Origin of the sequence: Amycolatopsis sp. NPDC023774, assembly GCF_040639695.1 — a bacterium.
Taxonomy (GTDB): domain Bacteria; phylum Actinomycetota; class Actinomycetes; order Mycobacteriales; family Pseudonocardiaceae; genus Amycolatopsis.
The window spans coordinates 1-49,731 of the sequence record NZ_JBFAAJ010000041.1 but is presented as its reverse complement, the minus strand read 5'-3'; the positions used below and the strand labels follow the sequence as shown (position 1 = coordinate 49,731).

Genomic DNA, 49,731 nt, shown 5'->3' with positions numbered 1-49,731 from the left:
CCCACCCGGCGCCCCCGCCCCCCCCCCCGGGTTTAACCCCAACCCCCCCAATTGGGGGTTTGTTGGCCAACACCCACCCCGTTTCGCGTTCGGTGGCGTTCAGCGCACCGAACGCCACAGCGGGGCGGCGGGGTCGGGCCTAGCGGCGGCTCACGTCTCGAACTTGTACCCGAGGCCGCGCACCGTCACGAGGTGGCGCGGCGAGCCCGGGTCGGGCTCGATCTTCGAGCGCAGGCGTTTCACGTGGACGTCGAGGGTCTTGGTGTCCCCGACGTAGTCGGCGCCCCACACGCGGTCGATCAGCTGGCCGCGCGTGAGCACGCGGCCCACATTGCGCAGCAGGTACTCCAGCAGGTCGAACTCCTTGAGCGGCAGCGAAACCTCGGCACCGTCCACGGTCACCACGTGCCGCTCGACGTCCATCCGCACGGGCCCGGCCGAGAGCACCAGCGGCGTCAGCTCGCCCTCCGCGCCCGGCTCGCCGCCGCGGCGCAGCACCGCGCGCACGCGCGCGATGAGCTCCCGGGCCGAGTAGGGCTTCGTCACGTAGTCGTCGGCGCCGAGCTCGAGACCCACGACCTTGTCGATCTCGCTGTCGCGCGCCGTCACCATGATGACCGGCACGGCCGAACGCTGGCGCAGCTGCTTGCACACGTCCGTGCCGCTCATGCCCGGGAGCATGAGGTCGAGCAGCACGATGTCGGCACCGTTGCGGTCGAATTCCTCGAGCGCCTGCTGTCCCGTCCCGGCCACCGCGGCCGTGAAACCTTCCTTGCGCAGCAGGAAGGCGAGCGGGTCGGCGAAGGACTCTTCGTCCTCGACAATGAGAACCCTCGTCACAGGTTTCCTCCATGGTCTGGGCCGGAGAGCTCCTGCCCGGTTGCCACGAGCCGGGGTGTCCGCTCGGGGGTCTTGTCCTGCCGCACCACGGTGGCGGGCTGGGTCTGCTGCTTGCCGCGCGCGCCGTCGCCACCGGGCTCGGGGCTGACGTGCGCGGGAATCCGCAGCGTGAACGTGGATCCGGTGCCGGGTCTGCTCCACAGGCCCACCGAACCACCGTGGTTGGCCGCGACGTGCTTCACGATCGCCAGGCCCAGGCCCGTGCCGCCGGTGGCGCGGGAGCGAGCCTTGTCCGCGCGGTAGAAGCGCTCGAACACGCGCTGCTGCTCGTCCTCGGCGATGCCGATGCCGCGGTCGGTCACGGCGATCTCGACCATGCCGTCGGCCAGCCGGCGCGAGATCGACACCGGGCTGCCCGGCGACGAGTACGCGACGGCGTTCTCCAGCAGGTTCGACAGCGCCGTGACCAGCAGAGTCCGGTCGCCCTCGATGAGCAGGCCGCTCGCCGCGTCGGTGGTGATGGTGATCTCCGCCGACTCCGCTGACAACGTTGTCCGGCCCAGCGCCTCCCGCACCACCGCGTCGACCTCGACGACATTGAGATCGGGCAGCCGCTCGGCGCCCTGCAGGCGTGAAAGCGCGATGAGCTCGGTCACGAGCGTGCCCAGCCGGGTCGACTCGCGGAGGATCTTGCTGCCGAAGCGGCGGACCTCGTCCACGTCGTCGGCGGCGTCGAGCACGGCCTCGGTGAGCAGCGCGATCGCACCGACCGGGGTCTTGAGCTCGTGGCTCACGTTGGCCACGAAGTCGCGTCGCACGGCCTCCAGGCGGATGGCCTCGGAGTGGTCCACGGCCTCGACCACGGTGAAGCCGTCGCCGAGCGGGCGGACCTCGCCGAGCACCGCCTCCGGCTGGCGCCGACCGCGGTGCTCGAGCGGCGACAGGTCGATCTCCATCGGCTCATCGGTCTCCACCACCTGCTCGGCGGCGGCCCGGGCCCGCGGGTCGGCCTGGTTGACGCGCACCAGGCCCAGCTCGTAGGCCCTCGGGTTGTGCAGCACGAGGTCACCGAAGCGGTTGAGGACGACAACGCCGCTCTGGGACGACCGAATCAGCCGTTCGAGGAGCTCCGCCACGGTGGGTCCCACCGGCCGTGCCGTCTCCTTCCGGGCCCGAGCCCGGGCGATGAGAAACCCGACGACCGCGCCCACGACAAGAGCGCCGATGGCCGAGATCAGGGCAACTGGCGTGGTCACAAAGGAATCGTAAGCATCCCGGTAGCCTTTCGGACCAGCCTTGGAAGCCCGGTCGTGAGGCGCGTGACACCTACGGGGGACATGTTCGCCCTGGTGTCAGGCCCCGTTCACCCTCCCGAGACCTTCCGGCAGGATGTTCACGCTCCGTCGAGCTCGGCAAGATCGTCAGCCGTCAGGCGCAGCTGCGCGGCGGCGACGTTCTGTGCCAGATGGTCCGGGTTGCCCGTGCCCGGGATCGCGAGCACGTGATCACCTTGCGCGAGTGTCCACGCGAGACGGACTTGGGCCGAGGTGGCGTCGTGGCGCTTCGCGACGGCCGCCACGCGCTCTTCCACACCGGTTTCGTCTGTTTGTCCACTCGCGACGGCGAACCACGGCACAAACGCCACGCCGTGTTCACCGCAGAGGCGCAGCAGCTCGTCGTCCTCGCGGACGGCGGTGAGGCCGTACTGGTTCTGCACGCACACCACGGGCGCGATCGCCAGCGCCTCCGTGAGGTGCTCCGGGCCGACGTTGGAGATGCCCAGCTCGCGGATGAGGCCGGCCTCGCGCAGCTCGGCCAGGGCGCCGAAGTGCTCGGCGATGGAGCCCGTGCCGCGGCCGAGGCCCGTGCCGATGCGCAGGTTGACCACGTCGATGTGGTCACGCGCGAGCTGGCGCAGGTTCTCCTCGACCTGGCCGCGCAGCTGGTCGGGCCGCGCGAAGGGCAAGAACTCCCCGGACGGGTCGCGACCGGGGCCGACCTTCGTGGTCAGGACCAGGTCGTCGGCGTACGGCGAGAGCGCGGTGTTGATCATCTCGTTGGCGGAGAACTCCGGCGTGAAATAGAACGCCGCGGTGTCGATGTGGTTCACGCCGAGCTCGAGCGCGCGGCGCAGGACGGTGAGGGCGCGCTCGCGGTCGGCGCTGGTGCCGCCCGTGAACGGGACGAGCCGCATGGCGCCGAAGCCGAGGCGGTTGACGGTCAGGGAACCGAGCTGCCACGTGCCGGCGGCCGCGGCGGGAAGTGCTGTCTGGGTCATGAGTTCAAGCGTGGCTCGGCGGCTTTCGCGTCGCCCGGATTGGCAGGAAGCTGCCACCTGGCAGTGGCCGCGGCCGCGCCACGAGGTGACACTGGGGTGCGTGACTCGAGTCGAGGACGTCGTGACCGTGCGCGGCGAACGCGAGCTGTTCGACCGCACCGCCCATCTGTTCGGCAGCGCCACCGACATCGCGTGCGCCGCGAACACCCTCTACACCTGGGCGGCTTCGCGCCCGGGCACCGGCGTGCGGCCGGTCCCGGACCTGCAGGGCCGGCGGGCGCGCAAGATCTACCTGCCGAGCGTGCTGCTGAACGCGGCGGGCGTCGAGCACCTGCGCTTGCTGCGCGAGCTCGGCGCCCAGATCCGGATCACCGAGCGCGAGATCAACGAGACGATCATCCTCGACGGGCGCCTCGCCATCCTCGCCGCCGAGGTCACGCCGGACGGGCGCAGCTACACCGTCCTTTCGCGACCCGACCTCGTCAACGGGATCTCGTCGCTGTTCGAGGCCGCGTGGCGGTCGTCGACGGATCTGGCGGCGTTCGAAACGCGCTACGCCGAGCTGCGCCGGCACACGCCGCGGCTGCTGGACCTGCTGCTGTCCGGCTGCACCGACGAGACCGCGGCGCGCACGATGGGCGTCGGCCTGCGGACCTACCGGCGCTACGTCGCGGAGCTGATGGCAGCGTTGGGGGCGACGTCGCGGTTCCAGGCCGGGGCGCGTGCGAAGGAGGCCGGTCTGCTGTGAGGCGTGGTGTCGTGGTGTCGGTGGCCCTGCTCGCCCCGTTCGGCCTGTTCGCTGCCGGGTGCAGCTCCGCGGTGGGCGGGAAGGCCGTGGTTGCGCCACAACCCGCCAACCTGGCCTACGTGGACGCCAAGGCCACCAGCGACGCGTCCGTGGGGATCAAGAAGGCCGTGGAGACCGTGTTCAGCTTCGACTCCACGGACACGGCCGCGGTGGCGAAAAACGAGCAGGAATACTTCACCGGCAACGCCCGCACGCAGTTCGACCAGACCTTCGCACAGATCAAGACCACTCCGGTGAAGACGCAGACGCACGTTGTCGATTCGGGCGTCGCCGCGCTGTCGCCGCGCGGGGCCACAGTGCTCGCCGCGGTCAAGCAGCAGAGCCAGACCCCCGACGGCAAGACCAACGCGGCCCTCGCGGTCGTCCTCGTGACCGCCGAGCCGGCCGGCGACCACTGGCGCGTCAGCGACCTGAACCTCAACCCGCGCGGCACCCTCGGCCCGACGGCCGACCCGGGCGCCTCGCGCCCCGCCGTCACCCGCGACTCCGCTCTCACCGCCGCCCGGCACGCCGGTTCGGTGCTGCTGACCGTCGATGCCCAGAACGCCGACGCCGTGTACGACGGCTACGAGAGCGTCGCCGTCGATCCGCTCCTCACGCAGTTCCGCGCGACCCGCCAGACCACCGTCGGCAGCATGAAAAACAGCGGTGCCAAGGCAACTTTCAACCCGCAGTCCGCGGCCGCCGTGTCCTCGGCCTCCGCGGACGGCAAGACCGCCACGGTGCTCCTCGACGCCGTCGTCTCGACCCGGCAACAGGGTGGCCCGCAGGACCGCACCATCCCCGTCCGCCTCACTTTGGCCCGCCAACCGGACGGCAGCTGGAAGGTGTCGGCGATCGACCCCCTGAACGCGGCCTGACCTGGGCTGGCTACACCGAAAGGCCTTCGCACCTCAGCGCAAGGCGGCCTCGCCCCGCGCGGCCCGGCGACTCCCCGGGTCTGCCGCGGGATGGCTTCGCGACCCGACCCCCGTTCCTCCCGCCTGGGAATCAAGCCACCGCCGCGTTCCGGGCCGGCTCGGCGGCAGGCGCCAGGCGCTCGACCGCAGATTCCGCGCCTGCACGACGCGGCTGCTCCGGCTGCTCGCCCCGCGCGGCCGCTGGCACGCCGAAGGGCCACCACGCAGCTCGCGCAGTGGCCCTTCGTCCGTGGCTGGGTGAGGCTCAGCGACCCTGGTTCGCCACCGCGGCAGCGGCTTCCTCCGCCGCCGCCGGGTCGAGGTACAGCCCGCCCGGCTTGATGGGCTGCAGGTCCTCGGTGAGGTCGTAGCGCAGGGGGATGCCGGTGGGGATGTTGAGGGCGGCAATGTCCGTGTCGGAGATGCCGTCGAGGTGCTTGACGAGCGCGCGCAGCGAGTTGCCGTGGGCGGCGACCAGCACGGTCTTGCCCGCGCGCAGGTCGGGGACGATCGCGGACTCCCAGTACGGCAGGAGGCGCTCGACGACGTCCTTGAGGCATTCGGTCAGGGGCGCGTTGTCGCCGAGGTCGGCGTAGCGCGGATCGCCGGCCTGGCTGAACTCGTCGGCCGGGTCGATGGCGGGCGGCGGGGTGTCGTAGGAGCGGCGCCAGAGCATGAACTGCTCTTCGCCGAACTCCTCCAGCGTCTGCTTCTTGTTCTTGCCCTGCAGCGCACCGTAGTGGCGCTCGTTGAGCCGCCAGTCGCGCTTGACGGGGATCCAGTGCCGGTCGGCGGCGTCGAGGGCGATGTTCGCCGTGCCGATCGCGCGGCGCAGCAGCGACGTGTGCACCACGTCCGGCAGCAGCCCCGCCTCGGCCAGCAGCTGGCCACCCTGGCGAGCCTCGCGCTCGCCCGTCCCCGAAAGCGGCACGTCCACCCATCCGGTGAACAGGTTTTCCGCGTTCCACGTGCTCTGTCCGTGACGCAGCAGCACCAGCGTCCCAAGTTCGGCCATGGCCCACAGCCTGCCAGAGCGGACCAGGTTCGTGACTGGTGAGTCCCACTTGAACGATGTTCTACAGAGAGTGTGTTACCTCATAGTAACACCTTCACTCGAACAGAAGTCAGCCCGCCAACAAGCCGCGAAAAGGGTGCAATGTGCTGCGCGCTGTTATCCCACTCGGCGAAGTCCACTCGAATGGAGTAACGAGTAGTCTTGTGATTACAGGTGGACATCTGACAGGTTTGGCATGTCCCGCTCAGCCGGATTCCACGCACTCCCCGGCTGACGGCGGGCTATGACCGCGGCTCGTCTCCCCCCTGCCGAGCCGCGGCCCGCCGGCCCCGTTGGCATCCCCCTCGTCACCGGGTCCTTGATCGGCGGGAACTTCAGCGGGGCGGCTCGAGATCGCGACTCCCCCCTCCCTCGAGCCGTCCCGCCTTTCCCGTTTTCCCGCAGGTCCGGCGGGGACAGCCGCGTCCGCCGAGTCACCGATCGGCCGCGAACGGCGCCGCTTGCGCACCCACCACCACACCGCCCCGGCCGGGATCCCGAGCACCACGGCGAACGGCGCGATCGCCCCCACCGCCGTCAGGAAGCCGCCGCCGAAGGTCAGGAACGCGTCCCAACCACCGGCAAGCCCGGCGAGAAAGCCGGGCAAGTCATCGGATGTCTGCCCGGGACCGGGCAGGACCGCGGCGGCCACGGACAGCGCCACCGTCGCCATCGCGACACTCCCCGCGAGCGCCTTCTGCTGCTGTTCGAGTGACTCGAGCGCGGCTTCGCGGTGGGTGAGCTCACTCTCCACACTCGCGATCTCCGAGATCGAGGTCGCCTTCGCGAGCAACGCCCGGATCCGGTCGACGCTCGCGCGCTGCGTCGCCAGGCGCGCGTCCACGTCGACCACCTGGGCGGTGACGTCCTGGGAGCTCAGCTCCCGCTTGGTGACCCTGCCGAGCCCGGCCAGCTGGTCGAGGACCCCGTCGAGCTTTCCGGCGGGCACGGCCAGACTCAGCGTCGCGGACGACTCCAGCGTGCTCTCCTGGCCCGTGTACCCGCCGGCTCCGGTCGCGATCACCCGTGCCCGCGAGACGACGTCGTCGAGCTTCGGGGTCGAGAGGTCCAGTCGCGCACTCCGGGCGAGCTTGCGGTCGGTGGTCCCCGCGGCCCCCACCACCGGTGGCACCGGACCCTTCGTGGTCAGGCCCTGCTGCGGCACACCGGGTTGCGCCGCCCCCTGCTGAGGCAGTCCCTGCTGGGGCACAGCCGCGCGCCCGGCAGCCACCCCGCTGTCGGCCTCCGTCGAGCTCGGCTCGTTCGCCGTGCACCCCGCCAGCACCACCAGCAACCCGGCGCCGGCCAGCACCCATCTCCATCGAGTTCTCATCCGTCGGCCTCCTCCGCTCGGCTGGCAGACGGACGGACCCCGACGTCAGAGGCGTTGCACGGCCCGAGTCACGACTCGGTCAAGCCCGGCTCGTGCGGCCTCTCGGGCGCCACGAGGTGCTTGAACGCCTGGAGGTTCGCCAGCGACTCCCCGCGCGACACGCGCCAGTCCCACTCGCGCTTGATCGACGACGCGAACCCGATCTCCAGCAAAGTGTTGAAGTCGCCGTCGGCGGCTTCGAGGACCTGCCCGAGAATCTTGTCCAGCTCGGCGTCGGTCACCGTCTCCTTGCCGAAGCGCCCGACGAGGTAGATGTCGCCGACACTGTCCACTGTGTAGTGCACGCCGTAGAGCCGAGCGTTGCGCTGCAACAGAAAGCGGTACACCTGCTCGTGCGCCTCGTCCGGGCGGCGGCACACGAACGCCTCCACGGAGAACGCGTGGTCGCCGTCCACGAGCCAGCAGTTGGTCTGGAGCTTCTTGGTACCCGGCAACGTCACGAAGTACTTTCCTTCGCCACGCCGGTCGTACTTGAGCTCGGCAGCGTCCAAAGTGGACTTGATCGTCGCGTCCAGGCTCACACCGCCACCTCCGCCCGCGCATCGAGCGCTCCGCGGAACGCCTTGGTGGCCTGAGCGTAGATCTCCAGGAGCGAGTCCGTGGTGCGGCTCCAGGAGAAGCGGTGGGCATGCAGCACGGCGTTGGCACCGAGCTCACGCCGGCGTTCCGGACGCAGCGCGACGGCCGCCAGCGCGTCGGCCCAGTCGGTGGCTGTGTGCGAAGGCACGAGCAGCCCGGACACGCCGTGCGGCACCGCGACCGGCAGCCCGCCGACCTCGGCAGCCACCACCGGCGTGCCGCAGGCCTGTGCCTCCAGCGCCACGAGCCCGAACGACTCGTTGTAGCTCGGCACGGCCACCACGTCGGCCGCGCGGAACACGTTCACCAGCTTCTGCCCCGGCTGCGGCGGGAGGAACCGCACCTGCTCCTGGATCCCCAGCGTCCACGCCAGCTCCTTGAGCGCCTGCGGCTGCTCCAGCCCGGTGCCCGACGGCCCCCCGACCACGAGCACCACGAGCTTGGAGCGCAGCTCCGGCCGCTGGGTCAGCAGCTCGGCGGCCGCGCGCAGCAGCACGTCCGGCGCCTTCAACGGCTGGATCCGGCCGGCGAACGCGAGCACCAGGGCATCCTGCGGCAGCCCGAACGCGTCGCGCGCCAGCGCCTGCGAACCAGGCGTGAAGCGGTCGAGATCGACACCCGGCGGCACGGCGTGCACCGCGTGCGGGTCGGCGCCGTAGAGGTCCACGAGCTGGCGCGCCTCGACCTGCGTGTTGGCGACCAGGCAGTCGGCCTCGGCCACCACCTGCTCCTCGCCCATCACGCGCGTGCGCGGCTCGGGCTTGTCGCCGTCGGCGAGCAGCGAGTTCTTGACCTTCGCCAGCGTGTGCGCGGTGTGGACCAGCGGGACGCCCCAGCGGTCGCGCGCGAGCCAGCCCACCTGGCCCGAGAGCCAGTAGTGCGAGTGGATGAGGTCGTAGTAGCCGGGCTCGTGGAACGCCTCGGCACGCAGCACTCCCGAGGTGAACGCGCACAGCTGCGCGGGCAGCTCGTCGCGGCCCAGCGGCTCGAACGGGCCGGCCTGCACGTGGCGAACGGTCACGCCCGGCGCCAGCTCGGCCAGCGGCGGCTGGTCCGACGAGGTCGCGCGCGTGAACACCTCGACCTCGACGCCGCGGCGCGCCATCTCGGTGGCGGTCTCGCGCACGTACACGTTCATGCCGCCCGCGTCGCCGGTGCCCGGCTGTTCAAGCGGCGAAGTGTGCACGGACAGCACCGCGATACGACGCGGCGCCGCGCGGAACCCCGACAGAGAGGAGATGGTCACCTGGTCACTACTCCTGTGTGCGCTACTGGGCTGTTTCCCCGGAGAACCGCCGCAGCGCGGAGTTGAACTCCCCCGCGTCCTCGACGAACGGCAGATGCCCCGCATCAACGAACCAACGCAGAACGGCCCCCGGAATCTTCCCAGCCGAATATTCCGCTGCCGACGGATCGACCACGCGGTCGGCCGTGCCGTGCACGACCAGCACCGGTTTGTCGATCTCGGCCAGCACTTCCGAGCTCTCCACGTCGCGCTTGAACAGCGCCGCGCGCACGGCCGGCGGCACCGCCAAAGTCATCCCGAGCAGGGCTTGTGCGAACGTTCCAGGCACCGAGGCGTTCGCCTGGGCCCGGCTGAACTCGACCAACGCCGGCACGGCGACCTCGGGATCGTCCGAGAGCGCCGCGGGCAGCGCAGCCCGCATGACCGATCCGGTCTTACCGCCTTCGCGGCCGCGGCCGATCTCCGTGATGGCCCCGACGAGCACGATCCCGGCCAGTCGTGCGGTTCCGTGCACCCGCAGGTAGTCGGCGATCACGAGGCCGCCGTAGGACCAGCCGACGACGATCGCGTCGGGGCCGGCGAAATCGAGCACGGCGGCGAGGTCGTCGGCCCACTGGCGCGGGTCGTCGTAGCCGGCCGCCGGGACGTCGGACGCACCGTGGCCCCGCAGGTCCATCGCCACCAGGCGGAACCGCTCCGTGAGCGCCGGGTCGGCCAGCTGGGCCGTCCACGCGCGCGACGACTGGGCCCAGCCGTGCACGAAGACGATCGGACGCGAGTTCTGGGCACCCTCCACGCGCAACGCGATGCGCACGCCGGAGGTACTGACCACTTCGGTGTTCACGACGTCAGTTCGTAGCAGACTTCACTTGGCCGCCGACAGGGTCTTCCAGGTGGACCAGTCGTAGAACCAGTCCTTGACGTCGGAGCCGGTGGGGCTGGACAGCTGCGAACCGGTCACCTCCACCGGGTCGCCGATGAGAGCGGAGTCGAAGTAGTCCTTCGCGTCGGCTTCCAGCAGGTTGACGCAGCCGTGGGAGTTGTTCATCTTGCCGATGTTGGCGGCATTGTCCTGGTTCTCGTGGATGTACTCACCGTGGTTGGAGATGCGGCAGGCCCACTTCTTGTTGACGTTCGTGTAGCCGTAGCGGGCGTTGTCGAACACCGCCGTGGGCTCCTTCGACATCACGATGAACGTGCCGTTGGGCGTGTTGCGGTTCACATCGGAGTCGAGGCCGTTGGCGCACGGGTAGCTCTTGTACTCGGAGCCGCCGCGGTAGACCTTCATCACGTGGTCGGGGGTGTTCACCTTCACGACCTGGTTGCGGCCGATCTTGAACTTCGTCGTGACGTCGGCCTTGCCGTAGGCTCCGCCACCGAGGTCGACGCCGTAGAGATTGGCCTCGACCTCCACGGTCGTGTTCTCCGGCCAGTACTCCTTGGGCCGCCAGTCCACCTGCGTGGGCGAGAGCCAGCCCCACGAGCCCTCGACTTCGGTCTTCACCTTCAGTGCCTTCTCCACGGCCGCGCGGTCCTTCGGCGCTTCCTTGAACTTCACGCTGATCGGCATCGCGACGCCCACGTGGGCGTCGTCGGCCGGGTTCAGCGTGGCGCGCAGCTGCTTGGCCGGCTTGACCGTCGCGAAGGAGCCCTTGAGCTCCACGGGCCGGTTGTCCGTGCCGGTGGCTTTGGCTGCGTAGGTGTAGGTCTTGCCGTAGCCGAGGGGTTCCGAGCTCTTCCAGGTGAGGCCGTCGTCCGCGAGGTCGCCCTCGACCGCGTCGCCGTCGGAGTTGGTGACCTTCACCTCGCTGAGCTTGCCGTCGGTCACCTTGATGACCACGGGCTCGCGGACGTCCGCGTCCTTCGCGTCCGCGGCCGGAGTGGCGGTGATCTTCGCCACCGGTTCCGCGGGCTTGCCACCGTCCTCACCACTCCCGCCGAGCGGCAGCGCCGTGCCGTTCGTGGTGGTCGAACACGCGGCCGCGAGCGCCCCCGCCCCCGCGGCGAGCACCGCCTTGAACACCGTGCGCCGTTCCATCCCCGTGAACCTCCCGTTTCCCCCACACCGGCGGATGCTTTCACGCTGTCAGCGCCGGTGAGCGACTCGACGTTACCTGCCGCGGCCGGGTTCACCCATTCCCTGGCCCCCGGGCGGCATGTCGACAAGACGTTTCGTCGAGGTGGCGGTTCCCGGCTTCGCCTGCTGGTGACGGGGTTGTGACCGGTTCAGCGCAGGGTTCGGGCGAGCTGTCACTACGGACGGTGAGCCGGGCCTCACCGCCGCCCGGCACAACTTCGCCGCGTTCGGCGCCGTTTCGCCCGGGGACATCGCGCACGTGCGTCCACCGCGTGACGACGACACCCGCCGCACCAAGGGCAGGGGTACGGCCCGGCGCCGGATGCTCGGCGCACGACGAACGTCATGGCCGCGGTCACAGCGAGCAGGCGATCAGCAGCGGTTCCGGGTGCAGGGTCACGCCGAAGCGGGACTGGACACCGTCGCGGACTTCACGGGCCAGGGTGAGCAGGTCGGTGGTCGTGGCGGTGCCGCGGTTGGTGAGGGCGAGGGTGTGTTTGGTCGACAGCGCGGCGCGGCCGCCGGGACCCGGGTGGCCCTTGGCGAAGCCGGCGCGCTCGATCAGCCAAGCGGCGGAGAGCTTCACGCCGCCGTCGGCCGGGTACTGAGGCACAGCGGTGTCCTCGCCGACGACGGACACAATGCGCCGCAGGACAGCCTCGACATCGGGCGGAGGGACGATCGGGTTCGTGAAGAACGAGCCCGCGCTCCACGTGTCGTGATCGGCCGCGTCGAGGACCATCCCCTTGCCGCGGCGCAGGTCCAGGACCGCCGAGCGCGCGGCCGCGGTGGGGACTTTCGCGCCGATCTCGACACCGAGCGTGCGCGCGAGCTCGGCGTAGCGGATGGGCGCGGACTCGCCGCCCGGGTCGACACGGAAGCGGACGCTGAGCACCACGCCGCTGTCGGTGCCCTTCAGCACGCTGGTGCGGTAGGCGAAGCCGAGCTCGTCGGCCTTGACCGTGCGCACCTCGCGCGCGGCGCGGTCGTAGAGCTCGAGGGAGACGATGGACTCGGCGACCTCGCAGCCGTACGCGCCGACGTTCTGGATCGGCGTCGCGCCGACGGATCCCGGGATGCCGGAAAGGCATTCGAGTCCGCCGATCCCCGCCTCGACGAGCCCGGCCACGAACGCGTCCCACTCCTGCCCGGCGGCTGCCTCGACGATGTCGTCGGTGTCGCCGGCCCAGGTCCAGCCGGTGTTCGCGACCTGGATGAGCGTGCCGGGGAAACCACTGTCGGCCACCACGAGGTTCGAACCGCCGCCGAGCAGCAGCACGCGTTCGCCGGCGGCATCGGCCGCGCGCACGGCGCCGACGAGATCGTCGCTGGTCGAGGCCCGCACGAACCGTCGCGCGGGCCCTCCGAGGCGCAGCGTCGTGTACTCGGCGAGGCGCGGCGGCGCGGGCGTTTCGACGGGGTTCACGCTGCCTAACGGTACTGTCCGGCCCATGGGATCCCGGATCGAGCACCGTGCCGAGTTCTCCGCCGGACTCGCGGCCGTGCTGGCCGCCGTGTCCGGCGAGGACGCGCTGCGGGCGCGCCTGAAGGAGCTGGGCGGCGACAACGCCGCACTCCTTTCACATGCCGTCGACGGCGACACCGTGCGCTACGAACTGCGGCACGGCATCGCCGCGCAACGCCTGCCCCAGGCCGTGCAGGCCCTGCACCGGGGCGACATCGTCGTGCACCGCAAGCAGGTGTGGCAGCGCTCCGGCGACGCGTACACGGGCAAGGTCGACGTCAGCGTGAGCGGCGTGCCGGGCGAGATCGGCGCGCAGACCTTCCTGACGCCGCGCGGCGAGCGCGTGGAGTTCCGGACGTCCGGCGAGGTGACGGTGCGGATCCCGCTGTTCGGCGGGAAGATCGAGGAATTCGTGGCCCAGCAGGTGACGAACCTCCTGGCCCGCGAAGCCGACTTCACCACGTCGTGGCTGGCCGAGCACGCTTGAGCCCGGTGGGCGCCCCGACGAGGGGCACCACCAATCCCAATCGGTTACGCAGAGTCGATCGCTGGCTCGCGAGCGACCCCGCGGTGACGCGGCTGTTACGGCGAGCGCCGGACCCGCTCGTGGTCGATCTCGGCTACGGCGCGTCACCCGTGACGACCATCGAGCTCCTGCGCCGGCTACGCCGGGTCCGCGCCGACGTCCGGGTGCTGGGGCTGGAGATCGATCCGGAGCGAGTGGCGTTCGCGCGCCGCGCCGCGGACCCTCCGTGGCTGGACTTCCGCCGCGGCGGCTTCGAGCTGGCCGGCGCGCGGCCGGTGGTGGTGCGGGCGTTCAACGTGCTGCGTCAGTACGCCGAGCACGAGGTCGCCGGCGCGTGGAAGGTGATGCTCGACGCGATGCCCGACGAGGGGCTGATCGTCGAGGGCACCTGCGACGAGATCGGGCGGCTGGCGTCGTGGGTCGTCGTGGGCGCGGCCGGCCCGCTGTCACTGACGCTGTCGGTGCGGCTCGCGGAGCTGGCTCGTCCGTCCATTGTGGCCGAACGACTGCCCAAGGTTCTCATCCACCGCAACGTTCCCGGCGAACCGGTGCACGCGCTCCTGTCCGCTTTGGACGACTGCTGGGCCGCCGCGGCGCCGCACCGGTCGTTCGGGGTGCGGGCGCGGTGGGTGTCGACGGTGGGGATGCTGCAAGCCCGGGGCTGGCCGTTGCTCGGCCGGCCGGAGCGCCGGCGGCTGGGCGAGCTGACAGTGCCGTGGGACAGCGTGAACCCGCTCTGAAAGTGGCTACGGAGAGTGCCGGACTGGGCTGATCAGTGCGGGTGCGAATGCGTCGTCCGGGTACGAATCCCACCTGTTCACCGACCCACCCCCGCGGTGTCACCTGGCGGTGACCTGCGGTGATCACGATAGGCAGGTGGAACTGCTTCACCACGTCACCGACCTGCTGCACGGCGCGCTGGGGTCGCCGTGGCTCTGGGTGCTCGTGTTCGTGGTCGCGGGCCTGGACGCGCTGTTGCCGTTCATGCCTAGCGAGACGACCGTGGTGACGGTCGCGGTCCTCCTCGGGCCCGCCCCCGAGCGACTGGCGCTGCTGGCGCTCGTCGCGGCGACCGGGGCGTGGGCCGGTGACTGCCTCGGCTACGCGGTGGGCCGGGCGGCCGGACCGCGGGCGATCGCGCGGTTGCAGCGCGGGCCGTCGGGGCGGCAGCGCCACGAGTGGGCGCGCGAGCAGGTGCGGCGGCAGGCGCCATTGTTGATCATCGCGGCGCGCTACCTGCCAGGCGGCCGCGTGGCGAGCGCGCTGGCGACGGGCAGCCTCGGCTACCCGCTGCGCCGCTTCCTGCCGCTCGACGCGGTCGGTGCCACCGTGTGGTCGGCCTACAGCGTGCTCATCGGCCTGGTCGGCGGCACGACGTTCGCCGACGAACCGGTCAAGGGCCTGCTCCTGTCGTTCCTCCTCGGGCTCGGCCTGGTCACTCTCATCGAGTTCGGGCGGCGCCTTCGGTTGCGACGGCTACGGTCGAGCGATGCACCTGACCGAGGCGATCGACATCCACGCGGACCGGCTGAAGGCGGCCGCGCTGACAGCGGGCCCGTCGGCACGCCTCCGCAACTGTCCGAAGTGGACGATGCACGACCTGGTGACGCACCTGGCGACAGTGCTCTCGTCCACGGTCGCGGCGATCACGGACCGACCCGCTGACCCGCCGCCGCCCACCGACTGGGCCGACGCGCTCGGCCGGTGGGACGGCCAGCGCCTCGCCGTCCGCGAAGCCCTCCGGCTGCCTGCCGATACCCCGGTGCGGTCTCCGTTTCCCGGCGGCGGACTGCTGACCGTGGGCCGCTGGGCCCGGCGCCTGGCGCACGAGACGGCGATCCACCGGCTGGACGCGGAGAGCGCCCTGGCCGAGCCGCCGGCCACCCGGTACGCGGACGTGTTCGCGGTCGACGGCATCGACGAGTTCCTGACGTTCTTCGTTCCGCGCCGGGCCGCTCGTCAGGACGGCGTCGTGCGGATTGAAGCAGGAGACCGCGCGTGGACAGTGGTTCTGCGCTCCGGCGAAGTGCCGGCGCTGGGCGACGGCCCCGCGGATCTCACCATCTCCGGCTCGCCCGACGACGTCTACCGCGCCCTCTGGGGCCGCCCCAACACGGCGCGGATGGTGGGCCGGGTCGCACTCACCGAGCCCCTCGCGGCGCCCTGACCAGCACCGGCGAGAATGGTGGGCGTGCCTGATCCCCAGCGTTACGTGCTCACCTTCGGCTGCCCCGACCGCACCGGCATCATCGCCCGCATCTCGGGCTTCCTCGCCGACCACGGCGGGATGATCGTGGAGGCGGCGTACCACACCGACCCGGACTCGGGCTGGTTCTTCACGCGCCAGGTGGTGCTGGCGGGGTCGCTGCCGTTCGACGCCGACGGGTTGCGGAAGCGGTTCGCGGCCGTCGCGGAGGAACTGTCCGCCGAGTCGAGCTGGCAGGTGCGCGACACGGGTGAGCGCCCGCGCGCGGTCGTGCTCGTCTCGAAGGCCGGGCACTGCCTGTACGACTTGCTGGGACGCGTCGCGTCCGGCGAGCTCGACGTGGACATCGCGGCGGTGATCGGCAACCACACTTCGCTGGCGGACATCACCCGTGCGCACGGGATTCCGTTCCACCACGTGCCGTTCCCGGCCGACGGGAAGGCTGAGGCGTTCGCCCAGGTGCGCAAGCTCGTCGACGAGCACGACCCCCACGCCGTGGTGCTGGCGCGCTTCATGCAGGTGCTGCCGGCCGAGCTGTGCGACGAGTGGGCCGGGCGGGCGATCAACATCCACCACAGCTTCCTGCCGTCGTTCATCGGAGCGCGGCCGTACCACCAGGCGCACGTACGCGGCGTGAAGCTCATCGGCGCGACCTGCCACTACGTGACGGCCGACCTCGACGCCGGCCCGATCATCGAGCAGGACGTGATCCGCGTGGACCACGGCGACTCCGTCGACGACCTCGTGCGCAAGGGCCGTGACATCGAGAAGGTGACGCTGGCGCGCGGCCTGCGCTGGCACCTCGAGGGTCGCGTGCTGGTGCACGGCAACCGGACGATGGTGTTCTAGCCCGGTCCCGAGCACCCCCAATGTGGCGTTCGGTGCGCTCAACGCACCGAACGCCGCCTTGGGTGCGCTCGACGCAACCAACGCCACATTGGGGTGCTCCGGGGCAGGTGAGTCAGGCGGCACCCTGGCACCCCGCAGCCGACCGCAGGTGCGGCGCGAGGCGATGACCACGAGCACGACAAAACCGATCAACGGCCGACTGCTGATCGCCCAGCTCAACCCCATCGGCGGCCCCGGCTGGGCCAGGACCGGCGGGGTCTTCAGCTCGGCCGTGCCCTGGCCCTGGGGCCGTTGATCGTGAAGCGGAACGCCCACGTGTCCTCCGTCGGAAGGGCGCGGATGTCCAGACCCCGACGTCGCGCTTGCGCGGGTGGCGCGCCAGCGGCTGTGGCCGTTGGAACGCGGTGGCGGACGGGTTGTGCATGGCGAGCGTGCCCGTTGTGGTGCCGGTGCCGCAGTCGGGGATGAAGGTGAAGTCGAGCGACTGCATGCCCGCAGTGGCCACGTCGAGAAGCCGACGTGAGGCCGTAGGGCTCGGCCTGCACGCGTTCGGTGTGGACGGTGTTCACCGGCTCGTACGCGTTGGCCGGCAGGGTGGTGGCGAGAGCAGCAGGCCGATGACCGCGCCCAGCGCCGGCAGGCTCTTACGCATGGGACCGCACCTCCGAAGCCGGGGCGAGCAGGCGGAGTATGCCGCCGAAGCGCCAGCCCGCGAAGCCGCGACACCGACCGTACCCGAGTAGAGCCCGGGCGTCGCGCCGAGCACCACGTCGCCGCGGGAGAACATCACGCCGTCGGCGGCCGCCGCCAGGTGCGGCGAGCCGGGCGCGGTGCCCGCGTGGGTGGCGATGTCGACGTGCAGGTCGCCCGGTGTCACGTCGATCCGCCGGATGATCACGGTCAGCTCGCGCGCGCCGAGTGTCTGCGCCACCTCGATGTCCGCGCCGACCGGCGTCCCGTCGGCGCGCGCCGTGCCGCCGCCGAGCCCGATCCCCAGCGCGCACAGCACCATCAGCAGCGCCGTCCTCTTCGTGGTCCCCATCGCGGGAAAAGGTAGCGAGGTCACGGCAGTCGAATCGTCACGGAGCCGGGGGAAGGTCTACCCCCGGTCCGGAGATGCGGACCCCGAGGTACGGGTGTCCTCGCACTGTGTCCTTGAAAAGTGGAACGCTGCTCCGTATGGTTAGTGGAGCAACGTTCCGTTTTCTCTCCGGAGGACCATCCCATGCAGTTCCGCACCTTGGGTCGCACCGGCGTGCAGGTCAGCGCGCTCTCGCTCGGCGCCATGAACTTCGGCGCGATCGGCCGTACCACGCAGGACGACGCCACGGCCATCGTCGACGCCGCGCTCGAAGGTGGCATCAACGGCGTCGACACGGCCGACATGTACGGCGCCGGCGAGTCGGAGGTGATGGTCGGCAAGGCCATCGCCGGCCGCCGCGACGATCTCGTGCTCGCCACGAAGGCCGCCATGCCGATGGGTGACGAGCGCAACCACCGCGGCAGCTCGCGGCGCTGGCTCGTCACCGAGCTCGACAACAGCCTGCGCCGGCTCGGGGTCGACCACGTCGACCTCTACCAGATCCACCGCTGGGACCCGTCGACCAGTGATGAGGAGACGCTTTCCGCGCTCACTGATCTGCAGCGCGCCGGGAAGATCCGCTACTTCGGCTCGTCGACGTTCCCCGCGTACAAGATCGTGCAGGCGCAGTGGGCCGCGCGTGAGCACCACCTGAGCCGCTACGTCACCGAGCAGCCCAGCTACTCGATCCTGCAACGCGGCATCGAGGCCGACGTGCTGCCTATGGCGCAGGCGTACGGCCTGGGCGTGCTGGCGTGGAGCCCGCTCGCGTCGGGCTGGCTGTCGGGCGCTGTCCGCGAGGGGCGCGAGATCACCACGAGCCGCTCGAAGGTCCTGCCGCAGCGGTTCGACCTGGCGCTGCCCGCCAACCAGGCTCGCCTCGAAGCCGTGGAGCGCCTGGCGAAGGTCGCCGCCGACGCCGGCCTCACACTGATTCAGCTCGCGCTCGGCTTCGTGACCGCGCACCCGGCCGTGACCAGCGCGATCATCGGCCCGCGCACGCTGGAGCACCTGCGCTCGCACCTCGCGGCCGCCGACACCGTGCTGTCCGCCGACGTGCTGGACGCGATCGACGAGATCGTCGCGCCCGGCGTGGACCTGGCCGCGCACGAGAAGTTCGACACCCCTCCCGCCCTGCTCGATCCGGCCCTGCGTCGGCGCTGAAAGGACTTCCCATGTCACCTCGGTTCGGCATCATGACCGCCCCGATGCAGGTGGGCTACGACGACCTCGTGCGCGTCTGGCGCGAAGCCGACGCGTTGCCGGAGATCGAGCACGCCTGGCTCTTCGACCACCTCCTGCCCATCGCCGGCGACCCCGGCGGCCCGATCTTCGAAGGCTGGACGCTGCTTTCAGCCCTCGCCGCGCAAACTTCGCGCCTGCGCCTCGGCCTCATGGTCACCAGCAATCGTTTCCGCCCGCCCGCCGTGCTGGCCAAGATCGCCACGACCGTCGACGTGGTTTCCGCCGGCCGCTTGGACTTCGGCATCGGCGTCGGCTCACGCCCGAGCCATCCGCTGGCGAGGCGCGAGTACGAAGCCCACGGCCTGCCGTTCCACGAGACCACGCGCGCGGTCCAGGCCCTCGCCGAAGCCTGCGCGATCATCCGTCGCTTGTGGACGGACACCGCGCCCTTCGACTTCACCGGCGAAACCGTCCAGCTCACGGGCGCGTTCGGCAACCCCAAGCCCGTGCAGCGTCCCCACCCGCCGATCGTCATCGGCGGCCGCGCGTCCGCGACTCTCCGCGTAGCCGCCGCCCACGCCGACATCTGGAACATCCCGGGCGGCGACCTCGACGACTGCGTCAGCCGCAGCGCGCTCCTGGACCGCTACTGCACGGAACTCGGCCGCGACCCCGCGGAGATCAGCCGCTCGATCCACCTGCAGGTGTCCTACGAGGACCCTGGCCTCACGCGCAAAGCCGTCGCCGAGGCTGTCAACGCCGGTTTCGAACACGTGGTGCTCGGCCTGCCGTCGCCGTTCCCCGAGGGGGTCGCGCACTGGGTCGTCGATGAGCTGACCAAGGGCTGACCGAGAGCCCACGTGCTGATCAATTCCTAACCCAAGAACTCCCGCAAGTGTGACACCACCGCCTCCGGCTGTTCCTCCGGCAGGAAGTGGCCGCAGTTCTGGAGGCCGACACCGGTGACGTTGTCGGCGTAGTCGCGCCAGATGTCGAGCGTGGGGAGCTTGCCGAGGAGGCCGGACTGGCCCCACATCGCGAGCAGGGGCTGGGTGAGGCGCTTGCCCGCTGCGTAGTCGGCGTCGTCGAGGGTGGCGTCGTCCGGGAAGGAGGCGCGGTAGTCGTCGAAGCCGGCGCGCAGGGCGCCCGGGGCGGAGAACGCGCGCACGTACTCGTGGACGTCCTCGGCGGGCAGGCCTTGGCGCTGGAACGTCCAGCGTTCGAAGAAGTAGCCGAGATATGCGGCGATGTTGCTGCCCGCCAGCAGTTCCGGCAGGTCGGGCTGCAGGTGGAACAGCCAGTGCCAGTAGCCCTTCGCGACATCGGAATCCAGCCGCTGCCACATCTCGCGCGTAGGCGCGATGTCGAGGACGGCCAGGCGCTCGACCTGCTCGGGCCGGTCCAGTGCCCAGCGGTGCCCGACGCGGCCACCGCGGTCGTGCCCGACCACGGCCAGCCGGTCGAACCCCAGCTGCTCGGCGAGCTGAGCGAGGTCGGCGGCCATCGTGCGCTTGTCGTAGCCGCCGCGCGGTTTGTCGGTGCGGCCGTAACCGCGCAGGTCGGGCGCGATCACGGTGTGGGTTTCGGCGAGCGGGCCCGCGACGCGGTGCCAGCAATGAGACGTCTGCGGCCAGCCGTGCAGCAGGAACACGGGTGGGCCGTCGCCGCCGCGCAGGTAGTGCATCCGGAGGTCGCCGACCTGGGCCATCGAGGGTTCTAACCGGATCATGGGGTTAGACGCTACCGGAAGCGGCTAACCGGTGACAAGGGTTAGAATGGGACCCATGGAGTGGGTCTTCGACGGCGGCCGGCCGTGTCTCGACCTCGTCAACACGCTGCGCAACCGCCACCAGGCCGAGGGGTTCGAGCTGCTGACGTCGACTGAAGCCCTCGCCGAATGGCTCTCGCTCGCCGGCCTCGTCCCGGGCCAGGTCTCCGTCACGGAGGAAGACCTCGAAACGGCGAAATGGCTCAGGGAAGCAGTGAACCGGCTGGTCACCACCGCACCGAAACGGCGGGACGTCGAGCTCGTCAACAGGGCCGTCGAGGAGCCACTGCCCAACGCACGCCTGCGGTTGTCGGGCGGTGAGCTGCGCAAAGCGGCACCGAGCCCGCGCAACCCGGTCGCTGCCGCCTTCGCGCTGATCGCCACCGACGTGATCGAGCTGGTGACGAGCCCGGTGGACGTTCGCGTCTGCGCTGCCGAAGACTGCGGCCTGCGCTTCGCGGACGCATCACCGCGAAGGACTCGCCAGTGGTGCTCGATGTCGCGCTGCGGCAACCGCGCCAAGGCCCGGGCCCACTACGCCCGCACCCGCGGCTGAGTCAGCGGATCAGCCGGTACGCCCACGGGTGGGCCCGCAGCCACACGTTCAGCTTGCCGATCCACCGCATGTGCGCGGTCCGCAACGGCGCGGGCACCAACCAGCCGGCAATCCGCGTCACGCGGCAGAACCGCGCGAACCGCAGCTGGTCCCGCGCAGTCCAACCCAGACCGAGCTGCTCCCGCAAAGCCGGCGGCAACGTCGCCCGGATCAAGAACAGCTGCCCGGCGGCCTGCGCGTCCCGGAGCCGGGGCCACCACCGATCCGGCAGCCACCGCACGGGTTTCGGCACGGTGTGGATGGTCTCGAACAACGTCGTCATCGTCTCGTTCGGCCGGAACGACGCGACCATCTCGTCGTAGTACCGCTCGAACGAGGGCCAGTCCGGCGGTAGATCCCGCTCCCGTACTCCGAGCACCCGGCCGACGTCGCACATCTGCGCGTAGTATTCGTCAAGCTCGGCAGGACTCAACGGACGCCCGAAAAACCGTTGCACATCAACGGGAACCTTCACCAGCGTCGCATGCACCCACGCGTAAGCCCCCGGATCCAGCCCGCTGTACCGCCGCCCGGCGGCCATCCCGGTGAATGTTCGATGCAGCTCCCGCAACCGCGAAGCCTCGAACCGCGCCCCGGCTGCGCCGCCGTACACGTAGATCGACAGGGAAGCCCCCGTGCGCATCAACCGCGTCCACGGGTCCTCGGTGTAGTTCGAGTGGTCCCGCACCCCGGCCGCGACCACGGGGTGCGCCACCTGCAACACGAGCACCTGCCCGGCGAGCAGCACGTCGCGGAAGTCGCCGAAGTACTGCCAGGCCGCGGTGCCCCGCACCACCGGCGGCGCCACGTCAGGCCCCGCGCAGCAGCATCATCAGGGGCTCGGCGGCCGGCACGTCGGTGCCCGTCGACAGCCGGCGCAGCTGCAACCCGGCGATGAGTGCGACGACGGGACCGGCAAACCGCTCGGGATCGGGCACGCCGAGGGCGCGCAGGATGGTCGTGGCCAGATCGTCGTACGCGGCGAAGCAGCGCGCGGACGCTTCGCGCAGCCCGGGATCACGGGCAGCTTGCAGGTAGAGCTCGTGGGGCGCGAGGTCGTCGGTGCCGAACGGCAGCTGCTCGATCACGTGCTCCACCACCGCCGCGGCCTGTTCGATGCTGAGAGCACTGTGTGCGTCGGCGATCGCGGCGAGCTTCGCCGTCTCCTCCTCGGCGAACAGCAGCATCGCCTCGCGCAGCAGCTCCGTCTGGCTGGGGAAGTGGTAGGTCAGCGTGCCGAGCGAGACGCCGGCGGCGGCCACGATGCGCCGGTTGGTCAGCCCGCCGACGCCCTGCTCGCCGACGACCTCGAGCGTCGCCCGCAGGATCGCGTCGCGGGTGTTCACCACACCCTTGCGGGCCTGCGCAGGTGCCACCGTTGGACCTCTTCCAGTTGCGCGGCAACGGAGATCAGCCGCTCCTCGGCGTGCGACGGGCCCAGCAGCTGGGCGCCGAGGGGCAGCCCGTCCGCCGTCTGTCCGGCCGGGACGTTGATCCCCGGCCAGCCCAGCACGTTCCACGGCCAAGCGTAGGGGCACGCGGCGATCATCGTCTGGTCGGTGCGCCAGCCGGTGAGGCCGTCGAACGCGCCGGTCTTCGGTGGCGGCGTCGCGGTGGTCGGGGTGAGCAGCACGTCGACGCGTCCGAACACCGAGCCGATGCGGCGCTGCAGCGCGGGTTCTAGCGCGCGGGCGATTTTCAACGCGCCGGCGAGCACGGTGCCCTGCTGCGCGTTGCCCCGCGTGCGCGGGTCGAGCTTGGCCTTCTCGGGCACGCGAGCGGCCCAGTCGCGCACGCCGGTGAGCGAGCGCGGCAGGAAGGTGAGCCCGATGAGCCCGTAGTCGGGATCGATCTCGACGATCTCGTGGCCCAGGTTCGCGAGCGCCTCCGCGGTGTCGCGCACGGCCGCTTCGACCACCGGGTCGAGGCTGGTTTTCGTTGCGGTGAAAGGAATCCTGGTCGACAGCCCAATGCGCAGGTGGCCGGGTTCCCGAACGGCGGCTGCGCGGAAGGAGCCGTCGGCGCCCGTGGTGGCGTCGAGCATCGTCGCCGCGTCGGCCACGGTCCGGGCGAGCGGCCCGAGCACGGTGAGGCCGTGGAACAGCTCCCCGCCCACCGGCACGCGTCCGCGCTGTGTCTTGATGCCGACGAGCCCTGTCCACGCCGCCGGGATGCGTACCGACCCGGCGCCGTCCGACCCCAGCGCCGCGGCGACCACCCCACCGGCCACCGCGGCCGCTGAGCCGCCGGAGGACCCACCGGGCGTGTGGTCGGGGTGCCAGGGGTTGCGCGTGACCCCGAACGCCGGACCCTCCGTGAACGGCCATTGTCCCAGCTCAGGTGTGTTCGTCTTGCCGATGATCACGGCGCCGGCGCGCTTGAGCAGCCCCACGGCCGGCGCGTCCTGCGTCGCGTCGGCGAAGGCGCCCGCGCAGCCGAACGCCGTCGGCAGGCCCGCGAGGTCCACGTCGTCCTTGATCGCGACGGGCACACCCAGCAACGGCGTCCGGTCACCTCCCGCCCGACGTCGATCGGCTGCGGCGGCCTCGGCGAGGGCTTCCTCGTCGCGGATCCGACGGAACGCGTTGAGCACGGCCTGGCTCGCGTGCGCTTCTCCCAGGGCCGCTGCCGTGAGCGCCATGGAGGTCGTTTCGCCTGCTTCAAGTGCCGCCACCTGCTCGGCGACGGTCGTGAACGCGACTGCGCTGATCTCAGAAGCCCTGACGGTCATCGGGCCACCCCCGGTGTTCTCGTTCGTTCGAACGAACGTTACCACCGGGCTGTGATTCCGGCTCCCTGGTTCGACAGCCGCCCTGCCCGAGGCCGACGATTACCCCGAGACCCGCCCCAGCACCACGGAGGATCGATGACGTTCGACTTCGACCGGTTTCCCGTTTTCGACGCGTTCCCGCGGGCGGGGCTCGGCACCGGGCCGACGCCGCTGCTGGCGGCGCCGCGGCTGGGCGAGGCGCTGGGGCTGCCGCGGCTGATGTTCAAGCGCGACGACGTGCACCCGCTCGGCGTGGGCGGCAACAAGCTGCGCAAACTCGACTTCCACCTCGGCGCCGCCCTCGCGGCCGGCGCCGACACGGTGATCACCTTCGGCGCGCTGCAAACCAACCACGGGCGCCAGACCGCGGCCGCGTGCGCGCGGCTCGGGCTGCGCTGCGAGCTCGTGCTCACGGCGAAGGTCCCGCGCGAAGGCGAGGCCTACGAGCATTCCGGAAACATCCCGCTCGACCTGCTGTTCGGCGCACGCGTGCACATCTGCGCCACCGTCGAAGAAGCCGAGCGCACCTACGAAGAGCTGCTCGGGTCGGCCGACTACGAGGGCCGCAAGGTCTTCACCGTCCCCGTCGGCGGTTCGGACGCGCTCGGCACCCTCGGCTACGTCGCCGCAACCCACGAGCTCGCGCAGCAGCTCTCGGCGCTCGGCATCGACAGCGCACGCATCGTCGCGCCCCACGCGAGTGGCGGCACCTCCGCCGGCCTCGCGCTCGGCACGGCGATGCTCGGCAACCTCGGCGCCGATTTCGCCTGCGTGAGCCACCCGCTCGACGAGGCGACCGACAACCTCACGCACCTCGTCACGTCGGCCGCGCAGCTGCTCGGCGTCGACACGCCGTCGCTCGATCACGTGCGCATGAGCGACTCCACCATGGGCGAGGGCTACGGCATCCCGGCGCCCTCGACGTGGGGCGCGCTGCGGCTGTTCGGCCGTACCGAAGGCGTGGTGCTGGACCCGGTCTACTCCGGCAAGGCCGCCGCCGCGCTCGTCGAATGGGCGGCCGACGGCCGGTTCGACCCGGAGGAGACGGTGGTGTTCGTGCACACCGGCGGCCTGCCCGGGCTGTACGGCTACGCGCCGGAGTTCGTCGCCGCCATGCAGGAGTGACTCAGTCGCGCGCGGTGGCCGGTTGCAGCTCGGCCGCCGCGCGGGTGGCGTCGACCCGCACCGCCACGCGGATCAGGCCCAGCAGCAGCACGACGTCGGCGACGAGCATCAGCCGTTGCGTGGCGCCGACCGGCAGCAGTTCGGTGACGGTGTGGACCGGCAGCCCGGCTTCGTCCAAGCGGGCGAACAGGAAACTCACGCCGAACACGACCAGAACGGCCACCCCGAACCGCAGCCACCGCGCCACGAGCTCCCGTTCGGCCGTACCGCGCAACGGTTCCAGCAAGGTCAGCGCCGCGGCCGGCAGGCTCGCGAACGCCACCACGCACGAGTACAGGTGGATCTCACCGCTCGCCAGGTCCGGGTGCGGCGGGTAGCTCGCCGGGAACACCGCTGCCGTCGCCAAACCCAAGGCCCACAACGAAAGCAGTACCCGCGTGGTCCGCGGCAGCGGCACGCCACCGGCTGCCAGGCAACCGAGCACGGCCAGCGAACCGACGGCGAGCGCCAGCACGCTCGCGCTCAGCAGGCCCGGGTCGGTGGTGGTGTAGCTGGACAACGTGTCGCGGATCGGGTCGTGCGAGCTGATCACGTGCATCAAGGTGATCGTGAACAGCCCCCACCCGATCGCCACCAGTGCGCCCGTCCGCCAGATCCGCAGCCCCCGTGAAATCCCCATGGTCCCCAGCGTGGCGGGATCGGCGTGCTCCGTGATCCGGGATCACCCTGAATTCGACCCCTATTCGCCTGCGCTGGTGAACTCCGCGAGAACCAGCGCCTGGTCGTCGTGGCGCTTCGCGCGCGGCCAGCGCGAACCGTCGGGATCCTGCGTTTCCGCGGTTCGCACGGCGTCCAGCACGGCGTTCGGCCCGTTCGCCCGGGCGAGCCGCAGGACGTCGGGCCAGCCGAAGAGACCGTAGTCGTCGACTCCGGTGGACACGCCGTCGGTGGCGAGCAGCACGGCGTCGACCTCGAGGCGGGGCCACGAGCGCCGCACGGCCTTCGACGCCGCCGCGGGGTCGGCCTCGGCGACCCAGAAGCCACCCTCGGCGTTGCGGCGACGGCGGACGTCGGCGCCGGTCTGCAGCAGGCCGCCGTCGCGCAGGGAGACCAGGCGGTCGTCGGCCACGACGTCCATCCCGAACTGTCCGAACGCGACAACCGGACTGTCGGCCAGCACAAGGGATTCGACCTCGGCCGCGTCCCAGCGCAGGATCGACACGGTGCTCGACGGCGAGTGGCCGGGCTCCAGCCCGTGCTCGGCCGCCACGTCGGCGATGGACGACGCCAGAGCGACGGCGAGGTCCTCTTTCGGACTTTCTCTCAGCTCGTCCGCCAATCGGCGCACCAGCAGGTCCGCGTACCAGCCGCCGGGCGGCAGGTCCGGGCTCGGTGACGTGGCGCCGTCCAGCAGCAGCACGGCGTTGTCCAGCACCACGACGTGGTCCTCGCTCGCGCGAGGCAGGCCGTCCGCGCCTACTCCCGCGCGCTCCGCGATCGCGATCTCGGGCATCACCCGATGCTAACCCGACCGGCTGACCGGGACCGGTCTGTCAACTTCGGTTGACAAGCGTCGTGGTGTCAACCTAGATTGACAACATGACCGAAGCAACAGACCTGGCCGCGAGGGCGGGCGACCGTGATCCCCGAGTGGGGCTTCGCGCGGTCGCCGCGCTTCGTCGGCTCCTGGAACAACTCGAAGCCGTGCAGGTGCGCAGCGCCCGCGTGCACGGCTGGTCCTGGCAGGAGATCGCCGCCGAGCTGGGGGTCAGCCGGCAGGCCGTCCACAAGAAGTACGGGAGGCACTGATGTTCGAACGGTTCACGCTCGACGCGCGGCTAACCGTGGTCGAGGCCCAGATCGTGGCGCGGGAAGCCGGCGCGCGGCAGATCGAGCTCACCGACGTGCTGGCCGGGCTCGCGCGCACCGAGAACGGGGCCGGCCTGCGGCTGCTGCAGGAGCTCGGCGTGTCGAGGGAAGACGTGCTGGCGGAGCTCGAGCGCATCCGCCGGCGCGGCGGGATCAGTGACGCCGACGTCGCCGCCCTGACCGAGTTCGGCATCGACGTGGAGCAGATCGTCGAGCGGGTCGAGGAGACCCACGGCCCGGGGGCGCTCGCCGGCGGCGGCAGACGCGCCAAGCGGGGCCACATTCCGTTCGCGGCCGAGGCGAAGCGCACGATGGAGCTCAGCCTGCGCGAAGCCGTGAAACTGGGCGACAAGCACCTGGGCCAAGAGCACCTGCTGCTCGCGCTGGTGCAGCAGAAGGGCCCGGTGCCCGACCTGCTGGCTGCCCACGGCGTCGACTACGTGTCGGTGCGTCGCGTCGTAGGGGAGAACTTTTAGTGCTGCTGTTCTTCGCGGCGCCCGGTCCGCCACGTGACCAGCGGCAACAGGGCCTGCGTGAGCGGTCCGATCGTGAGCGCGTAGAGCACGGTCCCCACACCGAAGGTGCCGCCCAGCAACCAGCCGACGGCGAGCACGGTCACCTCGATCCCGGTGCGCACCAGCCGCACCGACCAGCCGGTGCGCGCAGTGAGGCCGGTCATCAGCCCGTCTCGCGGCCCGGGGCCGAGCCGGGTCCCGACGTAGACGGCAGTGGCCACGGCGTTGAGCACCACGCCGCCGACGAGCAGCAGGACCTGGAGGGCGAGGGCGTGCTGGTCGGGCAGCACCGCGCGGACTGCATCGACGGTCACGGAGATCACCACAACGTTGGCCACGGTGCCGATGCCGGGCCGCTGGCGTAGCGGGATCCACAGCAGCAGCACGAACACCGACGCGATCGCGGTGACCGTGCCGAAGCTCAGGCCGGTGCGCTTGGTGAGGCCTTCGTGGAGCACGTCCCACGGGTCGAGGCCGAGGTGGGCGCGGGTGAGCATGGCCATGCTGGCGCCGTAGAGCGCGAGCCCGGCCAAGAGCTGGGCACCACGGCGGACGGGTGCTCGGCGGACGCTGAGGGGACTGAGGTCGACAACTGCCACTTCTCCACTATTGGCGACAAGTGGACTGGTAATCCATGGCCAATGTCGGATAATTGGTCTTATGACTGTGCACCTTCCGCTGGGTAGCCGTGTCTCCGGCACTCGATTGGCCGTGTTGCTGGGGGAGTGGCGGCGTCGCGGCTCCCGCCAGGGTGCGGCGGATCTGGCCGCGGCCGTCGAGCTGCAGGTGCTCGACGGCCAGCTCCCCATCGGCACCCGGCTACCCGCGGAACGCGAGCTCGCTGACGCCCTTGGCGTCAGCCGTACCCTCATCGGCGGGGCGCTGGACCGGCTGCGCTCCACCGGCGTGGTCGCCAGCCGCCGTGGCGCCGGTTCGTGGATCTCCGGGGCCGGCCATCGTTCGGCCGCGCCGGCCCAGCACGAGCGCGACGGCCTGATCGACCTGGCTCGGGCGGCGCCACCCGCGTTGCCAGGTCTGATCAACGCCGTCGACGCCGCGCGGCGCGACCTCGTTGAGCACCTGAGCGGCAACGGCTACCTCACCGGCGGCCTGCCACTGCTGCGCGAGCGGATCGCCGAGCGCTACACCGCGCGTGGCCTGCCGACGACCCCGGACCAGGTCATGCTGACAGCCGGCGCGTATTCGGCCTTCGTGCTGTGCCTGCGTATGCTGGCCGACCCCGGCGACCGCGTGCTGGTGGAGCAGCCGACGTACCCGAACGCGATCGACGCCGTGCGCGCCGCCCACGCGTTGCCCGTGCCGGTGGCGCTCGACCCCGTGCGCGGCTGGGACCTCACCGGCATCGAGGCGGCGCTGCGCCAGGCGTCGCCGCGGTTCGGTTACCTCGTGGTCGACTTCCAGAACCCCACGGGCCTGCGCCTCGACGCCGCCGGTCGCGAACGCCTCGGCGGCCTCCTCGCGCGCTCGCGCACACCCGTGGTGGTCGACGAATCGTTGGTGGAGCTGGACTACGAGGGCGATCCGCTCGACGCGCCGCCGCCGCTGGCCGCGTTCGCGGGGGACTTGGCGCTGACGGTCGGCTCGGCTGCGAAGTCGCAATGGGGCGGGTTGCGGTTGGGCTGGATCCGCGCGTCGGCCGAGCTGCTCGACCGGCTGCTGTCGTCGCGCTTCGCCGTGGACCTGGGGGCGCCGGTGTTCGACCAGCTGGTGCTGGCTTCGCTCTTGGAGCCCGACGGTTACGCGGCCTTGGCCCGGCGGCGGGTGGATTTCCGGCTGCAGCGTGATGCCCTGATCGACGCCGTGCACACCTACTGTCCTGAGTGGACGTTCGAGGTCCCGGCCGGTGGCCTGTCGCTGTGGTGCCGCCTGCCGGAACCGATGAGCACGCGCCTCGCCGTCTCGGCGGCGAACCACGGCGTGCAGCTGGCGCCCGCCTCACGCTTCGGGGTGCACGGCGGCCTCGAACGCTGGCTGCGCCTGCCCTTCGGCCTGCCGCCCGACCAGCTGCTCGAGGCCGTGCGGCGGCTGAGCCTGGCCGTCGAGTCGGTGCGCGGCTACGCGGACGTGCCCGCGGCGAACGTGCCGGTGACCTAAGGTTCGGAGTCAGGTGTTTCACGGTCCAAAGTGGACTTTGTGGTCACCCGGGAACGCGGACATCGGCGCCGCCGTGGCGCGCGCCCGCCGGGCCGGCGAAGAGCCCTGCTCACCCGCTTCCGCCGCGCGGTCTCCGACGGCGACCTGTCGGCCTCCGACAACCCCGACGACCTCGCCCACTGCGTCATGACCGTCGGCGAGGGCCTCGCCGTCCACGCCGTCGCGGGCTCGCGGGCGGACCTGCGGCGCGTGGTGGATGTGGCAATGCAGGCGGTTCCGGCTCCTCGCAGCTGACGTTCCGGCCGCACCCACGCCGAGCGGACGGTCGATGGTGAGCCGGCAGTACGCACCGTTGTGGCGCTCGGTGATGTCGGCCAGGCTGATTCGCCACCGAGTTCGAGGGCTCTCGCGACGGGAGCCGGCTGACCGCGTCGCGGCCGGCGGCTGAGCGGGTGGGGTCTTGTAGTCGCTGCTCTCGAGGTAGCCGCTGGGCGCGTTTCCGACCCTTCGGCCGCGACCCGTGCGTGGCCTGTTCGACGGCGCAGACCGAGTCTGAACCAAGCGGCCGACACGCGTTGCGGTTGGCCGGTGCAGCCACTCACCGCCCGGCTTTTGTTGCTGTGCCGGCGATTCCTGAGCAAGGCTGCAAACGATAAACAGCCGGTGCACCGGATGTTCCAACCACTCCAGGGATGGTGGTGGTCGCATCCGGTGCACCGGCTGTTCGTCACCCGCTCCGTTCAGAGCGGGCGCCGCGGCGGCTTCCCGGCACAGCCCCTCGACGTGCCGGGAAGCGCCGACGGCTCAGGCGGGCTTCGGTTGGCGCAGGTTCCCGCTCGGCGCGGTGAGCGGGAACCTCCGGAGCACGCCCGTTGTGGGTCCCGGCGCCGCGGGGGCAGCGCGGCGCCGGGACCAGGACCCGATCCGGCCGGGCGCGGTCGGCCGGTCGGGAAGGCTGGTCGTACGCATGGATCGCCCCTTGTCGAATGGTTGGTGCGAAAGGGTGAGCCAGGCGCAGCGAACGGGCGCGCGCTCCAAGAAGTTGATCTTGGTCTGGACGTGGCTCTCCCCGGTGGACCGGGTGCCGGTCAGTCCGGAGAGGTGGTGGGCAGGGCTGCATCCCTGCCCGCGCCGTCGACCTCGTGGTCGCGGCTGACGCCGATCAGCTTGAGCTGCGTGGTGGTCACGCTGTCCCCGACGACGGCGAACGGCTGCCGCGCGCCGCCCGAGCCGTCGTGGCTCGGGTTGGCGGTGGTGGTCGGCGCGACGGGCGCGCTGGGCGCCGCGGGCAGGCCACCGCCGCCCCCGCTGCCGCCGCCACCTGTGGCGCCGACGTGGGAGTTCTCGTTGTTCGCGTGCCGCGCGCCGGTGCTGCGCTGCTGCACGGGAATCAAGTGCACGCCGCTCGGGTAGTGCACCAGCGCGGCCGCCTTGGGCACGGTCACCGGCGCCGGCTGGGGCACGACCACCGGAACCACGGTGCTCACCACTTCTGCGGGCTGGGCGGTCAGCTCGGGCACGGTCACCGTGACCCCGCCGCTCACCGTCCCACCCGAGAACACCGGCCCGAGCACATCCCCGATCGGGATCAGCGACGGCGCGTCATCCTCACCCGGCACCGTCGTGACCGGTGGCAGCACGGTTTCCCCGACGCCGCCCACGGTCCCGGCCACCTCGGTGATCGAGTGCAACGTGGCGTCGACCATCCCGAGCAATCCGCCCAGCAGATCACCCTGCGGGCGCGAGGCCGTGGCGAGCAGCGGCGCCTCGGTGGTTTGGTCGCCGTTGCTGCTCGGCGTCGCGGTTTGGCCAGTGGCAGGGCTGTCGCCGGAAGTGCTGTCGCTGGAAGCGCCGTTCTCGGCAGTCTGGTCGGAGCCCGTGCTGCCGCCCGACGTTTCCGAGGCGCCGCTCTCCGCCGACCCGTTCGGCGTGGTCGCTTGGTCCGAACCCGTCCTGCCGTCCGAAGTTCCGGTGGTGCTGGTCTCGTCCGCGCCGCTCGCGGTCGTGGCCTGGTCCGAACCGGCTCTGCCGCCCGAAATGTCAGTATTCTCATCGGAACCGGCGCTCACGGCCTGGCCCGAATCGGTACCACCACGGGAAGTTCTGCCCTGGTCAGAGCCATCGCTGAACGACCAACCCGCAGCATGCCCCGAGCCACCGGCCGCGTCCGCGTGGCCCGCGGAGTCCCGAGTGGACGCGGCCCGCCGACCGTCTGCGTGGTGATGAGCCCGGTGTGCCTCACCGTGCCGGTCAGGCGCCGTCACCACCGTGCTGCCGGAAGCGTCCCCGACGTGCGGCTGCTCCGCGGCTTCGGCCCCGGCGCCGGCAACCAGCGCCCCCAGCATCCACCCGGCCACCGTCAGCCCGCCGGCCAACGCGATCCGCGCCGCCGGCCTCGCCAGCGGGGCCGCCCACGGACGGGGCCTGCGCATACCGGCGCCCGAAGCAGGGTCAGGACCAGCAAGGGAAGGAGGTGCGTCGGTGCGTGCGGCTGCCATGTCGCTCACGCCACCACCACCGTCCGCGCCTGAAGCTCATGCGGCTGCCGCACGAGACTGATCCAACTGGGGTTCTTCTCCGGCCAGGTCGCAGTTCCCCCGGGGCTGCACTCTTTCTAGCACCGGTCGCGAGTGTTTCATCTTCCCTGCGTTCGATCCACCCCGTAAGGCGGAACGGACTTACCGGCTCCGGTGTCCGATCGATCGGAGTTGATCACTCAGCGTGCGCCTGACAGGACCCTCTGCGGCCATCCGGGGGGACCCCCGCATGGCCGTTGACCTGATGTTTCACTCCGAAACCATACTCTTGGTATCGCAGCGCCAACGCACCGTCAACGAACCTGGAGCGTAACCGCTTCGCAACTCGTGATTCGGTAACCGCAGTGGTCAGACGAGTCGGCGCAATCGGCCGACGGCCTCATCGATGACTTCATTCCGCTTGCAGAACGCAAAACGCAGCAGGTGTTTCCACTCGTCCGGGTGATCGGTGAACACCTTCACGGGCACAGCCGCGACGCCGACGCGTTCGGGCAGCTCCCAGGCCAGCTCGGCGGCGTCGGTGATCCCGAGTGGACGGACGTCGGCCGTCACGAAGTACGTGCCACTGCTGGGCCGGACGGCGAAGCCCGCGTCCGCGAGCCCCGCCGACAGCCGGTCGCGCTTGTCCTGCAGGCTCGTCCGCAGCTCCTCGACCCACGGCAGCTCGTGGTCCAGGGCGTACGCGACAGCCGGCTGCAGTGGCCCGCCCGAGACGAACGTGATGAACTGCTTCGCCGCCTTCACCGCGGCCACAAGCTCGGGGGTCGAGCAGACCCAGCCGATCTTCCAGCCGGTGCAGTTGAACGTCTTGCCGGCGCTGGAGATCGACACCGTCCGCTCGCGCATGCCGGGCAGCGTGGCGAGCGGGATGTGCGACGCGTCGTCGAACACGAGGTGCTCGTAGACCTCGTCGGTCACCGCGATGAGGTCGTGCTCCACGCACAGCGCCGCCACGGCCTCCAGCTGCGCGCGCGAGAACACCGTGCCGGTCGGGTTGTGCGGCGAGTTCAGCAGCACCGCGCGGGTGCGCGGCGTGATGGCGTCGCGCAGGGCGTCGAGGTCGAGTTCGAGGCGGCCGCCCTCGGTCTCGACCAGGCCGATCACGCGCCGCTGGGCGCCGGCCATCGCGACGGCCGCGGCGTAGGAGTCGTAGTACGGCTCGACCACGATCACCTCGTCGCCGGCCTCGGTCAACGCGATGAGCGCGGCCGTGATGGCCTCGGTCGCACCCGCCGTGACCAGGACTTCCGTGTCCGGGTCGTATTCGGTGCCGTAGCGCAGCCGGTGTCGCGCGATGGCGGCGCGCAGCTCGGGCCGGCCAGGGCCCGGCGGGTACTGGTTGTCGCCGCCGAACAAGGCGTTCTTCGCCGCTTCGAGCATGCCGGCGGGTCCGTCGGTGTCGGGAAAACCCTGGCCGAGGTTCACGGCGCCGTGCTTCACGGCGAGCGCCGTCATCTCGGCGAAGATCGTCGCGGTGAAGGGGCGGAGGCGGGGGACGAGAGCTGGTTCACGCACGAAAACGCATCCTCACGGACAATGGCGTCGTGGAGCAACTCACCCCAGCCAAGGTCACGCCCGCAGACCCGCCCGGTGGCGCCGCCGATGAAGCGGAAAAACGCCGTGGCTTGCGGAGGATGAAGCAGGTCGCGCTGTCCTTCCTCCTCGGCGCCACGGTCGTCTTCCTGCTCACGAGCTGGGCGGAGTCGGCCGGCTGGCCCGCGTGGGTCGGCTACGTGAAGGCGGCTGCCGAGGCCGGCATGGTCGGCGCGCTCGCCGACTGGTTCGCCGTCACCGCGCTCTTCCGCCACCCGTTGGGCCTGCGGATCCCGCACACGGCCATCATCCCGAACAAGAAAGACCAGCTCGGCAACAGCCTGGGCGACTTCGTCGGCTCGAACTTCCTCTCCGAGGACGTGATCCGCGACAAGCTCAAGCGCGTCGAGATCTCGCGTCGCCTCGGCGGGTGGCTCTCGCAGCCGGACAACGCCGAGCGCGTGACGTCGGAGCTCGCCACGGTCGTGCGCGGCGCCGTGACGGTGCTGCGCGACGAGGACGTGCAGGCGATCATGGAACAGGCCGTGGTCAAGCGCATCGTCGACCGGCCGTGGGGCCCGCCACTGGGCAAGATCCTCGAGGGTGTGTTCGAAGACGGCGCGCACCACAAGCTCGTGGACCTGATGTGCGACCGCGCGTACGAGTGGGTGCGCGACAACCACCAGGCCATGCTGCGGGTCGTCTCCGACCGCGCGCCGAGCTGGTCGCCGAAGTTCGTCGACGAAATGCTGGCCGACAAGGTCTACGGTGAGGTGCTGTCCTTCGCGTGGGCCGTGAAGACCGACGTGAACCACCCGATGCGCCTGGCGCTGGACAAGTTCCTCGGCGAGTTCGCGCAGGACCTGCAGAACGACCCGAAGACCATGGAGCGAGCCGAGCAGATCAAGGGTCAGATCGTGCACCACGACGAGGTGCAGAGGCTGATCGGCAACGCGTGGGCCACGGCGAAGGAGATGCTGCTCAACGCGGCCGAGGACCCGTCGAGCGAGTTGCGCCGGCGCGTGCGCGCGGGTCTGCAGTCGCTGGGCGAGCGGCTGATCACGGACGACTCGCTGGCGGCGAAGGTGGACAGCTGGGTCGAGGGCGCCGCGGCGTACCTGGTGAAGAACTACTCGAAGGAGATCACCACGATCATCACCGACACGGTCGAGCGCTGGGACGCCGAGGAGACGTCGCGGAAAATCGAGTTGCAGGTCGGGCGCGACCTGCAGTTCATCCGCATCAACGGCACGGTGGTCGGTGCGCTGGCCGGCCTGGTGATCTACACGGTGGCGCAGCTGCTGTTCTGATTTGGGCTTTTCGTAGTTTTCGCCCGGTCCGGGTGCCGGAGCGTGGCTCCTCATGTGCAACCAGTGCGTATACCACACCCAGGGGGCCTTCAAACCAGTTGTCCACAGGAAGCTGAGTTATCCCCCGGGTTATCCACAGTTTTTCACGGATCTGGCCTAACGCCCATCCACAAGGTGTGGGGATCCGGTGCGTCTGCACGTGCATATCTGGTGGCCGGGCCCGAGTTGTCCACAGGCCGTCAGTTGTGCACACCCGTCGCGCGGGCGCGCCAGGTCCGAGCCTTCTCGCGGTTGCCGCAGACGCGCATGGAGCACCACGTGCGCGAGCGGTTGCGGGACTCGTCGTAGAAGGCTTCGAGGCAGTCGTCGGCCGGGCAGATCTTGAGTCGGACCCAGTCGCCCCGGATGGAAAGCCGGGTGGCGGCGACCAGTACCGCTGAGACGGCGGTGGCTCCCAGGAGCTGCGGGCCTTGGTCGTTCAGCGAGAACGTCAGCGGCACTTCGAGCTGTTCCAGGGGGAGCCGCGGATCTCCGACGGCGGCGCGCAGCGCGTCGCGGATGGCGCGGGCTTCGTCCGCGTTGCTCAGAGAGAGGTCGCGTTCGGCTGACCAGTGTTGCCACAGCCCGGGGTCGTCCAGCAGGTCTTCGCCGCGCTCGATGTCGACGGTGTTGAGGAAGTCCACCACCAGGGTCGCGTCGGTGTGCACGCAACCAGTGTACGAGCGAGGGTGGTTGCTTCATCGGCTGCTAACTCCCATACTCCGTATACTGGTTACTGGAGGGAGTCACGATCATGGGTGCCGTTCCGACCTTCGGCTCGACCGTCTTCGACTGCCCGGACCCCGTCGCGCTCGCCGGCTTCTACCGCGCGGTGCTCGACTGGCCCGAGCCCGCGGTGCACGCGGACGGCGGCTGGGTGCGCCTGACCAACCCGGCCGGCGGTACGCGCTTGGAGTTCCAGCAGGTGGCGGACTACCGCGCGCCCGAGTGGCCCTCGGCGGAGCAGCCGCAGCAGGCCCATCTAGACCTGGACGTGGACGACCTGGAAGCCGCGCACACCCGAGTGCTCTCGCTGGGCGCCAAGCTGCTCGACGACTCGCCCTCGACGTTTCGCGTCTACGCCGATCCGGTGGGCCATCCGTTCTGCCTGTGCGCCTGCTGACGCGCCGGGCGGAATCTGCGTAGTCTCGGGTGCGTGATTTGTCCGAAGTGTCAGAACCGGATGCGGGCCGTCGACAAGAACGGCATCCACATCGAACAGTGCGAGGCGTGCCGGGGGATCTTTTTGGACCACGGTGAGCTGGAGCAGATCGTCGGTGCCGAGAGCACGTACTACGGGGGATCGCACCCACCGCCGCGCTACGGGCGGGCGGACTCACCGCGCCCGTACCGGGGTGGATACGGGGACTCGCCGCGGCCCTATCGGGTTGGCGGGCACTCGGACTCGCCGCGGCCGTACGGCGGTGGCGGGTACTCGGACTCGCCGCGGCCCTACGGCGGGCATCGCGGCTACTCGGACTCACCTCGCCCCTACGGCGGCCACCGCAAGCGCAGCTTCCTTGAGAACCTGTTCGACTGAGTTGTCCGCTGTCGATCCGGTGCTCGGCCCAGACTCGGCGCCGGCCTCGGGTCGGGCACCCGCTCTTGATCCGGTGCTCGCCCTCGACCTGCGCATTTGCCCCGCGTGCGGCGACCGTGCCGACCGGCCGCGGGTCGAGGGCGCGCTCCTGACGTGTGTCCTCTGTGGACACCGGTGGCCGTACCGACGGCTGCCGCTGTTCGCACTGACGGGCCCGAGCGGCGCGGGCAAGTCCACCGTCGGCCCGGCGCTGGCCGCGCGACTGGCCGGGGACGCGGTGGTGCTGGAACAGGACGTCCTGTGGACAGGCGCCCTCCGCGACGACATCCCGGCCTTCCGCGTGGCCTGGCTCCGCATGGCGGCGATGCTGCACCAGAACGGCCGGCCGGTCGTCCTGTGCGGCACCGTCGCCCCGCAAGAAATCGAGCCCCTGCCGGAGCGCAGCTTCTTCTCCGACGTGCACTACTTGGCCCTCGTCGCGGACGACACGGCCCTCCGCAAACGCTTGCGCGCACGCCCCGCCTGGCGCGAATGGGACGAGCCGCGCATTGACGAGATGCTCGAGTTCAACCAGTGGATCCGCACGCAGGTCCCGTACCTCGACACGACCGCGGCCCTGCTCGATGACGTGGCCACCCAGGTGGAGAAATGGGTCAGGTCGAACCTGCCCGGCTAGCCGTCCGGCGGGGACGGGCCAGGTCGGACCCGACTTCCGGGCACTGGCGGCGCAGGCGAGTAGGTCGAACCCACTCCGCGATGCGCCTGAGCGGGCCGCGAGTTCGGGTTGAACCCAGCCACCTGCCGCAACGCGCCCACCGGTTGGGGCGGGCCCAGCCACCCGCCCACAGCGCGCCCACCGGTGGGGTCAGGCCCAGCGACTCATCCACGGCGCGCGGCCAGACCCTTGGGTCCGATCTAACTCAATTCCCACCGAAGCCCATCCGGCTCGTCCAGCCAGAACTCCTGGCGCGAGCCGTCCACGGTCAGGCCGAAGCGGTCGCGTTCCGGGCGGCCCAGGGAGTTCCACAGGACGAGGGCGCGCTCGGCGAGGTCCCACAGGCCGCGGGGGCCGCCTTGGGCGATTTCGAGCGTGTCGCCGTGGGTGCGGAAGCGGGCCCACGAGCCGTCGGGGTGGGTGAGGGCGAAGGGGCCCGCGTGGGGGTTCCCCGAGGAAATCGCGTCGGTCGAGCCGTCGGGGAGTTCGCGGACGGGGTGGACGCCCGGGAGTTCCAGGGACGCGAAGAACTCGAACTTCAAGCGCGGCTTCAGCAGCAAATCGATCGGCAGCCGGGTCGGGCGCCAATCCGAAGCAGCAGGTGAAGGCAGCGCGGCCGGAGCCGGACGGCGGTGGGCGCGCAGGGGCATGAAACGACCGTCGCGAGCCAGAACCCGCCCCTGGCCCGTTGCCCCCGGGCCGGCGACGAGACGAACCAGCCCCGCACCCAGGGGCCGGTTCAACGTCGTCACCACAAGACCGCCCGGCACAGTCTGCTCGAGCCAGGCCGGTGGCACCGAAGAAACCGATGCCGTACACAACACCCGGTCGAACATTACTCCCGCCGGAAACCCCAGCGCGCCATCTCCGACTTCGCACGCCGGCGCGTACCCCGCCTCCTGCAGGCGCCGGCGCGCAGCCGAAACCAACCCCGCATCGACGTCCACAGTGGACACCGAACCCGAACCGCAGCGATGGCTCAGCAAAGCCGCGTTGTACCCGGTCCCCGTGCCGATCTCCAGCACCCGCTGCCCGTCCTCCACGCGCAGCTCCTCGAGCATGATCGCCATGATCGCGGGCATGCTCGAAGAACTCGTCGGCACTCCGTCGATCGGCCCCTCGCGCCGCGCCTTCTCCCACAGGGACGAATCGTCGTCGAGCTGCGTCACCAGCACGTCGGGCGAGTAGGCCCGCTCCAGCCACCCGGGATCGTCACGGTCGACAGCCGCCCAGCCCTGGTCGACACGCGTGAAGAACCGCGGCAGGAATACGTGGCGCGGCACGCTGCGAAAGGCCTCGACCCACTTCGGGTCGTGCAGCACGTCCTCGTCGACCAGGTGTTTGACCAGCCTGCGGCGCAATCGCTGAGTCGCCATGGGGACCACCGTAGCCGGGTGAGCGGAACCACACCCGATGGTGCAAGCAGAGTGCTTGCAATAGCTAGCACGTCCGCGTACGGTCGGAAGTGTCGCGAGGAGGTGACCGGATGACAGAACCCGGCGGAGCCCAAAACCCGATCGAGAAGGTCGCGGACATCGCCTCCGACATCGGCGAGTACATCCGCCAGCAGCGGAGTTCGGCGAAGATTTCGTTGCGCCAGTTGTCGAAGCTCGCCGGCGTGTCCAATCCGTACCTGAGCCAGATCGAGCGCGGGGTCCGCAAACCCAGCGCGGAGATCCTGCAGCAGATCGCCAAGGGTCTGCGGATTTCGGCCGAAGCGCTTTACGTGCAGGCGGGAATCCTCGACGTGCCCACGGGCGGCCCGGTCGGCGACGCAATTCGCGCCGACACCGTGCTGACCGAGCGGCAGAAGCAGGTTCTGCTCGACGTCTACGAGTCCTTCCGGCGGGAGAACGCCGCCGGCACGCCCGCTGAGCCACCGGCAACCACCAAGACCACCAACGACACCACAGAGGAGTCGGCATGACCACGCCTAAGACCGAGGACGTCCGCAAGGCCGTCAGCACCGCCATCGACCAGGTCCGCACCCCGCTGCTCGCCGCGCTCGGCGCCGGCAACCTCGCGAGCCACGCCGTGACCGATGCCGTCGCGAAGGCCCGCAAGAGCGGCGAGGCCGCCCGCAAGAACCTCGAAGAGCTGCCCACCGATGTCGAGAGCCTCCGCGGCAAGCTCGACCCGGCCGAGCTGCGCAAGGTCATCGACGAGTACACCGAGGCCGCGCTCAAGCTCTACAACAAGCTGGCCGAGTCCGGCGAGCAGACCTGGGACAAGATCTCCGCGCAGCCGCAGGTGAAGAAGGCCCTCGACCAGCTCGAGGACGCGCTGACCACCGCGCAGGAGCGCGTGGACGGCCTGGCCGGCGAGACCCGCGAGCGCGTCGACGGCGTGCTGGCCAAGGTCACCAAGCGCACCCGCTCCGGCGGCGAGAAGGCCGCCCGCAAGGTGACCGAGGTCGCCGACCAGACCGCCGAGGCCGTCGAGGACCTGGGCGACGACCTCGCCCACGAGACCCGCTCGGTCGCCCGCAAGGCCGCCAACCGCACGGCGCCGAAGACCGCTTCGCCCGCCCGCCGCACCACCACGACCACCACCACGGTCGCCAAGAAACCGGCCACCGCGCCGAAGACCGAGAAGTAGGCCCTCGCACCACGTCGCCCGCTCCCCGGCGCGCCGCACCGACAGGTCGGCTGCCGGGGAGCGGGCTTTTCGCGGTTCGGCCGGCGGGGTCGGCAATCCTTGCGTCGCCGCGCGATCACCGCAGCCGCCGGACAGGGGAAGCCGCCGTGGTCCGAGGAGCGGACCGAACACCTTTGCACCTACCCGCCGCGCGCCGAAGGCCCGGCCGAAAAGCCACTTCACCGCCCACCGGACCAACCCGAACCACGCGCCCGAACGCAACACCCCCACCACGACAGAGAACTAGGTCACACCCCCTCGGCCCCGGCACCGGTGAACTGCCGGGCCAGGGGCGCGTTGGGTGGTTTGCCGTAAGCTGGCATGCGTGCTGGTTGCCGATTGGATACTTCAGGTCATCCACTGGGGCAGCGCCTTGGTCGGGCTCTTCGCCTTCGTTCATGCGCTGCTGCAGCGCTCCGACGCGTACCAGGCGGCCGACCGCAGGACCAAGCCGATCTGGTTGCTGATCACTGGCGGCGCGACGATCGCGATGGTGCTGTTCGAGGTCCAAGGTGCCGGGTTCATCTTCTGGGTGCCCGCGATGGCCGCCGCCCTCGTGTACCTGGTGGATGTGCGGCCGCGGCTCATCGAGGTGCAGCGGGGCAACCGCAATTGGTAGCCGCGTAGATTCTCTTGATGTGACCACCTGGACCATCGCCGGGAGCCTCACGGTCGTCCCCGCGCCCACCCGCACCGACCTGCTCGCCGAACCCGTCGCGAAGGCGCTCGCCGCCCTCGCGGAGCCCGACGCCGTCGGCGTCACGGAGATCGATCCCGAGCTCGCCGACACGGCGGCCTTCTGCGAGACGTACGGCTCGCCTCTCGACGCGTCGGCCAACTGCGTCGTCGTCGCCGGCAAGCGCGCCGGCGAGGTGCGCTTCGCGGCGGCCCTCGTGCTCGCCACCACGCGCGCCGACGTGAACGGCGTGATCAAGCGCCGCCTCGACGTGCGCAAGGCGTCGTTCGCGCCCATGGACGAAGCGGTGTCCCTGACCGGCATGGAGTACGGCGGCATCACCCCCGTCGGCCTGCCGGCCGACTGGCCGATCCTCATCGACGCCCGCGTGGCCGCCGCGCCGGAGCTCGTGATCGGCAGTGGCATCCGCGGCAGCAAGCTCCTCATCTCCGGCGCCGCCCTGCAGACGCTGCCCGGCGCCGAGGTCATCGAGGGCCTCGCGCGTTGACCTCCGTCTGGCTCCGCTACCTGACCGGCGACGACATCGACAGCCTCGGCATCACCAACGCCGACATCGTGGGCGCGGTCGAGGACGTGCTGGCCGACCACGGCCGCGGCGAAGTCGTGTTCGAGCCGCGCACCCACCTCGTGCCGGACAACGGCGGCAAGGGCCACTTCAACATCCTTCGCGGCCACCTCTCGGCCAAGCAGGTCAGCGGCGTGAAGGTGGTCGGCGACTTCGTCGGCAACTTCGAACGCGGCCTGCCCAGCGAGATGGCCCTGATCCTCCTGCTCGATCCCGAGACGGGCATGCCGCGCGCGATCGTCGACGGCACCATGATCACCGAGGCCCGCACGGGCGCGATGACGGCCGTCGGCGCGAAACACCTCGCGCGGCCGGGTTCGAAGGTGCTCGGCCACGTCGGCGCGCGCGGCACGGCTTGGTGGAACGTGGTGCTGCTCGACTCGCTCTTCGACTTCGACGAGATCCGCGTGACCAGCAAGCGCCCCGAGTCCCGCGAGTATTTCGCGCAAAGGCTCACCGAGCACCTCGGCAAGCAGGTCCGCGTCTGCGAAACCGCCGCCGAAACGCTCGACGGCGCCGACGTGCTAGTGGAAGCCTCTCGCCTGACGGAGCCGGAAGCACTGGTGCGCAAGGAGTTCCTGCGACCCGGTGCGTTCCTGGTGCCCTACGGCACGATCAGCGCCCTCGAGCTCACGCTGCTCGACGCCGTGGACAAGGTCGTGGTCGACAACTGGCGCGAGTCGCAGTCGGGCAACCCCCGCTTCGGCGCCCTGCGGCCCCACCTCAACGCCGGGCTGCTGACCGAAACCGGCGTGCACGCCGAAATCGGCGACGTCGTCGCGGGCAACCGCCCCGGCCGCGAGGGCGCCGAGGAGCGCATCCTCTTCTGGCACCGTGGACTGTCCACAACGGACGTCGCCGTCGCGCACATGATCCTGCAGCGCGCGGAAGCGGCGGACGTCGGCACGATGCTGCCGTACCGGTGATCGTCCGCGAGCCCGCCGACGTCCTGGCGGCGGGCGACGAGCCCCTCGAACTGCACCCCGACCTGCTCAGGCGCGTCAAAGAAAACCGCGCCGCGATGCTGGCCGCGCTCGACGCCGCCGACGGTCCGATCTACGGCGTCAACACCGGCATGGGCCGCCTCGCGGGCATGAAGCTCACACCTGCCCAGCAAGCCGAACACCAGCACAACCTGCTGGTGGGCCGCGCGGTCGGCGGCCCACCGTGGCTTTCCCCGGAGCTCACGCGGGCGATGCTGCTCATGCGTCTGCGCGGATTCCTGCGTTCCGAAGCGGCGGTGGGCCCGGAGCTCGTGACGTTCCTCGTCGACCGCCTCAACGACGGGTTCCTGCCTGCCGTCCCGCGCGGCGGCCTGGGCAGCGCCGGCGAGATCATCCCGCTGGCGCACGCGTTCCAGACGTTCACCGGCCTCGGTTCGGTGCTGGCGGACGGTGTGCTGACACCGGCCTCGACCGCGCTGGCGCGAAGAGGTGTCGAGCCGCTGAAGCTCGGCCCGAAAGAGGGCGCGAGCCTCATCCAGGGCTCCCCGCTGGCCGAGGCCTACGCGTGGGTCTGCGGCCGCCGCGCGCGAAGGCTGCTCGACCTGCAGACGCAGTGCGCCGCGATGGCCGTCGACGTCCTCGGGTCACCGCACTCGGTCTACCGGTACGGCGCGCCGGCTGCGTTCCGCGACCTGATCGCGGGCGCCGAGCCTCGCGTGGGCGTGGTGCAGGCGCCGGTCTCGGTCCGGGTCGGTCCCCGTGTGCTCGACCTGCTCAACCGCATGGCCGGCGACCTCGAAGCGGAGCTGGGAATGTCCTGGGATACCCCAGCCGATTCTCCGTCCTTTGTAGATGGTGAGTTCGTGTCCACCACCGGCTACCACGCGTCCGGGCTCGGTTTCCGCATGGACGCGCTCAAGGCCTTGCTGGTCCACGTCGGCGAGATCTCCGTACAACGGCTGCACCGCCTGCTCGACCCGCAGTTCAGCGGCCTGCCGCCGCAGCTGGCGGTGGACCCGGGACCGCAGGCGGGCCTCGTGCCGCTGCACAAACGCGCGGTCGGCGAGCTGCACGCCCTGCGCCGCCTGGCCGCGCCCGCCACGCTCGGTTCGCTCGACACCTCGGCCGGCCAGGAGGACGTGCAGGCGTTCGCGTGGGCCGCGGGCGCCGAGCTGGAGGACGCGCTGGCGCACCTGACCGCGATCACGGCGTGCGAGCTGGTCACCGCCGCGCAGGCGCGCTACCTGCGCGGCCAGGGCGCTCCCGCGCTGGAGCCGCTCTACGCGTGGGTTGCCGAACGCGTGCCGCCGGTCGTGGTGGACCGGCCGCTGGGTCCGGAGATCACGCGGCTGATCGACGACCTGCGCTAGTCGCGCCGAGCCATCTGCAGCGCGACACCCTTCGGCGTCGCCCAGCGCGTGAGCAGCGCGAAGAGCCCTTCGCACAGCAGGGCCAGGATGATCACGGCCAGACCGCCGCCGAAGATCTCGCCGTAGCCCTGGGCGCCTTCGGCGAAGCCGTCGACGATGTAGCGGCCGAGGCCACCACCGTCGTTGACGATGGCGCCGATCGCGACCGTGGCCACCAGCTGCAGGAACGCCACGCGCGCGCCCGCCACGATCACGGGTGAGGCCAGCGGCAGCTCCAGCTTCAGCATGATCTGCCACTCGCGGTAGCCGGTGCCGCGCGCCGCGTCGATGGTCTCCTGCTCCAGTTGCACGACGCCGGCGTAGGTGTTGGTGAACAGCGGCGGCAGGGCCAGCCCGACGAGCGCGAGCAGCAGTGGCCAGAAGTCCGTGTCGGCGCCCCAGCGGCTGGCCAGGAACCAGAACAGGATGATCAGGCCGAAGCTCGGGATCGCGCGCCCGATGTTCACGGCGCTACTCGCGAGGAACGCGCCGCGGCGGTAGTGCGCCAGCCACAGCGCGAGCGGGATCGTGAGCACGGCCGCGACCACCAGCGACAGCACGGAGAACCACAGGTGCTCCACCGTCCGGTAGGGCACCCCCGCGGGGTCGGTCCAGCTCCACCGGTTCGGCGCCGAGAGCCACTCGCCCAGCTGCGTGAAGACGTTCATCGCGTCCGCACCTTCCGCACCCACGGCGCCAGCGCGCGCTCGCTCAGCCACAACAACAGGTCGACGACCACCGCGAGCACCACCGACAGCACCACGCCGACGATGATCGGGCTCGGGTTCGGTGTGGTCGTCTGGATGCCGGCGCGGATGAAGTACCCGAGCCCGCCCATGCCGAGCAGCGACGTCACGGTGACCAGGCCGATCGTGGTCACGGCGGCCACGCGCAGGCCCGCGATCACCACCGGCAGCGCCAGCGGCAGCTCCACCTGCCACAGCAGCCGCCCGCGCGTGAAGCCCATGCCGACCGCGGCCTCCCGCACCTCGGCGGGCACCTGCTGCACGCCCGTGACGATGTTGCGGATCAGGATCAGCAGCGTGTAAGTGGCCAACGGGATCACCGCCGTGGTGAACGTGAGCCCGAAGAACGGGACCAGCAGCGCGAACGCCCCCAGGCTCGGGATCACGTACAGGGCACCCGTGGTGCCCAGCACCAGCGGGTAGAACCAGCGGTAACGCAGGCAGAGCGTGGCCAGCGCCAGCGACACCACCAGGCCGATGCCCAGGGCCGTGGCCGTGAGGGCGATGTGTTCACCGAGGCGCTGGCCGATGGCGTCGGCGTTGCGCTCGACCCACCGCCACTCGAAGATCGGCCGGCTGCTCTCGGTGAGCAGCGGAGTGACCGCGGACGCATGCACCACGGAAGGTTACCCCGTTCGAGCGCGGTGATTTCGGTTGTTGAGATTCGATGCCGGTGATTCCCGGTATGTGGTTTCTGTCATGGCTCACGGTTAGGGTCCAATCCTCTGTTGGCGACACGAGGAGTGTGGGGACGTGCGCTGGACCCGGAACATCCGAGCGGCCGCGTTGGTGGCGGTGGCCGCGCTCGGCCTGACCGCGTGCGGGGGTGGGGGCTCCGACAGCGGCCAGCCCGCCACGCAGAGCAAGGGCGGGGCGCCGATCGTCGTCGCGTCGTTCAACTTCACCGACAGCCAGATCCTGGCGGAGATCTACGCGGGCGCGCTCGAGGCCAAGGGCTACCCCGTCACGCGCAAGCTGAACCTGGGTTCGCGGGAGCTGATCTACCCGTCGCTCAAGTCGGGTGAGCTGCAGTTCCTGCCCGAGTACCAGGGCGCGGCGATCACGACCGGCTTCGGCAAGGACGCGGTGAAGACGGCCGACGGTGAGCACCAGCAGCTCGCCGACCTGTTCGCGCCGGACGGCATCGCGCTGCTGAACTACGCGGCGGCTGAGGACAAGAACACCTACATCATAAAGGCCGACCTGGCGAAGGCCAACGGCATCACGAGCATCAGCGACCTCAAGAAGCTGCCCAAGGTCGTCATGGCCGGGCCGCCGGAGTGCGAGTCGCGGCTGCCTTGCTACAAGGGCTTCACCGACGTCTACAAGTTGACGAACACCTCGTTCCAGACCGTGCAGGAAGCCGGGCCGCGCGTGCAGCAGCTCAACTCGGGTGCGGCGACCGTGATCCCGGTCGACTCGGTGAGCGCGCTGGTTGGCGACCCGCAGTACGTGGCCCTCAAGGACGACCTGCAGATCGTGCCGACGGAGAACGTGGTGCCGGCGGTGAACAAGAAGGTGCTCGACGAGCGCGGCACCGACTTCGCGGCCGTGGTCAACGCCGTTTCGGCGAAGCTGACCACCGACGGCATGCGCGAGCTGAACAAGCGCGTGGACTCCGACGGTGACCCGGCTGCCGACGTCGCAAAGGACTGGCTGACGCAGCAGGGCCTCGCCTGAGTGTTCTCAGCGGGAAACGGGCCGTCCGGGACTTTCCGGACGGCCCGTTTTTCGTGTGACCCTCGGCGGGAAACCCCTGGTGACGCGGTGCGCGATCGGGTGGTGTGCGAAGGTGGCGCGTGAGGGGTTCTGCCAGTACAGCGAGGAGCGAGATGGGTAAGGTCACGGCCACCGCGGAGCGCACGATCGACGCGCCGGTGGACAGGGTTCGCGAGCTGGTCGCCGACTACGCCGAGACCCGGCCGAAGCTGCTCACCGAGCACTACCGCGACTACGAGGTCACCGAGGGCGGCGTGGGCGCGGGCACCAAGGCGAGCTGGAAGCTGCAGGCCACGTCGAAGCGCGTGCGCGACGTCGCCGCGACCGTGACCGAGCCGTCGCCGGGCACCCTCGTGGAGACCGACGCGAACTCCAGCATGGTCACGACCTGGACCGTTTCGCCATCGGGCTCGGCCAGCGTGGTGCGGATCCAGACGAGCTGGGACGGCGCCGGTGGCGTCGGCGGCTTCTTCGAGAAGACCTTCGCGCCCGGCGGGCTGAAGAAGATCTACGACGGCGTGCTCGGCAAGCTCGAAGAGATCGTGTAGCGCTTGCCACACGGCCGGGCATAATCGGAATGATCGCCCCGGTTGCCTCGTTGGGCGGGAGTATGCGGGGCGATGGCCCCGGTTCGACCCCAGCCTCTACGATTTGGAGTTCAGTGGTGAACGCACCGACCCAGGCGACCGAGATCCGGCTCGCGTCCCGTCCGCACGGTGTCCCGACGTCGGCCAACTTCGACGTCGTCGACACTGACATCCCCACGCCGGCCGACGGCCAGCTCCTGGTGCGCAACGTGTTCATGAGCGTCGACCCGGCCATGCGCGGCCGGATGAACGACGCGAAGTCCTATGCGCCGCCCTACGCGGTCGGCGAGGCGATGGGCGGCGGTGCGGTCGGCGAGGTCGTGAAGTCCACTGTGGACGGCTTCGAGCCCGGTGACCACGTGCTGCACCAGCTCGGCTGGCGCACCCATGCCGTGGTCGACGCGACGAAGGTCGTGAAGGTCGACGGTTCGGTCGCACCGCTTTCGACGTACCTGGGCGTGCTCGGCATGCCGGGCCTCACCGCGTACACCGGGCTCCTGGTCACCGCGGAGTTCAAGCCGGGCGACACGGTGTTCGTTTCCGGCGCGGCCGGCGCGGTGGGTTCGCTCGTCGGCCAGCTGGCGAAGCTCAAGGGTGCCAAGCGCGTGATCGGCAGCGCGGGTTCGGCGGAGAAAGTGCGCCACCTCGTGGAAGACCTCGGCTTCGACGCCGCCTTCAACTACAAGGACGGCCCCGTCGCCCAGCAGCTGGCCGACGCCGCGCCCGAGGGCATCGACGTGTACTTCGACAACGTCGGCGGCGAGCACCTCGAAGCCGCCATCGCGTCGATGAACCTGCACGGGCGCATCACCGTGTGCGGCATGATCTCGCAGTACAACGCCACCGAGGCGACGCCCGCGCCGCGCAACCTGGTGCAGATCATCGCCAGGCGCCTGACGATTCGCGGCATGCTCGTGCTCGATCACTGGCGTCTGCAGCAGCAGTTCGTGTCCGAGGTGGCGCCTCTGGTGGCCTCGGGCGAGATCAAGTACTCGGAGACCATTGTGGACGGCATCCGCAACGCGCCGGACGCCTTCCTGGGCCTGCTCAGCGGCGCGAACACCGGCAAGATGCTGGTGCGGCTCAGCTGACTTCGCGGCGCCGGGCCGGTTCGCCGTGCTGGGGATGGCGGGCCGGCCTGACTCGTGTGGAGAATGTGCCAGTGCTGACCGGTGAAGCGATGTGGCGGCTGCTTCGAGCGGTCGACGAGCCCGGCAACCCGGAGATCCCGCACGACTACGACCACGACGCCACCCGGTGCCGGTTCCTCGCGCTCGCCGCGCGGCTGGACACAGACTTCGGCTGCCGCACCGACCGCGACCTGTGGGTGCAGGACGCGGCCCTGCACGCCCGCCTCGACATCCCCGAGGCGGCGACGCGGGGCGGCGAGAAGATCTACGTTGCCGTGAGCAACTTCGCTTCCCTCGCGATCGCCGGCCCCTGCAACCCCGACGCGTACGACAGCGAAGAGCGCGACGTCTACTTCGAAGCCGAAGACCGACGGCTCGTCGAGACCGCGCTCGCCGATCTCGGCTACCGGCTGGTCGACGAGCCGAAGATCTGGGAGCCCTACGACGGCATCAATACGGCACTGCGGCCCGAGATCACCTGGGGTGGCCGCTTCTTCGACTACCTCTGACCCGCCGTCCGATAAGCCTCGATCACGATCTGCGCCGCTCGCGTCGACTTGGCCACCACCTGATCCGCCGAGTAGCCCATGCGCGGCGAAACCCCGTCCAGGTACAGGGCGCCGTAGCCGTGGGACTGGGCGTTGAGTTGTTCGAGCAGTTCGAGGGCCTCCGCGTGGCCGTCGGTGACGGCGAGGCTGAGGGTGAGGAACGTGTCGAACAGGGCGCGGCGCTGGTCGTGCATCTCGGTGTACTCGGGGTTGGCCAGGCCGTCGGCGAAGAGGACCGCGTAGCCGAGGCGCGTGTCGATGAAGAAGCGCGTGTAGGTGCCCAGCGCGGAGGCCAGGCGGGTGACCGGGTCGGACTCCTCGGCGATGACCTTGTCGACCAGGTCGCGCAGCCGGCAGGAGGCCGCGGCGGCGACGGCGGCCATCAGGCTGGACCGGTCGGGGAAGTGGCGGTACGGCGCCGCGGCGGAGACCTTCGCGCGCTTTGCGACCTGGGCGACGGAGAACCCCTCCAGGCCCTGTTCGGCGATCAGGTCGAGGGACACGCGCACGAGCTCGGCGCGCAGGTCGCCGTGGTGGTACTTGCCGCCCATGTCGTGGATCACACCCGATCTCGGTCGCGCGAATGTAAGACCCCTCTTACCATAGAGATGTAAGAGGGGTCTTACATGGTCCGGGCGGTCGAGCCCGGAATCGTCTGGAGGATTTCATGACCACCACCACACCCGCCATCGCCGCACCGGCCGCGGGGCAGCCGCTCGCGCCGACGACGATCGTGCGCCGTGACCTGCGTCCGGACGACGTGCTGATCGACGTCGCGTTCGCCGGCATCTGCCACAGCGACATCCACCAGGCCAAAGAGGACTGGGGCACCGCGATCTTCCCCATGGTGCCCGGCCACGAGATCGCCGGCGTCGTCGCCGCGGTCGGCTCGGGCGTCACGAAGTACCAGGTCGGTGACCGCGTCGGCGTCGGCTGCATGGTCGACTCGTGCGGCGAGTGCGAGTACTGCCTGGCCGGTGTCGAGCAGTCCTGCCTGAAGGGCAATGTGCCGACCTACAACGGCGTCGGCTACGACGGCGAGAACACCTACGGCGGGTACAGCCGCCAGGTCGTCGTGAAGGACCACTTCGTTTGCCGGGTGCCGGACGGGCTGGGCCTCGACATCGCCGCGCCCCTGCTGTGCGCCGGCATCACCACGTACTCGCCGCTGCGCCAGTGGCACGTCGGGCCGGGCAAGAAGGTCGCGGTCGTCGGCCTCGGTGGGCTCGGCCACCTGGGCGTGAAGCTCGCCGTGGCCATGGGCGCCGAGGTGACCGTGCTCAGCCAGAGCCTGAAGAAGCAGGAAGACGGCCTCAAACTCGGCGCCAAGGACTACTACGCCACCGGCGACGAGGCCACGTTCGACGTCCTGCGTGGGCGCTTCGACGTCATCCTCAACACCGTTTCGGCCAAGTTGCCGATCGACGCCTACCTCAGCCTGCTGCGCGTGGGTGGCGCGATGGTGAACGTCGGCGCCCCCGGCGAGCCCCTGTCGTACAACGCTTTCTCGCTGCTGGGCGGCAACAAGATTCTCGCCGGCTCGGGCATCGGCGGCATGCGCGAGACGCAGGAGATGCTCGACTTCTGCGCCGAGCACGGCATCGGCGCCGAGATCGAGACGATCACCGCCGACCAGGTCAACACCGCCTACGAGCGCGTGGAGAACAGCGACGTGCGCTACCGCTTCGTGATCGACGCGGCGACGATCGGCGCCTGACCACCCCAATGTGGCGTTGGTTGCGTTGAGCGCACCCAACGCGGCGTTCGGTGCGTTGAGCGCACCGAACCCCCCAAAGGGGGTGGGCGGGGCCGGGCGAGAAAACCCAACGGCC

56 protein-coding genes and 1 pseudogene are annotated in these 49,731 nt (G+C 70.6%); 32 read left to right on the top strand and 25 right to left on the bottom strand.

Going from position 1 to position 49,731, the window contains the following annotated elements:
• Positions 1 to 150: 150 nt before the first annotated feature.
• From AB0F91_RS42260 to AB0F91_RS42250, 3 genes are all read right to left on the bottom strand, one after another.
• Positions 151 to 840, bottom strand: coding sequence for a response regulator transcription factor (locus AB0F91_RS42260; protein WP_360607326.1), 690 nt, complete (start codon positions 838 to 840; stop codon positions 151 to 153).
• Positions 837 to 2,096: an ATP-binding protein gene (locus AB0F91_RS42255; protein WP_360607324.1), complete on the bottom strand. Its 1,260-nt coding sequence runs from the start codon at positions 2,094 to 2,096 to the stop codon at positions 837 to 839. Before AB0F91_RS42255 ends, AB0F91_RS42260 begins: the two co-directional genes overlap by 4 nt.
• A gap of 137 nt (positions 2,097 to 2,233) precedes the next feature.
• The gene (locus AB0F91_RS42250) at positions 2,234 to 3,118 is read right to left on the bottom strand and encodes an aldo/keto reductase (protein ID WP_360607322.1); all 885 of its coding nucleotides are present in this window, start codon (positions 3,116 to 3,118) and stop codon (positions 2,234 to 2,236) included.
• 100 nt (positions 3,119 to 3,218) lie between these two features.
• Between AB0F91_RS42250 and AB0F91_RS42245 the strand changes: the two genes are divergently transcribed.
• On the top strand, positions 3,219 to 3,866 hold the full coding sequence (locus AB0F91_RS42245; RefSeq protein ID WP_360607320.1) for a DNA-binding response regulator: 648 nt from the start codon (positions 3,219 to 3,221) through the stop codon (positions 3,864 to 3,866).
• The gene (locus tag AB0F91_RS42240) at positions 3,863 to 4,786 is read left to right on the top strand and encodes a hypothetical protein (RefSeq protein ID WP_360607318.1); all 924 of its coding nucleotides are present in this window, start codon (positions 3,863 to 3,865) and stop codon (positions 4,784 to 4,786) included. Before AB0F91_RS42245 ends, AB0F91_RS42240 begins: the two co-directional genes overlap by 4 nt.
• 304 nt (positions 4,787 to 5,090) lie before the next feature.
• On the opposite strand, the gene AB0F91_RS42235 is transcribed toward AB0F91_RS42240, so the two are convergent.
• The 7 genes from AB0F91_RS42235 to AB0F91_RS42205 all read right to left on the bottom strand — a co-directional run bounded on the left by AB0F91_RS42235 (position 5,091) and on the right by AB0F91_RS42205 (position 12,600).
• Complete coding sequence (locus AB0F91_RS42235; RefSeq protein ID WP_360607316.1) at positions 5,091 to 5,840, bottom strand: phosphoglyceromutase; 750 nt, start codon at positions 5,838 to 5,840, stop codon at positions 5,091 to 5,093.
• 244 nt (positions 5,841 to 6,084) lie between these two features.
• On the bottom strand, positions 6,085 to 7,212 hold the full coding sequence (locus AB0F91_RS42230) for a DUF4349 domain-containing protein (protein ID WP_360607314.1): 1,128 nt from the start codon (positions 7,210 to 7,212) through the stop codon (positions 6,085 to 6,087).
• 68 nt (positions 7,213 to 7,280) lie between these two features.
• Positions 7,281 to 7,793, bottom strand: a complete 513-nt coding sequence (locus tag AB0F91_RS42225; RefSeq protein ID WP_360607312.1) for a YbjN domain-containing protein — start codon at positions 7,791 to 7,793, stop codon at positions 7,281 to 7,283.
• Positions 7,790 to 9,097 carry a D-inositol-3-phosphate glycosyltransferase gene (gene mshA / locus AB0F91_RS42220; protein WP_360607310.1) on the bottom strand — a complete coding sequence of 436 codons (1,308 nt, stop codon included), beginning with the start codon at positions 9,095 to 9,097 and terminating at the stop codon, positions 7,790 to 7,792. The genes AB0F91_RS42225 and mshA overlap by 4 nt, the downstream gene beginning before the upstream one ends.
• A gap of 22 nt (positions 9,098 to 9,119) precedes the next feature.
• On the bottom strand, positions 9,120 to 9,941 hold the full coding sequence (locus tag AB0F91_RS42215; RefSeq protein ID WP_360607308.1) for an alpha/beta hydrolase: 822 nt from the start codon (positions 9,939 to 9,941) through the stop codon (positions 9,120 to 9,122).
• Positions 9,942 to 9,962: 21 nt separating this feature from the next.
• A complete protein-coding gene (locus tag AB0F91_RS42210; protein ID WP_360607306.1) occupies positions 9,963 to 11,135 on the bottom strand; it encodes an Ig-like domain-containing protein in 1,173 nt (390 codons plus the stop codon).
• 394 nt (positions 11,136 to 11,529) lie between these two features.
• Complete coding sequence (locus AB0F91_RS42205) at positions 11,530 to 12,600, bottom strand: UDP-N-acetylmuramate dehydrogenase (protein WP_360607304.1); 1,071 nt, start codon at positions 12,598 to 12,600, stop codon at positions 11,530 to 11,532.
• A gap of 25 nt (positions 12,601 to 12,625) precedes the next feature.
• Here AB0F91_RS42205 and AB0F91_RS42200 point away from each other — a divergent pair, with 25 nt between their 5' ends.
• The 7 genes and pseudogenes from AB0F91_RS42200 (at position 12,626) to AB0F91_RS42170 (ending at position 16,515) form a co-directional block, all read left to right on the top strand.
• On the top strand, positions 12,626 to 13,126 hold the full coding sequence (locus tag AB0F91_RS42200; RefSeq protein ID WP_360607302.1) for a DUF2505 domain-containing protein: 501 nt from the start codon (positions 12,626 to 12,628) through the stop codon (positions 13,124 to 13,126).
• The gene (locus AB0F91_RS42195; protein WP_360607300.1) at positions 13,105 to 13,905 is read left to right on the top strand and encodes a class I SAM-dependent methyltransferase; all 801 of its coding nucleotides are present in this window, start codon (positions 13,105 to 13,107) and stop codon (positions 13,903 to 13,905) included. Before AB0F91_RS42200 ends, AB0F91_RS42195 begins: the two co-directional genes overlap by 22 nt.
• A gap of 136 nt (positions 13,906 to 14,041) precedes the next feature.
• Positions 14,042 to 14,830 (top strand): DedA family protein, encoded by a 789-nt coding sequence (locus tag AB0F91_RS42190; protein WP_360607298.1) that lies wholly within the window; start codon positions 14,042 to 14,044, stop codon positions 14,828 to 14,830.
• Positions 14,742 to 14,960: pseudogene (locus AB0F91_RS42185) on the top strand (maleylpyruvate isomerase N-terminal domain-containing protein); the annotation flags it as partial. The gene AB0F91_RS42190 and the pseudogene AB0F91_RS42185, both read left to right, overlap by 89 nt.
• A 3-nt stretch (positions 14,961 to 14,963) precedes the next feature.
• Positions 14,964 to 15,332: a mycothiol maleylpyruvate isomerase gene (locus AB0F91_RS42180; protein ID WP_360607332.1), complete on the top strand. Its 369-nt coding sequence runs from the start codon at positions 14,964 to 14,966 to the stop codon at positions 15,330 to 15,332.
• Positions 15,333 to 15,347: 15 nt separating this feature from the next.
• A complete protein-coding gene (gene purU / locus AB0F91_RS42175; protein WP_360607296.1) occupies positions 15,348 to 16,220 on the top strand; it encodes a formyltetrahydrofolate deformylase in 873 nt (290 codons plus the stop codon).
• A 163-nt stretch (positions 16,221 to 16,383) separates the two neighbouring features.
• Positions 16,384 to 16,515, top strand: a complete 132-nt coding sequence (locus tag AB0F91_RS42170; protein WP_360607294.1) for a hypothetical protein — start codon at positions 16,384 to 16,386, stop codon at positions 16,513 to 16,515.
• 270 nt (positions 16,516 to 16,785) lie between these two features.
• Here the strand turns inward: AB0F91_RS42170 and AB0F91_RS42165 are convergent, their stop codons facing one another.
• Positions 16,786 to 17,262 carry a hypothetical protein gene (locus AB0F91_RS42165; RefSeq protein ID WP_360607292.1) on the bottom strand — a complete coding sequence of 159 codons (477 nt, stop codon included), beginning with the start codon at positions 17,260 to 17,262 and terminating at the stop codon, positions 16,786 to 16,788.
• Between the two features lie 183 nt (positions 17,263 to 17,445).
• Between AB0F91_RS42165 and AB0F91_RS42160 the strand changes: the two genes are divergently transcribed.
• Both AB0F91_RS42160 and AB0F91_RS42155 read left to right on the top strand, forming a co-directional pair.
• The gene (locus AB0F91_RS42160; protein WP_360607290.1) at positions 17,446 to 18,465 is read left to right on the top strand and encodes an aldo/keto reductase; all 1,020 of its coding nucleotides are present in this window, start codon (positions 17,446 to 17,448) and stop codon (positions 18,463 to 18,465) included.
• An 11-nt stretch (positions 18,466 to 18,476) separates the two neighbouring features.
• Positions 18,477 to 19,334: an LLM class flavin-dependent oxidoreductase gene (locus tag AB0F91_RS42155; protein WP_360607288.1), complete on the top strand. Its 858-nt coding sequence runs from the start codon at positions 18,477 to 18,479 to the stop codon at positions 19,332 to 19,334.
• 26 nt (positions 19,335 to 19,360) lie between these two features.
• Here AB0F91_RS42155 and AB0F91_RS42150 read toward each other — a convergent pair whose 3' ends face one another.
• Entirely contained in the window at positions 19,361 to 20,215 is an 855-nt protein-coding gene (locus AB0F91_RS42150) for an alpha/beta hydrolase (RefSeq protein WP_360607286.1), read from the bottom strand.
• Between the two features lie 55 nt (positions 20,216 to 20,270).
• Between AB0F91_RS42150 and AB0F91_RS42145 the strand changes: the two genes are divergently transcribed.
• Complete coding sequence (locus AB0F91_RS42145) at positions 20,271 to 20,810, top strand: CGNR zinc finger domain-containing protein (protein WP_360607284.1); 540 nt, start codon at positions 20,271 to 20,273, stop codon at positions 20,808 to 20,810.
• Position 20,811: 1 nt separating this feature from the next.
• Here AB0F91_RS42145 and AB0F91_RS42140 read toward each other — a convergent pair whose 3' ends face one another.
• The 3 genes from AB0F91_RS42140 to AB0F91_RS42130 are packed head-to-tail and all read right to left on the bottom strand — an operon-like array spanning position 20,812 to position 23,580.
• Entirely contained in the window at positions 20,812 to 21,657 is an 846-nt protein-coding gene (locus tag AB0F91_RS42140) for an oxygenase MpaB family protein (RefSeq protein ID WP_360607282.1), read from the bottom strand.
• Between the two features lies 1 nt (position 21,658).
• Positions 21,659 to 22,225 (bottom strand): TetR family transcriptional regulator, encoded by a 567-nt coding sequence (locus AB0F91_RS42135; protein ID WP_360607280.1) that lies wholly within the window; start codon positions 22,223 to 22,225, stop codon positions 21,659 to 21,661.
• Positions 22,192 to 23,580, bottom strand: a complete 1,389-nt coding sequence (locus AB0F91_RS42130; protein WP_360607278.1) for an amidase — start codon at positions 23,578 to 23,580, stop codon at positions 22,192 to 22,194. Before AB0F91_RS42130 ends, AB0F91_RS42135 begins: the two co-directional genes overlap by 34 nt.
• 135 nt (positions 23,581 to 23,715) lie before the next feature.
• On the opposite strand from AB0F91_RS42130, the gene AB0F91_RS42125 reads away from it, so the two are divergent.
• Positions 23,716 to 24,744 carry a D-cysteine desulfhydrase family protein gene (locus AB0F91_RS42125; protein WP_360607276.1) on the top strand — a complete coding sequence of 343 codons (1,029 nt, stop codon included), beginning with the start codon at positions 23,716 to 23,718 and terminating at the stop codon, positions 24,742 to 24,744.
• Between the two features lies 1 nt (position 24,745).
• On the opposite strand, the gene AB0F91_RS42120 is transcribed toward AB0F91_RS42125, so the two are convergent.
• Both AB0F91_RS42120 and AB0F91_RS42115 read right to left on the bottom strand, forming a co-directional pair.
• Complete coding sequence (locus tag AB0F91_RS42120) at positions 24,746 to 25,423, bottom strand: DUF998 domain-containing protein (RefSeq protein ID WP_360607274.1); 678 nt, start codon at positions 25,421 to 25,423, stop codon at positions 24,746 to 24,748.
• A 60-nt stretch (positions 25,424 to 25,483) separates the two neighbouring features.
• The gene (locus AB0F91_RS42115; RefSeq protein ID WP_360607272.1) at positions 25,484 to 26,257 is read right to left on the bottom strand and encodes a hypothetical protein; all 774 of its coding nucleotides are present in this window, start codon (positions 26,255 to 26,257) and stop codon (positions 25,484 to 25,486) included.
• 86 nt (positions 26,258 to 26,343) lie between these two features.
• On the opposite strand from AB0F91_RS42115, the gene AB0F91_RS42110 reads away from it, so the two are divergent.
• Entirely contained in the window at positions 26,344 to 26,553 is a 210-nt protein-coding gene (locus AB0F91_RS42110; protein WP_004559389.1) for a sigma factor-like helix-turn-helix DNA-binding protein, read from the top strand.
• Positions 26,553 to 27,089 (top strand): Clp protease N-terminal domain-containing protein, encoded by a 537-nt coding sequence (locus AB0F91_RS42105; RefSeq protein ID WP_360607270.1) that lies wholly within the window; start codon positions 26,553 to 26,555, stop codon positions 27,087 to 27,089. The genes AB0F91_RS42110 and AB0F91_RS42105 overlap by 1 nt, the downstream gene beginning before the upstream one ends.
• On the opposite strand, the gene AB0F91_RS42100 is transcribed toward AB0F91_RS42105, so the two are convergent.
• Positions 27,086 to 27,727: a hypothetical protein gene (locus AB0F91_RS42100; RefSeq protein WP_360607268.1), complete on the bottom strand. Its 642-nt coding sequence runs from the start codon at positions 27,725 to 27,727 to the stop codon at positions 27,086 to 27,088. The genes AB0F91_RS42105 and AB0F91_RS42100 overlap by 4 nt on opposite strands.
• Positions 27,728 to 27,788: 61 nt before the next feature.
• On the opposite strand from AB0F91_RS42100, the gene AB0F91_RS42095 reads away from it, so the two are divergent.
• Complete coding sequence (locus tag AB0F91_RS42095; RefSeq protein ID WP_360607266.1) at positions 27,789 to 29,243, top strand: PLP-dependent aminotransferase family protein; 1,455 nt, start codon at positions 27,789 to 27,791, stop codon at positions 29,241 to 29,243.
• Between the two features lie 39 nt (positions 29,244 to 29,282).
• Complete coding sequence (locus AB0F91_RS42090; RefSeq protein WP_360607264.1) at positions 29,283 to 29,537, top strand: hypothetical protein; 255 nt, start codon at positions 29,283 to 29,285, stop codon at positions 29,535 to 29,537.
• A gap of 794 nt (positions 29,538 to 30,331) precedes the next feature.
• On the opposite strand, the gene AB0F91_RS42085 is transcribed toward AB0F91_RS42090, so the two are convergent.
• Both AB0F91_RS42085 and AB0F91_RS42080 read right to left on the bottom strand, forming a co-directional pair.
• Entirely contained in the window at positions 30,332 to 31,312 is a 981-nt protein-coding gene (locus tag AB0F91_RS42085; RefSeq protein WP_360607262.1) for a hypothetical protein, read from the bottom strand.
• Between the two features lie 816 nt (positions 31,313 to 32,128).
• Entirely contained in the window at positions 32,129 to 33,295 is a 1,167-nt protein-coding gene (locus tag AB0F91_RS42080; RefSeq protein WP_360607260.1) for a pyridoxal phosphate-dependent aminotransferase, read from the bottom strand.
• Positions 33,296 to 33,324: 29 nt separating this feature from the next.
• Here AB0F91_RS42080 and AB0F91_RS42075 point away from each other — a divergent pair, with 29 nt between their 5' ends.
• Complete coding sequence (locus tag AB0F91_RS42075; RefSeq protein WP_360607258.1) at positions 33,325 to 34,623, top strand: DUF445 family protein; 1,299 nt, start codon at positions 33,325 to 33,327, stop codon at positions 34,621 to 34,623.
• Positions 34,624 to 34,862: 239 nt separating this feature from the next.
• Here the strand turns inward: AB0F91_RS42075 and AB0F91_RS42070 are convergent, their stop codons facing one another.
• Positions 34,863 to 35,330 carry a CGNR zinc finger domain-containing protein gene (locus tag AB0F91_RS42070; protein ID WP_360607256.1) on the bottom strand — a complete coding sequence of 156 codons (468 nt, stop codon included), beginning with the start codon at positions 35,328 to 35,330 and terminating at the stop codon, positions 34,863 to 34,865.
• An 86-nt stretch (positions 35,331 to 35,416) separates the two neighbouring features.
• Here AB0F91_RS42070 and AB0F91_RS42065 point away from each other — a divergent pair, with 86 nt between their 5' ends.
• From AB0F91_RS42065 to AB0F91_RS42055, 3 genes are all read left to right on the top strand, one after another.
• Entirely contained in the window at positions 35,417 to 35,785 is a 369-nt protein-coding gene (locus AB0F91_RS42065) for a VOC family protein (protein WP_360607254.1), read from the top strand.
• 15 nt (positions 35,786 to 35,800) lie between these two features.
• Complete coding sequence (locus AB0F91_RS42060) at positions 35,801 to 36,202, top strand: zf-TFIIB domain-containing protein (protein WP_360607330.1); 402 nt, start codon at positions 35,801 to 35,803, stop codon at positions 36,200 to 36,202.
• Positions 36,203 to 36,275: 73 nt separating this feature from the next.
• Positions 36,276 to 36,878 carry an AAA family ATPase gene (locus tag AB0F91_RS42055; protein ID WP_360607252.1) on the top strand — a complete coding sequence of 201 codons (603 nt, stop codon included), beginning with the start codon at positions 36,276 to 36,278 and terminating at the stop codon, positions 36,876 to 36,878.
• Between the two features lie 239 nt (positions 36,879 to 37,117).
• Here the strand turns inward: AB0F91_RS42055 and AB0F91_RS42050 are convergent, their stop codons facing one another.
• Positions 37,118 to 38,293 carry a methyltransferase domain-containing protein gene (locus tag AB0F91_RS42050; RefSeq protein WP_360607250.1) on the bottom strand — a complete coding sequence of 392 codons (1,176 nt, stop codon included), beginning with the start codon at positions 38,291 to 38,293 and terminating at the stop codon, positions 37,118 to 37,120.
• Positions 38,294 to 38,403: 110 nt separating this feature from the next.
• On the opposite strand from AB0F91_RS42050, the gene AB0F91_RS42045 reads away from it, so the two are divergent.
• The 6 genes from AB0F91_RS42045 (at position 38,404) to AB0F91_RS42020 (ending at position 43,130) form a co-directional block, all read left to right on the top strand.
• Positions 38,404 to 38,844, top strand: a complete 441-nt coding sequence (locus tag AB0F91_RS42045) for a helix-turn-helix transcriptional regulator (RefSeq protein WP_360607248.1) — start codon at positions 38,404 to 38,406, stop codon at positions 38,842 to 38,844.
• Positions 38,841 to 39,515, top strand: coding sequence for a hypothetical protein (locus AB0F91_RS42040; RefSeq protein ID WP_360607246.1), 675 nt, complete (start codon positions 38,841 to 38,843; stop codon positions 39,513 to 39,515). The genes AB0F91_RS42045 and AB0F91_RS42040 overlap by 4 nt, the downstream gene beginning before the upstream one ends.
• Positions 39,516 to 39,879: 364 nt before the next feature.
• Positions 39,880 to 40,173 carry a DUF2516 family protein gene (locus AB0F91_RS42035; protein ID WP_360607244.1) on the top strand — a complete coding sequence of 98 codons (294 nt, stop codon included), beginning with the start codon at positions 39,880 to 39,882 and terminating at the stop codon, positions 40,171 to 40,173.
• Between the two features lie 19 nt (positions 40,174 to 40,192).
• Positions 40,193 to 40,738 carry a YbaK/EbsC family protein gene (locus tag AB0F91_RS42030; protein WP_360607242.1) on the top strand — a complete coding sequence of 182 codons (546 nt, stop codon included), beginning with the start codon at positions 40,193 to 40,195 and terminating at the stop codon, positions 40,736 to 40,738.
• Positions 40,735 to 41,742 (top strand): ornithine cyclodeaminase family protein, encoded by a 1,008-nt coding sequence (locus tag AB0F91_RS42025; protein WP_360607240.1) that lies wholly within the window; start codon positions 40,735 to 40,737, stop codon positions 41,740 to 41,742. The genes AB0F91_RS42030 and AB0F91_RS42025 overlap by 4 nt, the downstream gene beginning before the upstream one ends.
• A 23-nt stretch (positions 41,743 to 41,765) precedes the next feature.
• Positions 41,766 to 43,130, top strand: coding sequence for an aromatic amino acid lyase (locus AB0F91_RS42020; RefSeq protein WP_360607328.1), 1,365 nt, complete (start codon positions 41,766 to 41,768; stop codon positions 43,128 to 43,130).
• Here AB0F91_RS42020 and AB0F91_RS42015 read toward each other — a convergent pair.
• Both AB0F91_RS42015 and AB0F91_RS42010 read right to left on the bottom strand, forming a co-directional pair.
• Positions 43,127 to 43,837 (bottom strand): ABC transporter permease, encoded by a 711-nt coding sequence (locus tag AB0F91_RS42015; protein WP_360607238.1) that lies wholly within the window; start codon positions 43,835 to 43,837, stop codon positions 43,127 to 43,129. The two genes, AB0F91_RS42020 and AB0F91_RS42015, sit on opposite strands and share 4 nt — an antisense overlap.
• Positions 43,834 to 44,532 carry an ABC transporter permease gene (locus tag AB0F91_RS42010; protein WP_360607236.1) on the bottom strand — a complete coding sequence of 233 codons (699 nt, stop codon included), beginning with the start codon at positions 44,530 to 44,532 and terminating at the stop codon, positions 43,834 to 43,836. The genes AB0F91_RS42015 and AB0F91_RS42010 overlap by 4 nt, the downstream gene beginning before the upstream one ends.
• 136 nt (positions 44,533 to 44,668) lie before the next feature.
• On the opposite strand from AB0F91_RS42010, the gene AB0F91_RS42005 reads away from it, so the two are divergent.
• The 4 genes from AB0F91_RS42005 (at position 44,669) to AB0F91_RS41990 (ending at position 47,860) form a co-directional block, all read left to right on the top strand.
• Positions 44,669 to 45,595: an ABC transporter substrate-binding protein gene (locus AB0F91_RS42005; RefSeq protein ID WP_360607234.1), complete on the top strand. Its 927-nt coding sequence runs from the start codon at positions 44,669 to 44,671 to the stop codon at positions 45,593 to 45,595.
• 152 nt (positions 45,596 to 45,747) lie between these two features.
• On the top strand, positions 45,748 to 46,182 hold the full coding sequence (locus AB0F91_RS42000) for an SRPBCC family protein (RefSeq protein WP_360607232.1): 435 nt from the start codon (positions 45,748 to 45,750) through the stop codon (positions 46,180 to 46,182).
• Positions 46,183 to 46,298: 116 nt separating this feature from the next.
• A complete protein-coding gene (locus AB0F91_RS41995; protein ID WP_360607230.1) occupies positions 46,299 to 47,312 on the top strand; it encodes an NADP-dependent oxidoreductase in 1,014 nt (337 codons plus the stop codon).
• Between the two features lie 71 nt (positions 47,313 to 47,383).
• On the top strand, positions 47,384 to 47,860 hold the full coding sequence (locus AB0F91_RS41990) for a hypothetical protein (RefSeq protein WP_360607228.1): 477 nt from the start codon (positions 47,384 to 47,386) through the stop codon (positions 47,858 to 47,860).
• On the opposite strand, the gene AB0F91_RS41985 is transcribed toward AB0F91_RS41990, so the two are convergent.
• Positions 47,851 to 48,450 (bottom strand): TetR/AcrR family transcriptional regulator, encoded by a 600-nt coding sequence (locus AB0F91_RS41985; protein ID WP_360607226.1) that lies wholly within the window; start codon positions 48,448 to 48,450, stop codon positions 47,851 to 47,853. The genes AB0F91_RS41990 and AB0F91_RS41985 overlap by 10 nt on opposite strands.
• 116 nt (positions 48,451 to 48,566) lie before the next feature.
• Between AB0F91_RS41985 and AB0F91_RS41980 the strand changes: the two genes are divergently transcribed.
• A complete protein-coding gene (locus AB0F91_RS41980) occupies positions 48,567 to 49,616 on the top strand; it encodes an NAD(P)-dependent alcohol dehydrogenase (RefSeq protein ID WP_360607224.1) in 1,050 nt (349 codons plus the stop codon).
• Positions 49,617 to 49,731 lie beyond the last annotated feature (115 nt).

Bases quoted from the DNA above. Each gene is read 5' to 3' on its own strand.
- purU (WP_360607296.1), top strand. From the start codon at position 15,348: ATGGTGGGCGTGCCTGATCCCCAGCGTTACGTGCTCACCTTCGGCTGC.
- AB0F91_RS42050 (WP_360607250.1), bottom strand. From the start codon at position 38,293: ATGGCGACTCAGCGATTGCGCCGCAGGCTGGTCAAACACCTGGTCGAC.
- AB0F91_RS42160 (WP_360607290.1), top strand. From the start codon at position 17,446: ATGCAGTTCCGCACCTTGGGTCGCACCGGCGTGCAGGTCAGCGCGCTC.
- AB0F91_RS41980 (WP_360607224.1), top strand. From the start codon at position 48,567: ATGACCACCACCACACCCGCCATCGCCGCACCGGCCGCGGGGCAGCCG.
- AB0F91_RS42065 (WP_360607254.1), top strand. From the start codon at position 35,417: ATGGGTGCCGTTCCGACCTTCGGCTCGACCGTCTTCGACTGCCCGGAC.
- AB0F91_RS42235 (WP_360607316.1), bottom strand. From the start codon at position 5,840: ATGGCCGAACTTGGGACGCTGGTGCTGCTGCGTCACGGACAGAGCACG.
- AB0F91_RS42045 (WP_360607248.1), top strand. From the start codon at position 38,404: ATGACAGAACCCGGCGGAGCCCAAAACCCGATCGAGAAGGTCGCGGAC.
- AB0F91_RS42170 (WP_360607294.1), top strand. From the start codon at position 16,384: ATGACCACGAGCACGACAAAACCGATCAACGGCCGACTGCTGATCGCC.
- AB0F91_RS42095 (WP_360607266.1), top strand. From the start codon at position 27,789: ATGACTGTGCACCTTCCGCTGGGTAGCCGTGTCTCCGGCACTCGATTG.
- AB0F91_RS42230 (WP_360607314.1), bottom strand. From the start codon at position 7,212: ATGAGAACTCGATGGAGATGGGTGCTGGCCGGCGCCGGGTTGCTGGTG.
- AB0F91_RS42165 (WP_360607292.1), bottom strand. From the start codon at position 17,262: ATGGGGACCACGAAGAGGACGGCGCTGCTGATGGTGCTGTGCGCGCTG.
- AB0F91_RS42155 (WP_360607288.1), top strand. From the start codon at position 18,477: ATGTCACCTCGGTTCGGCATCATGACCGCCCCGATGCAGGTGGGCTAC.
- AB0F91_RS42150 (WP_360607286.1), bottom strand. From the start codon at position 20,215: ATGATCCGGTTAGAACCCTCGATGGCCCAGGTCGGCGACCTCCGGATG.
- AB0F91_RS42040 (WP_360607246.1), top strand. From the start codon at position 38,841: ATGACCACGCCTAAGACCGAGGACGTCCGCAAGGCCGTCAGCACCGCC.
- AB0F91_RS42250 (WP_360607322.1), bottom strand. From the start codon at position 3,118: ATGACCCAGACAGCACTTCCCGCCGCGGCCGCCGGCACGTGGCAGCTC.
- AB0F91_RS42200 (WP_360607302.1), top strand. From the start codon at position 12,626: ATGGGATCCCGGATCGAGCACCGTGCCGAGTTCTCCGCCGGACTCGCG.
- AB0F91_RS42110 (WP_004559389.1), top strand. From the start codon at position 26,344: ATGACCGAAGCAACAGACCTGGCCGCGAGGGCGGGCGACCGTGATCCC.
- AB0F91_RS42145 (WP_360607284.1), top strand. From the start codon at position 20,271: ATGGAGTGGGTCTTCGACGGCGGCCGGCCGTGTCTCGACCTCGTCAAC.
- AB0F91_RS42130 (WP_360607278.1), bottom strand. From the start codon at position 23,580: ATGACCGTCAGGGCTTCTGAGATCAGCGCAGTCGCGTTCACGACCGTC.
- AB0F91_RS42120 (WP_360607274.1), bottom strand. From the start codon at position 25,423: ATGGGGATTTCACGGGGGCTGCGGATCTGGCGGACGGGCGCACTGGTG.
- AB0F91_RS42210 (WP_360607306.1), bottom strand. From the start codon at position 11,135: ATGGAACGGCGCACGGTGTTCAAGGCGGTGCTCGCCGCGGGGGCGGGG.
- AB0F91_RS42000 (WP_360607232.1), top strand. From the start codon at position 45,748: ATGGGTAAGGTCACGGCCACCGCGGAGCGCACGATCGACGCGCCGGTG.
- AB0F91_RS42015 (WP_360607238.1), bottom strand. From the start codon at position 43,837: ATGAACGTCTTCACGCAGCTGGGCGAGTGGCTCTCGGCGCCGAACCGG.
- AB0F91_RS42115 (WP_360607272.1), bottom strand. From the start codon at position 26,257: ATGCCCGAGATCGCGATCGCGGAGCGCGCGGGAGTAGGCGCGGACGGC.
- AB0F91_RS42105 (WP_360607270.1), top strand. From the start codon at position 26,553: ATGTTCGAACGGTTCACGCTCGACGCGCGGCTAACCGTGGTCGAGGCC.
- AB0F91_RS42125 (WP_360607276.1), top strand. From the start codon at position 23,716: ATGACGTTCGACTTCGACCGGTTTCCCGTTTTCGACGCGTTCCCGCGG.
- AB0F91_RS41985 (WP_360607226.1), bottom strand. From the start codon at position 48,450: ATGGGCGGCAAGTACCACCACGGCGACCTGCGCGCCGAGCTCGTGCGC.